The sequence below is a fragment of the Cellulomonas jepli genome, from assembly GCF_047229345.1.
In the GTDB taxonomy this organism is placed as follows: domain Bacteria; phylum Actinomycetota; class Actinomycetes; order Actinomycetales; family Cellulomonadaceae; genus Cellulomonas_A.
Genome location: NZ_JBFTER010000014.1, coordinates 1 through 56,611, shown reverse-complemented (window position 1 = coordinate 56,611; position 56,611 = coordinate 1). Strand labels below are relative to the sequence as shown.

The 56,611-nt window shown below is 75.0% G+C and carries 50 protein-coding genes and 2 tRNA genes (1 of these 52 cut by a window edge); 25 read left to right on the top strand and 27 right to left on the bottom strand.

Going from position 1 to position 56,611, the window contains the following annotated elements; translation table 11 throughout:
• Positions 1 to 1,712 carry the 5' portion of a SpoIIE family protein phosphatase gene (locus AB6N24_RS05480; protein WP_412868414.1) on the bottom strand. The gene continues 376 nt to the left of window position 1, outside the view, so the window shows 1,712 of its 2,088 coding nt (coding positions 1-1,712); it begins with the start codon at positions 1,710 to 1,712; its stop codon lies off the left edge, out of view.
• A gap of 135 nt (positions 1,713 to 1,847) precedes the next feature.
• Here AB6N24_RS05480 and AB6N24_RS05475 point away from each other — a divergent pair, with 135 nt between their 5' ends.
• Positions 1,848 to 2,324: an STAS domain-containing protein gene (locus AB6N24_RS05475; protein WP_258724705.1), complete on the top strand. Its 477-nt coding sequence runs from the start codon at positions 1,848 to 1,850 to the stop codon at positions 2,322 to 2,324.
• Positions 2,325 to 2,550: 226 nt separating this feature from the next.
• Here AB6N24_RS05475 and fbaA read toward each other — a convergent pair whose 3' ends face one another.
• From fbaA to AB6N24_RS05460, 3 genes are all read right to left on the bottom strand, one after another.
• Positions 2,551 to 3,570, bottom strand: coding sequence for a class II fructose-bisphosphate aldolase (gene fbaA, locus AB6N24_RS05470; RefSeq protein WP_034632514.1), 1,020 nt, complete (start codon positions 3,568 to 3,570; stop codon positions 2,551 to 2,553).
• A gap of 79 nt (positions 3,571 to 3,649) precedes the next feature.
• On the bottom strand, positions 3,650 to 4,417 hold the full coding sequence (locus AB6N24_RS05465; RefSeq protein WP_412868413.1) for a TrmH family RNA methyltransferase: 768 nt from the start codon (positions 4,415 to 4,417) through the stop codon (positions 3,650 to 3,652).
• Between the two features lie 121 nt (positions 4,418 to 4,538).
• A complete protein-coding gene (locus AB6N24_RS05460; RefSeq protein ID WP_412868412.1) occupies positions 4,539 to 5,951 on the bottom strand; it encodes a pectate lyase family protein in 1,413 nt (470 codons plus the stop codon).
• A gap of 195 nt (positions 5,952 to 6,146) precedes the next feature.
• Here AB6N24_RS05460 and AB6N24_RS05455 point away from each other — a divergent pair, with 195 nt between their 5' ends.
• From AB6N24_RS05455 to AB6N24_RS05445, 3 genes are all read left to right on the top strand, one after another.
• On the top strand, positions 6,147 to 6,890 hold the full coding sequence (locus AB6N24_RS05455; RefSeq protein ID WP_412868411.1) for a VTT domain-containing protein: 744 nt from the start codon (positions 6,147 to 6,149) through the stop codon (positions 6,888 to 6,890).
• A gap of 61 nt (positions 6,891 to 6,951) precedes the next feature.
• Positions 6,952 to 7,725 carry an HAD-IIA family hydrolase gene (locus tag AB6N24_RS05450; protein WP_412868410.1) on the top strand — a complete coding sequence of 258 codons (774 nt, stop codon included), beginning with the start codon at positions 6,952 to 6,954 and terminating at the stop codon, positions 7,723 to 7,725.
• A gap of 111 nt (positions 7,726 to 7,836) precedes the next feature.
• Positions 7,837 to 8,319, top strand: coding sequence for an ATP-binding protein (locus AB6N24_RS05445; RefSeq protein ID WP_412868409.1), 483 nt, complete (start codon positions 7,837 to 7,839; stop codon positions 8,317 to 8,319).
• A gap of 73 nt (positions 8,320 to 8,392) precedes the next feature.
• Here AB6N24_RS05445 and pyrE read toward each other — a convergent pair whose 3' ends face one another.
• From pyrE to AB6N24_RS05425, 4 genes are all read right to left on the bottom strand, one after another.
• Positions 8,393 to 8,989, bottom strand: coding sequence for an orotate phosphoribosyltransferase (gene pyrE, locus AB6N24_RS05440; protein WP_412868408.1), 597 nt, complete (start codon positions 8,987 to 8,989; stop codon positions 8,393 to 8,395).
• Between the two features lie 174 nt (positions 8,990 to 9,163).
• Positions 9,164 to 9,832: a DUF4166 domain-containing protein gene (locus tag AB6N24_RS05435; RefSeq protein ID WP_412868407.1), complete on the bottom strand. Its 669-nt coding sequence runs from the start codon at positions 9,830 to 9,832 to the stop codon at positions 9,164 to 9,166.
• Entirely contained in the window at positions 9,829 to 10,509 is a 681-nt protein-coding gene (locus tag AB6N24_RS05430; RefSeq protein ID WP_412868406.1) for an SRPBCC family protein, read from the bottom strand. Before AB6N24_RS05430 ends, AB6N24_RS05435 begins: the two co-directional genes overlap by 4 nt.
• Positions 10,510 to 10,552: 43 nt before the next feature.
• Positions 10,553 to 11,362, bottom strand: coding sequence for an SDR family NAD(P)-dependent oxidoreductase (locus tag AB6N24_RS05425; protein ID WP_412868405.1), 810 nt, complete (start codon positions 11,360 to 11,362; stop codon positions 10,553 to 10,555).
• A gap of 167 nt (positions 11,363 to 11,529) precedes the next feature.
• Between AB6N24_RS05425 and AB6N24_RS05420 the strand changes: the two genes are divergently transcribed.
• The 3 genes from AB6N24_RS05420 to AB6N24_RS05410 all read left to right on the top strand — a co-directional run bounded on the left by AB6N24_RS05420 (position 11,530) and on the right by AB6N24_RS05410 (position 14,474).
• Positions 11,530 to 12,330 carry an exodeoxyribonuclease III gene (locus AB6N24_RS05420; RefSeq protein ID WP_412868404.1) on the top strand — a complete coding sequence of 267 codons (801 nt, stop codon included), beginning with the start codon at positions 11,530 to 11,532 and terminating at the stop codon, positions 12,328 to 12,330.
• A 108-nt stretch (positions 12,331 to 12,438) separates the two neighbouring features.
• Positions 12,439 to 13,710, top strand: coding sequence for a DUF4190 domain-containing protein (locus tag AB6N24_RS05415; RefSeq protein WP_412868403.1), 1,272 nt, complete (start codon positions 12,439 to 12,441; stop codon positions 13,708 to 13,710).
• Between the two features lie 50 nt (positions 13,711 to 13,760).
• Positions 13,761 to 14,474 (top strand): DUF4190 domain-containing protein, encoded by a 714-nt coding sequence (locus tag AB6N24_RS05410; protein ID WP_412868402.1) that lies wholly within the window; start codon positions 13,761 to 13,763, stop codon positions 14,472 to 14,474.
• Positions 14,475 to 14,653: 179 nt separating this feature from the next.
• On the opposite strand, the gene AB6N24_RS05405 is transcribed toward AB6N24_RS05410, so the two are convergent.
• The 3 genes from AB6N24_RS05405 to AB6N24_RS05395 all read right to left on the bottom strand — a co-directional run bounded on the left by AB6N24_RS05405 (position 14,654) and on the right by AB6N24_RS05395 (position 19,437).
• The gene (locus AB6N24_RS05405; RefSeq protein ID WP_412868401.1) at positions 14,654 to 16,033 is read right to left on the bottom strand and encodes a GntP family permease; all 1,380 of its coding nucleotides are present in this window, start codon (positions 16,031 to 16,033) and stop codon (positions 14,654 to 14,656) included.
• 178 nt (positions 16,034 to 16,211) lie between these two features.
• On the bottom strand, positions 16,212 to 18,728 hold the full coding sequence (locus tag AB6N24_RS05400; RefSeq protein ID WP_412868400.1) for a beta-glucosidase family protein: 2,517 nt from the start codon (positions 18,726 to 18,728) through the stop codon (positions 16,212 to 16,214).
• Positions 18,729 to 18,837: 109 nt separating this feature from the next.
• Entirely contained in the window at positions 18,838 to 19,437 is a 600-nt protein-coding gene (locus tag AB6N24_RS05395; RefSeq protein ID WP_412868399.1) for a TetR/AcrR family transcriptional regulator, read from the bottom strand.
• 233 nt (positions 19,438 to 19,670) lie between these two features.
• Here AB6N24_RS05395 and AB6N24_RS05390 point away from each other — a divergent pair, with 233 nt between their 5' ends.
• Entirely contained in the window at positions 19,671 to 21,317 is a 1,647-nt protein-coding gene (locus AB6N24_RS05390; protein WP_412868398.1) for a methyl-accepting chemotaxis protein, read from the top strand.
• Between the two features lie 106 nt (positions 21,318 to 21,423).
• On the opposite strand, the gene AB6N24_RS05385 is transcribed toward AB6N24_RS05390, so the two are convergent.
• Positions 21,424 to 22,506 (bottom strand): Gfo/Idh/MocA family protein, encoded by a 1,083-nt coding sequence (locus tag AB6N24_RS05385; protein WP_412868397.1) that lies wholly within the window; start codon positions 22,504 to 22,506, stop codon positions 21,424 to 21,426.
• Between the two features lie 136 nt (positions 22,507 to 22,642).
• Entirely contained in the window at positions 22,643 to 23,143 is a 501-nt protein-coding gene (locus AB6N24_RS05380) for a heme-degrading domain-containing protein (RefSeq protein WP_412868396.1), read from the bottom strand.
• 198 nt (positions 23,144 to 23,341) lie between these two features.
• On the opposite strand from AB6N24_RS05380, the gene AB6N24_RS05375 reads away from it, so the two are divergent.
• Entirely contained in the window at positions 23,342 to 25,435 is a 2,094-nt protein-coding gene (locus AB6N24_RS05375; protein WP_412868395.1) for a SpoIIE family protein phosphatase, read from the top strand.
• Positions 25,436 to 25,584: 149 nt separating this feature from the next.
• Here the strand turns inward: AB6N24_RS05375 and clpB are convergent, their stop codons facing one another.
• Positions 25,585 to 28,224, bottom strand: a complete 2,640-nt coding sequence (gene clpB, locus AB6N24_RS05370) for an ATP-dependent chaperone ClpB (RefSeq protein ID WP_412868394.1) — start codon at positions 28,222 to 28,224, stop codon at positions 25,585 to 25,587.
• Between the two features lie 212 nt (positions 28,225 to 28,436).
• A complete protein-coding gene (locus AB6N24_RS05365) occupies positions 28,437 to 29,579 on the bottom strand; it encodes a GGDEF domain-containing protein (RefSeq protein ID WP_412868393.1) in 1,143 nt (380 codons plus the stop codon).
• 98 nt (positions 29,580 to 29,677) lie between these two features.
• Here AB6N24_RS05365 and AB6N24_RS05360 point away from each other — a divergent pair, with 98 nt between their 5' ends.
• The 5 genes from AB6N24_RS05360 to AB6N24_RS05340 all read left to right on the top strand — a co-directional run bounded on the left by AB6N24_RS05360 (position 29,678) and on the right by AB6N24_RS05340 (position 36,998).
• Positions 29,678 to 30,766: an alpha/beta hydrolase gene (locus tag AB6N24_RS05360; RefSeq protein ID WP_412868392.1), complete on the top strand. Its 1,089-nt coding sequence runs from the start codon at positions 29,678 to 29,680 to the stop codon at positions 30,764 to 30,766.
• 429 nt (positions 30,767 to 31,195) lie between these two features.
• On the top strand, positions 31,196 to 32,788 hold the full coding sequence (locus AB6N24_RS05355; RefSeq protein WP_412868391.1) for a glycosyltransferase family 2 protein: 1,593 nt from the start codon (positions 31,196 to 31,198) through the stop codon (positions 32,786 to 32,788).
• The gene (locus AB6N24_RS05350; protein WP_412868390.1) at positions 32,781 to 34,445 is read left to right on the top strand and encodes a glycoside hydrolase family 26 protein; all 1,665 of its coding nucleotides are present in this window, start codon (positions 32,781 to 32,783) and stop codon (positions 34,443 to 34,445) included. Before AB6N24_RS05355 ends, AB6N24_RS05350 begins: the two co-directional genes overlap by 8 nt.
• A complete protein-coding gene (locus AB6N24_RS05345) occupies positions 34,442 to 35,824 on the top strand; it encodes a UDP-glucose dehydrogenase family protein (protein ID WP_412868389.1) in 1,383 nt (460 codons plus the stop codon). The genes AB6N24_RS05350 and AB6N24_RS05345 overlap by 4 nt, the downstream gene beginning before the upstream one ends.
• A gap of 382 nt (positions 35,825 to 36,206) precedes the next feature.
• Positions 36,207 to 36,998 carry a VOC family protein gene (locus AB6N24_RS05340; RefSeq protein ID WP_412868388.1) on the top strand — a complete coding sequence of 264 codons (792 nt, stop codon included), beginning with the start codon at positions 36,207 to 36,209 and terminating at the stop codon, positions 36,996 to 36,998.
• Positions 36,999 to 37,133: 135 nt separating this feature from the next.
• Here the strand turns inward: AB6N24_RS05340 and AB6N24_RS05335 are convergent, their stop codons facing one another.
• The 3 genes from AB6N24_RS05335 to AB6N24_RS05325 form a co-directional block, all read right to left on the bottom strand.
• Positions 37,134 to 37,745, bottom strand: a complete 612-nt coding sequence (locus AB6N24_RS05335) for a hypothetical protein (RefSeq protein ID WP_412868387.1) — start codon at positions 37,743 to 37,745, stop codon at positions 37,134 to 37,136.
• A 114-nt stretch (positions 37,746 to 37,859) separates the two neighbouring features.
• On the bottom strand, positions 37,860 to 39,125 hold the full coding sequence (locus tag AB6N24_RS05330; RefSeq protein ID WP_412868386.1) for a sensor histidine kinase: 1,266 nt from the start codon (positions 39,123 to 39,125) through the stop codon (positions 37,860 to 37,862).
• Positions 39,122 to 39,802, bottom strand: coding sequence for a response regulator transcription factor (locus AB6N24_RS05325; protein WP_412868385.1), 681 nt, complete (start codon positions 39,800 to 39,802; stop codon positions 39,122 to 39,124). Before AB6N24_RS05325 ends, AB6N24_RS05330 begins: the two co-directional genes overlap by 4 nt.
• Before the next feature lie 123 nt (positions 39,803 to 39,925).
• Between AB6N24_RS05325 and AB6N24_RS05320 the strand changes: the two genes are divergently transcribed.
• Positions 39,926 to 40,480: a hypothetical protein gene (locus AB6N24_RS05320; RefSeq protein WP_412868384.1), complete on the top strand. Its 555-nt coding sequence runs from the start codon at positions 39,926 to 39,928 to the stop codon at positions 40,478 to 40,480.
• Between the two features lie 58 nt (positions 40,481 to 40,538).
• A complete protein-coding gene (gene trmB, locus AB6N24_RS05315; RefSeq protein WP_412868383.1) occupies positions 40,539 to 41,279 on the top strand; it encodes a tRNA (guanosine(46)-N7)-methyltransferase TrmB in 741 nt (246 codons plus the stop codon).
• 218 nt (positions 41,280 to 41,497) lie between these two features.
• Here trmB and AB6N24_RS05310 read toward each other — a convergent pair whose 3' ends face one another.
• A complete protein-coding gene (locus AB6N24_RS05310) occupies positions 41,498 to 41,959 on the bottom strand; it encodes a DUF5997 family protein (RefSeq protein WP_412868382.1) in 462 nt (153 codons plus the stop codon).
• Between the two features lie 202 nt (positions 41,960 to 42,161).
• On the opposite strand from AB6N24_RS05310, the gene AB6N24_RS05305 reads away from it, so the two are divergent.
• Positions 42,162 to 43,076: a LysR substrate-binding domain-containing protein gene (locus tag AB6N24_RS05305; protein WP_412868381.1), complete on the top strand. Its 915-nt coding sequence runs from the start codon at positions 42,162 to 42,164 to the stop codon at positions 43,074 to 43,076.
• A gap of 71 nt (positions 43,077 to 43,147) precedes the next feature.
• On the opposite strand, the gene AB6N24_RS05300 is transcribed toward AB6N24_RS05305, so the two are convergent.
• Together AB6N24_RS05300 and AB6N24_RS05295 are read right to left on the bottom strand one after the other, a co-directional pair.
• A complete protein-coding gene (locus AB6N24_RS05300; protein WP_412868380.1) occupies positions 43,148 to 43,600 on the bottom strand; it encodes a SitI3 family protein in 453 nt (150 codons plus the stop codon).
• 122 nt (positions 43,601 to 43,722) lie between these two features.
• Positions 43,723 to 44,145, bottom strand: coding sequence for an organic hydroperoxide resistance protein (locus tag AB6N24_RS05295; RefSeq protein WP_412868379.1), 423 nt, complete (start codon positions 44,143 to 44,145; stop codon positions 43,723 to 43,725).
• 155 nt (positions 44,146 to 44,300) lie between these two features.
• Here AB6N24_RS05295 and AB6N24_RS05290 point away from each other — a divergent pair, with 155 nt between their 5' ends.
• Entirely contained in the window at positions 44,301 to 44,912 is a 612-nt protein-coding gene (locus tag AB6N24_RS05290; RefSeq protein WP_412868378.1) for a TetR/AcrR family transcriptional regulator, read from the top strand.
• A 252-nt stretch (positions 44,913 to 45,164) separates the two neighbouring features.
• Here AB6N24_RS05290 and AB6N24_RS05285 read toward each other — a convergent pair whose 3' ends face one another.
• A complete protein-coding gene (locus tag AB6N24_RS05285; protein ID WP_412868377.1) occupies positions 45,165 to 45,761 on the bottom strand; it encodes a MarR family winged helix-turn-helix transcriptional regulator in 597 nt (198 codons plus the stop codon).
• A 159-nt stretch (positions 45,762 to 45,920) separates the two neighbouring features.
• Between AB6N24_RS05285 and AB6N24_RS05280 the strand changes: the two genes are divergently transcribed.
• Entirely contained in the window at positions 45,921 to 47,042 is a 1,122-nt protein-coding gene (locus AB6N24_RS05280; protein WP_412868376.1) for an alkene reductase, read from the top strand.
• A gap of 197 nt (positions 47,043 to 47,239) precedes the next feature.
• Here AB6N24_RS05280 and AB6N24_RS05275 read toward each other — a convergent pair whose 3' ends face one another.
• Positions 47,240 to 47,803 carry a YqgE/AlgH family protein gene (locus tag AB6N24_RS05275; protein ID WP_412868375.1) on the bottom strand — a complete coding sequence of 188 codons (564 nt, stop codon included), beginning with the start codon at positions 47,801 to 47,803 and terminating at the stop codon, positions 47,240 to 47,242.
• A 77-nt stretch (positions 47,804 to 47,880) separates the two neighbouring features.
• Here AB6N24_RS05275 and AB6N24_RS05270 point away from each other — a divergent pair, with 77 nt between their 5' ends.
• Together AB6N24_RS05270 and AB6N24_RS05265 are read left to right on the top strand one after the other, a co-directional pair.
• Positions 47,881 to 48,144 (top strand): hypothetical protein, encoded by a 264-nt coding sequence (locus AB6N24_RS05270; protein WP_412868374.1) that lies wholly within the window; start codon positions 47,881 to 47,883, stop codon positions 48,142 to 48,144.
• Positions 48,145 to 48,211: 67 nt separating this feature from the next.
• A complete protein-coding gene (locus tag AB6N24_RS05265; RefSeq protein WP_412868373.1) occupies positions 48,212 to 49,180 on the top strand; it encodes an aldo/keto reductase in 969 nt (322 codons plus the stop codon).
• Positions 49,181 to 49,275: 95 nt separating this feature from the next.
• On the opposite strand, the gene AB6N24_RS05260 is transcribed toward AB6N24_RS05265, so the two are convergent.
• Positions 49,276 to 49,348, bottom strand: a tRNA-Arg gene (locus AB6N24_RS05260).
• Between the two features lie 176 nt (positions 49,349 to 49,524).
• Between AB6N24_RS05260 and AB6N24_RS05255 the strand changes: the two genes are divergently transcribed.
• Positions 49,525 to 50,217, top strand: coding sequence for a hypothetical protein (locus AB6N24_RS05255; RefSeq protein ID WP_412868372.1), 693 nt, complete (start codon positions 49,525 to 49,527; stop codon positions 50,215 to 50,217).
• 201 nt (positions 50,218 to 50,418) lie between these two features.
• On the top strand, positions 50,419 to 51,858 hold the full coding sequence (locus AB6N24_RS05250) for a PepSY-associated TM helix domain-containing protein (protein WP_412868371.1): 1,440 nt from the start codon (positions 50,419 to 50,421) through the stop codon (positions 51,856 to 51,858).
• A 57-nt stretch (positions 51,859 to 51,915) separates the two neighbouring features.
• Here AB6N24_RS05250 and AB6N24_RS05245 read toward each other — a convergent pair.
• Positions 51,916 to 52,004 (bottom strand) — tRNA-Ser (locus tag AB6N24_RS05245).
• Between the two features lie 46 nt (positions 52,005 to 52,050).
• Entirely contained in the window at positions 52,051 to 53,328 is a 1,278-nt protein-coding gene (locus AB6N24_RS05240; RefSeq protein ID WP_412868370.1) for a threonine/serine exporter family protein, read from the bottom strand.
• A gap of 136 nt (positions 53,329 to 53,464) precedes the next feature.
• On the opposite strand from AB6N24_RS05240, the gene AB6N24_RS05235 reads away from it, so the two are divergent.
• On the top strand, positions 53,465 to 53,746 hold the full coding sequence (locus tag AB6N24_RS05235; RefSeq protein WP_258724758.1) for a DUF427 domain-containing protein: 282 nt from the start codon (positions 53,465 to 53,467) through the stop codon (positions 53,744 to 53,746).
• 141 nt (positions 53,747 to 53,887) lie between these two features.
• Here the strand turns inward: AB6N24_RS05235 and AB6N24_RS05230 are convergent, their stop codons facing one another.
• On the bottom strand, positions 53,888 to 55,783 hold the full coding sequence (locus AB6N24_RS05230; protein WP_412868369.1) for a cytochrome c biogenesis protein DipZ: 1,896 nt from the start codon (positions 55,781 to 55,783) through the stop codon (positions 53,888 to 53,890).
• 256 nt (positions 55,784 to 56,039) lie between these two features.
• Between AB6N24_RS05230 and AB6N24_RS05225 the strand changes: the two genes are divergently transcribed.
• On the top strand, positions 56,040 to 56,611 hold a 572-nt coding region (locus AB6N24_RS05225), incomplete at its 3' end, for a hypothetical protein (RefSeq protein ID WP_412868368.1).

The following is a 56,611-nucleotide window of genomic DNA, read 5'->3' as shown; positions in this document are numbered from 1 at the left end:
CCCGAGCGCCTCGTCTCGTCGTCGGGCCCGGGGACGCGCACGACGACGACGGCGACGTCGTCCTCGGGGCTGTCCGCGAGCTTCGAGAGCACCTCCTCGCCGATCCCGGCCGCGTCGAGAGCGGTGACGCCGGCGGCGATCTCGGTGAGGGACTCGACGCCCTGGCGCAGCGACCGGTCCCGCCGCTCGATGAGCCCGTCGGTGTAGAACACGAGGAAGTCGCCGGCCCGCACGTCCGTCCCGGCGCTCTCGCGCGGCGACCGCCCGAAGCCGATGAGCGGCCCGCCCGCGCCGGACAGCCGCGTCACCTCGCCGGCGCGCACGTGCAGCACGGGCAGGTGCCCGGCCCGTGAGTAGTCGACCCGCCAGCCGCCGCCCTCCCGCCGGCGCATCGTGGTGAGCACGAGCCCCGCGGGCCGCGGCACGCGCATCCCGGCGACGAGCTGGTCGACGCGCGAGAGGACCGCGCCCGGCTCGGCCTGCTCGAAGAGGTAGGAGCGCACCACGGAGCGGAGCTGGCCCATCGCCGCGGCGGCCTCGACGTCGTGCCCGACGACGTCCCCGATGACGACGCCGACGACGTCCGGGGCGATCTGGAGGACGTCGTACCAGTCGCCGCCGACCTGCGCGTGCTCCGAGTTGGGCGCGTAGTAGGTCCACACGTCGAGGCCGTCGACCTCGGCCTGCTCGGGGAGCATCGCGCGCTGCAGCGTCTCCGCGAGGCGGTGCTCGCGCGCGTAGAGGCGCACGTTGTCCACCGCGAGGCCGACCCGGCGCACGGTCAGGCTGAGCACGGTGAGCGTCGCCTCGTCGAGCACGTCGACGCCCGTGCCGGTGCGCGGGACGACCGCGAGCAGGCCGAGGATGCGCCGGCGGCCGGGCACGGGCAGCAGCACCACGCTCTCGACGTCGTCGGGCAGCCGGTCGCGGGCCTCCCGCGCGCCGGCGCCGAGCCGGCGTGCGAGCCAGCCGGACGCGCTCGTCGCGGGCCGGTCGGTGCGCAGCGCGAGCTCGTAGGGACCGTCGCCCTCCCCGTCGAGCAGCTGCTGCACCGGGTCGGCGTCGGCCTCGGTCTCGACCTGGTCGGGCGGCACGTTGCCGTGGCGGTTCCCGCGCCCGCTCGGCGCCGAGTGCGCGTCGACGCCCTCGACCGCCCGGAGGCCGTCGTCGTTGAGGTAGAAGCCTGCCCAGCGCACGAGCCCGCGCTCGAGGAGCCGGGCGATCTCGCGGAGCGTGTGCGGGTCGTCGATGTCCATCAGCAGGTCCGAGACCTGCGAGACCAGCGCGAGCGACGTGCGCTCGCGGCGCTCGGACGCGACGAGGGACGCATGCTCGACGTCGCGGTCCATGAGCTCGGTCACGTCCACCAGCACGACGACCCAGTGCGTCACGGTGTCGCCGTCCCGCAGCGGCGAGACCGACACGCGTGCCCAGAAGGGTGAACCGTCGGCGGCCTCGGCGCGCAGCACCTCGGTGCGCCCGACACCCGCGCGCATCGACGTCCGCAGCTGCTCGACGACCTGCTCGTCGGTCGTGCTCGACCGGAGCATCCCCGGTTCACGGCCCATGACCTGCGACGCGGTGAAACCGGTCGTGCGGACGAACGACTCGTTGACCCAGACGATCGGCCACGAGCCACCGTCGTCGGCGGTGATGAAGACCGGAACGTCGACCGCCGAGAGCGCCGCCGCGGGCAGCTCGTGCAGGGGCACGTGTGGAGATTGTGTGGTCCCGGAGTTGACCACGACCACCTCCGATCGTCTAGCGTGCCGAACGTACCCCGCGATCTGCCGCGGGCTCTGCGTGATTCGGGGCCCGAGGGCTGACCTCACCCGGGAAGGAGCATCGTGCGCGACGGTAACAGCCCGGGGCCGGACGAGCCCGCTGAGGACCTGCACGCCGCGGGTGGTTCCGACCGAGCCACCGCGCCGCTGCAGGGCAGCACGTCGGTCAACGGCGAGCCCGGCGCGGTGCACGTGATCCTGGGGGCGGACCGCACGCGCATCGTGCTCTCCGGCGAGGTCGACGCCGACCTCGGCCCGGACCTCCAGGAGGCCACCACGGAGGCCGAGGAGGTCGGCCTGCCGATCGAGGTGGACACGCACCACGTGACGTTCATGGACTCGTCGGGCGTCGCGTTCCTCGCGCGCCTCGCGATCCGCAGCCAGCACCCCGTGCAGCTGCTCCGGGTGCCGCCGACCGTGCGGTTCCTGCTCGAGGTCACCCGCATCGGTGAGCTGCTCGAGGTCGTCGAGGACGACTCCACGACGGCGTTCGAGGCGGTGCCCGACACCGGCGGCACCTCCCCCGACACCACGGCCTGACCCGCCGCAGACCCAGCACGCCGGAGGCCCGGTCGCCCGCGCGCGGCCGGGCTCCTGCACGTCCGCGGCCGGACGTCCGCGGCCGGACGCCGCGCCGGGTCCGCCCGCGCGGAGCCCGACGGGACACCCCGGCGCGCAGGCACGACGAGGGCCCGGGACCGACGCGGTGCGCGTCGGTCCCGGGCCCCGGTCCGTCAGGTCGTGCTCAGGCTGCTGGGCGCGAGGCTCAGAGCTTGTGGCCCGCCGAGCGGAGCTGCTGCGCCGCCTCGACGAGACGCGCCGCGAGACCGGCCTCGGCGGCCTTGCCCCACACGCGGGGGTCGTACATCTTCTTGTTGCCGACCTCGCCGTCGATCTTCAGGACGCCGTCGTAGTTGGCGAACATGTGACCGGCGACGGGACGCGTGTACGCGTACTGCGTGTCGGTGTCGATGTTCATCTTGATGACGCCGTTGTCGACGGCCTCCGCGATCTCGGCCTCGGTCGAGCCGGAGCCGCCGTGGAAGACGAGGTCGAACGGGTTCTCCTTGCCGATGGCGTCGCCGACGGCCTTCTGGATCTCCGCGAGGATCGACGGGCGCAGCTTGACGGCACCCGGCTTGTAGACGCCGTGCACGTTGCCGAACGTGAGGGCCGTCAGGTAGCGGCCCTTCTCGCCCGAGCCGAGCGCCTTGACCGTGGCCAGGCCGTCCTCGACGGTCGTGTACAGCTTGTCGTTGATCTCGGCCGTGTGGCCGTCCTCCTCGCCACCGACGACGCCGACCTCGATCTCGAGGATCGTGCGGGCCGCCTGCGAGAGCTCGAGGAGCTCCTCGGCGATGACCAGGTTCTCGTCGAGCGGCACGGACGAGCCGTCCCACATGTGCGACTGGAACGTGGGGAGCTTGCCGGCCTTGACCTGCTCGGCCTCGAGGGCCAGGAGCGGGCGGACCCACGAGTCGAGGTTCTGCTTGGCGCAGTGGTCGGTGTGCAGCGCGACCGTGATCGGGTAGTTCTTGGCGACCTCGTGCGCGTACGCGGCGAGGGCCAGCGAACCGGCGATGCGGTCCTTGATCGTCGCGCCGGACGCGTACTCCGCGCCACCGACGGACACCTGGATGATCCCGTCGCTCTCGGCGTCCGCGAAGCCCTGGAGGGCCGCGGTGAGCGTCGAGGACGACGTGACGTTGACGGCCGGGTACGCGAACTTGCCGGCCTTCGCCCGGTCGATCAGCTCGTTGTACACCTCGGGGGTAGCGATGGGCATCGCGGGCATCTCCTGCGTGTAGAGGGGTGTGCTTCCCCCCGAGTCTGGCACGTCCTCCTACCGGCAGCGCCGGGACGTCCTACCCAGCGGACGCGGCGTCCGGGGGCGGGCCGGCGTGCTGCGCGACCCACGCGTGCATCGCGATCGCGGCCGCGGCGCCCGCGTTGATGGACCGCGTCGAGCCGAACTGGGCGATGTGCAGCACGTCCCGCACGCCGGCCCGCGCGGCGTCGGAGAGGCCGACGGACTCCTGCCCGAAGACCAGCACGCACGCGCGCGGCAGCGGGTAGCCCTCGAGCGGGACGGAGCCGGGGAGGTTGTCGACCCCGAGCACGGGCAGCCCACCGCCGTCCGGCCCCGCGGTCGCGGCCCACGCCAGGAGGTCGTCGACCGTCGGGTGGTGGCGCACGTGCTGGTAGCGGTCGGTCACCATCGCGCCGCGGCGGTTCCAGCGGCGCCGGCCGACGATGTGCACCTCGGCCGCCGCGAACGCGTTCGCGGTGCGCACGACCGAGCCGATGTTGAGGTCGTGGGCCCAGTTCTCCACGGCCACGTGGAACGGGTGGCGGCGCGTGTCGAGGTCCGCGACGACCGCCTCGAGGGTCCAGTACCGGTAGCGGTCGACGACGTTGCGCCGGTCGCCGTGCGCGAGCAGCTCGGGGTCGTAGCGCGGGCGGCCGTCGGGCCCGGCGAGGTCGGGCCACGCGTCGGGCCCCCCGGGCCACGGGCCGACGCCGACGCCGTCCTGCGGCGCCGGGTCCGGCGCGCCGTCGGGCTGGGCGGCGGGCCCGGTGTCGGGTGCCCGGTGCGCGGGCGAGCGGGTCGGGTCGTGCGGGCCGGTCGTCACGGCACCATCCTCGGCGACGCCACCGGCGGTCGGTGGGCGTCACGGGGTGGGCGGACGCACACGCGCCCGGCGCCGTCCCCCGAGGGAGAGGCGCCGGGCGCGGTGCCCGGTGGTGCGCCGGTCAGGACCGCTTCTCGAAGTACCGGTCCGCGCCGGCCTCCTTGCGGACGATGCTCGCGACCCGGTTCGTCGGGTCGACGCGCTCGACGTACGTGGGCGTCCACCCGGCGTCGGAGCCGAACGGCGTGCCGCCCGCGGCGACGAACGCGTCGAGCACGCTGACCGGCCGGCCGTTGACCCACGTGCCCTTCTCGGTGAACCGGGTGGCGCCCCAGTTCGTCAGGATCGCCGAGGCCGGCGTGCCCTTCTGCAGCTTGAACGCGTTGTTCTCGACGTAGAGCGAGGACTCGGTGCCGGGGCCCCAGTAGTACTGGAACAGGTCGTCGTCGTCCTCGGCCTGCACGTACAGGTTGTTGTAGACGTGCACCTGCCCGTAGCGCACGCGCGGGGCGCGCTGGCCGACGCCCTCCCACAGGTTGTGGTGGATCGTGACCTTGAGCGTGCCGACGTCCGCGGGCCGGTTGTTCGACGAGCCGATGAGCATCGTCTTGTCGTGGTTGAGGAACCGGTTGTAGGAGACGGTCACGTAGTTCGACGAGTGCGTGATGTCGAGCAGGCCGTCGTGCACCTCGAAGGGCCGGCCGAACACCTCGGGCAGCGACTCGTGCGGGTGGTCGCCGTCGTCGAAGGTGCTGTTCGCGACCCACACGTTCGTCGACGTCCACACCGAGACGTTGTCGTAGGCCGAGTTCCAGTTGCCGGTCTCGCCGTCCGTCGGGTCCCACTGCGGGAAGCAGTCGTACGCGTCGGAGAACGTGAGGTTGCGCAGGATGACGTTGCGCGAGTCCCGGACCCGGATGTTCGCCCCGACGATCCGCGCGTCGCCGAGCCCGACGATCGTGACGTTCGAGCCGACGTGCTGCTGCGTCTGCTTGGCCTGCAGCGCGGCCGCGGCGACGCGGGCGTCCTCGAGCGGGCCGGCCGGGTCCGCGGTGCCCCACACGGCGGGGTCGTAGGCCGCGATGTAGTCGTCCATCGAGAACGTCACCGCGGGGTCGCCGCCGACGGGGACCTGGCTCGCGAAGTCCTCGCAGGTCAGGCGCCGGCCCTCGCCCGCGTCGAAGGCGTCGATCTCGCCCTCCACGTAGACGATCCGGGGCGTCGTGTCGGTGCGGGCGCCCGTGCCGCCGAGCGCGGCGCGGAGCTCGGCCCAGGTGCGGACGGTGAAGACGTGCGCGGCGTCGGCGGTGGAGCCGCCCGTCGTGCCGCCGTTGGCCGCGGCCCAGCCGTCGCGGGCCCCGAGCACCTCGCGGCCGAGGTCGCGGCCGTCCCGGTGGGGCGGGCGGTGGTCGGTGCCGGCGCCGGCTGCGTGGGCCGGGGCGACGGCGAGGGTCGAGAGGGCGACGGTCCCTGCGGCGACGACGGCCGCGAGGCGGGCGCCGCGTCGAGGTCGGGACGGTGCGTCGAGGTGCATGCGGAGACTCCCTTGTCTCGTCCGGAGCGCGCGCGACGACGCGTGCGGCGGGGTCCGCACGTCGGCGTCGGCGCTGCCGCTCACCGTTCCACGCGCTGTGGGAAAGCGCAATCCCCCCCGTCGCGGCCGGACTGCGCACGTCCTCGTCACCGGACCCGCCACCCGGCTCCACCTCCGCCCCGTACCCTGGAGCACGTGCTCCTCGCTGCCCTCGACGCGACCGTGTCCGCCGCTGTGTCCGCCGGCGGTGCCGTGCCGGCCATCGGCCCGGACTTCCTCGACGCCGACCACCTGATCCGGTCCTTCGGCGCCTACGCGCTCATCGGCGTCGTCGTGGTGGTGTTCATCGAGACGGGGCTGCTGTTCCCGTTCCTGCCCGGCGACTCGCTGCTGTTCACCGCGGGCATGCTCGTGGCGCAGGACGAGATCTCGGTGCCGCTGTGGGCCTTGTGCCTCGCGCTGTTCGCCGCGGCGTTCGTCGGCGACCAGGTCGCGTTCTTCATCGGCCGCAAGGCCGGCCCCAAGATCTTCAGCAAGCCCGACTCGCGCTTCTTCAAGCAGTCGTACATCGACCAGACGTACGCCTACTTCGACAAGTACGGCGGCCGCACGATCATCGTCGCGCGCTTCGTGCCGTTCGTCCGGACCTACGCGCCCGTGGCAGCCGGCGTCGGCAACATGAAGTACCGCACCTTCGTCTCGTACAACGTCGTCGGCGCGCTCCTGTGGGGCGTCGGGGTCACGGTGCTCGGCTACTTCCTGGGCAACGTCACGTTCGTCAAGGACAACATCGAGCTCATCCTCATCGCGATCGTCGGCATCTCCGTCGTCCCGATCGTCGTCGAGCTGCTGCGCGCCCGCAGCAAGAAGCGCGACGAGCGGTACGACGAGCCCGAGGAGCGCGCCCGCGTGGCCCGCGAGGACATCGCCGGGGAGTGACCCGCGGCGCGGACCGCGCGCAGGCCCGCGCGTCGACCAGCACGACCCGAGGGGGACCGTGATGACCCGCACCATCCAGAGCTGGCTCACCGACATGGACGGCGTCCTGGTCCACGAGGGCGACGCGCTGCCGGGTGCGGCCGACTTCGTGCGTGCGCTGCGCGACGCCGGCCGGCCCTTCCTGATCCTGACCAACAACTCGATGTTCACTCCCGGCGACCTGCAGGCCCGGCTCGCCGCCGCCGGGATCGTGGTGCCCACCGAGGCGATCTGGACGTCGGCGCTCGCGACCGCGCAGTTCCTGCTCGACCAGCTCCCGGACGGCAGCGCCTACGTGATCGGCGAGGACGGCATGACGGGCGCGCTGCGCGACGTCGGCTACACGCTCACGGACACCGACCCGGACTACGTCGTGCTCGGCGAGACCCGCACGTACTCGTTCGACGCCATCACGCGCGCGATCCGGCTCATCAAGGGCGGCGCGCGCTTCATCGCGACGAACCCCGACGTGACCGGGCCCAGCGCGGAGGGCGACCTCCCGGCGACGGGCGCGGTCGCCGCGATGATCACCGCCGCGACCGGGCGCAAGCCGTACTTCGTCGGCAAGCCCAACCCGATGATGTTCCGCTCGGCGCTCAACCGCATCGACGCGCACTCGGAGACGACCGCGATGATCGGCGACCGGATGGACACCGACGTCGTCGCGGGCATCGAGGCGGGCCTCCAGACCTTCCTCGTCCTGACCGGCTCGACCCGCCGCGAGGACATCGCGAAGTTCCCGTTCCGGCCCAGCCACGTGCTCGACTCGATCGCGGACCTCGTCGCGCGCGTGTGACGACGGGCGAAGTGCGTCCGTGGACGCGGCGTCCGCTCGCCTCGACCCCGCCGTGGGCCTACGGTCGCGGGGTGCGTAGGGCAAGCTGCGCGCACCTACTCGAGGAGCACCGTGGCCGACCCCAGGACGACCGCCCCAGGACCGGAGCAGGACACCGAGTCCGACGACGGGCTGCAGAGCTCCGACCCACCCGCGAGCTTCTCGCTCGTCCGGACGTGGACGCTCGACTCGGCACGCCAGCTCACGGAGCTGCGCGCGGAGATCCTCCGTGAGGTCACCGCGGACGGCGCCGTGCCGCAGGACGAGCTCGGCCCGGTCGCGCACCACATGGTGCTCGTGGCCTCCGAGCTCGCCACCAACGCGCTCGAGCACGGCAAGCCGCCGACGATCGTCCGGCTCATGCGCGACGGCACGCGCTACCTGCTCGACGTCGCGGACCACGACCTCAACACGACGCCCTACGTCGCGGGCGCGCGCATCCCCGGGAACGGCGGCTTCGGGCTGCAGATCGCGCGGCGGCTCTCGGTCGACGTCGGGTGGTACACCGCCGAGGCGACCAAGCACGTGTGGGCGGTCTTCCCCGGCCAGGGCTGACCCCGCACTCGCGACCGGCGCCGGACCCCTGCGGACCTCGGGGGTGCGGCGCCGGCGGCGTAGGGACCCGGGCTCAGGCCAGGCCGAGGTCCGTCAGGTCGAAGAGGTAGTGGTACGGGACGCCGAGCGCCTCGATGGCCTGCTGCGCGCCCGTGCCGCGGTCGACGATGACGGCGACGCCCAGGACCTCGGCGCCCGCCTCGCGCGCGGCCTCGACGGCGGTGATCGCCGAGCCCCCGGTCGTCGACGTGTCCTCGACGACCACGACGCGCCGGCCCGCGACGTCCGGGCCCTCGATGCGCCGCTGCAGGCCGTGCGCCTTGCCCTCCTTGCGGACCACGAACGCGTCGAGGTCGAGGCCGCGCGACGCCGCCGCGTGCAGCAGCGCGGTCGCGACCGGGTCCGCGCCGAGCGTGAGCCCGCCCACGGCGTCGACCTCGGCGGTCCCGAGGCCGACCTCCTCGAGGCGGTCGAGCAGCAGGTGCCCGACGAGCGGGGACGCCCGGTGGTGCAGCGTGATCCGGCGCAGGTCCACGTAGTAGTCGGCCTCGCGGCCCGACGAGAGCGTGACGCGGCCGCGCACGACCGCGATCTCGGAGATGAGGTCGCGCAGCTGCTCGCGCGGCGTCGGGGACAGGGTGAGGCCCTCGGGGCCGGTCGGGGAGGTCACAGCCGCCAGGCTACCCAGCACGGCCCCACCGGCGCCGAGGTGCCCGCGCCGACGGCCGCCGGCTCCGGTGCGGGCCCGGGCCCACGGCCGCCGGTTCCCGTGCGGGCCCGGGGGCCGGCGCCGCGCGGCTGCGTGCCCGCGGGTCGCCGCAGGCGAGTGGCGTCCTGGCAGGGCTCAGGTGCGCAGCTCGTGCCGGACGGGGCGCAGGCGCTCGGGTGCGTCGTCGGCGTCCGGGAAGGCGCACGTGAACGACCCGCGGTACCCGAACAGGAACCCGAGCAGCCGGTTGCGGACCTGCAGGTCGACGCGGAACTCCTGCGCGTCGTCGTCGAACCACTCGTGCAGGCGCGCCTCGCCGCTGAGCAGCAGCGGGAAGCGGAAGCCGACCGGACCCTCGTAGAACCGCTGGCCGTGCGTCGTCAGGCGCAGCGAGCCGTCGTCCTGCACCTGGAGGTCGAGGTCGACGGCGAGGTGCTGGTGCGTGCCGAGGTAGTCGACGACCCGGCCCTCGTGCAGCACCATGGTCGCGTCGAACCGCCGGGTCCGACCCCGCAGCAGGTACTCGCGGACGAACGTCACCGTCTCGCGCCCGTGCGGGTCCCGGTACGGGAAGTTCGAGATGGTGAACGGCACCTCGCGGCCGACGTCCGGCAGCAGGATGTTGCGGACCGCGCCGAGGTAGAGGAACGGCAGCGTCCACCACGGACCGCGCCGGATCTCGTGCATCACGCCCGTCCCGACGCACGCGTACCCCGCGTCGAGCCCCACGCCGAAGCGCTTCTGGAGCATGGGGTGCAGGCGGGCGAAGTCCGCACCGAGGGCCTGGGCGAACACGGACGTCACGGCGCCTCCAGCTGGTCGAGCGTGGCGGGGGCGTCGTCCATGACGGACGGCGCCGGGTCGGTGGTGGCGCGTCGGCCGGGCGCGCGCCCGTGCGGGCCGGCGGCGGACCGGTGCGCGTCGGCGAGCCGGTGCGGCGCACGCAGGCAGCGGCTCGCACGCGGGCGGTCCGGGCGCCACACCGCGAGCACGGACCTCAGCGGCCAGCGCTCGGGCTCGGTGCCCGTCTCGGCCCAGATGCGCAGGCGGTCGAAGCTCCACGCGGTGAGCCAGCCCACGACGCGGCGCAGCACGAGCCGGTCGAGCAGCCGTCCCCAGCCCGGCGCGTAGTCGTACCCGGTCACGAACGTGACGCCGCCCTCGGTCGGCACGTAGCGCCAGTAGCCGCGGCCCGGACCGAGCGGGGAGAGCCGGTCGGGCGTCGTGAAGCGCAGGGCCGACGTCCGCGTGCCGTCGGGGCGGTGCCGCTCACCGAGGCTCGTGCCCGTCCCGACGAGCGTGTGCAGCGGCAGCCGCAGCTCGTAGCGGAACCGGTAGCCGCCGCCCGCGAGCGCCTCGACGGGCGTGATGCGGGTGAACCGGGCGTCCCAGCGGGGGTGCAGGTCGGTGTCCTGCGTGAGCTCCCACACCCGGTCGAGCGGCGCACGGACGTGCGTCTCGACGTAGATGGGCGCGGTCACGCCCCGAGCATGGCGGTGCTGCGCCTCCCGCGGGAGGGGGTGCTCAGTCGGTGAACCCGTGGTCCGACTCGGAGGCGTCGGACGACGCCGCCACGAGCCGGGCCCGGTAGCTCCCGAGCGCGCGCACCGCGGAGCGCGGCAGGAGCCGGGCGACGCCGGCGGCGGCCTGGTACCGCAGGCTGGGGGTCGAGATGACGACCCCGCGGCGCACGTCCGCGAGCGCGGCCGCGACGACGGAGTCGGCGTTGAGCCACGCGACCTCGGGGAGCGCCGTCATGTCGATGCCGGCGCGCTCGTGGAACTCGGTGTGCACGAACCCGGGCTGCAGCACCGTGGCCGTCACGCCCGTCTCGCGGAGCTCCACCGCGAGGCTCTCGGTGAACGTGCGGACCCACGCCTTGTGCGCGGAGTAGGTGCCCGACGCGAGGAGCGCCGCGAGGGACGACACGTTGAGGATCGCCCCCCGGCCGCGCCGGGTCATCGACTCGGCGGCCGCGTGCGAGAGGACCAGGACGGTCCGGACCATGAGCTCGAGCGAGCGCTCCTCGTCCTCGAGCTCGCCGTCGAGGAACCGCTTGCGCAGGCCGAGGCCGGCGTTGTTCACGAGGAGGCCGACCGGACGCTCGTCGGAGCGCAGCCGCTCGGCGACCCGCTCGACGTCGGCGCGGTCCGCCAGGTCGGCGGTGAGCACCTCGGCGTGCACCCCCGCGGCGGCGTGCAGCTGGGCGGCGAGCCGCTCGAGGCGCTCCGTGCCGCGCGCCACCAGGACGACGTCGTGCTTCGCGGTCGCCAGCTGCCAGGCGAACTCCAGCCCGAGGCCGGCGCTCGCACCCGTGATCATCGCGGTACCCATGGCCGACACCTTACGGACCGGTGGACGCCCTTGTCAGACGATGCGGGAGCCCGTCCGGAGCCGTCCGAGCCGGTCGCGCGCCGGTCGCGGGCCGGTCGCGGGCCGGTCGCGCGCCGGTCGCGCAACGGTCGCGGGCCGGTCGCGCGACGGTCGTTAGCCTGGCCCGCATGCGACTCGCCACGTGGAACGTCAACTCGATCCGGGCCCGCGCCGAGCGCGTGCTCGCGTTCCTGGAGCGGAGCGGCACGGACGTCCTCGCGATCCAGGAGACCAAGTGCAGGGACGAGCAGTTCCCGTACGCGATGTTCGAGGCGTCGGGCTACGAGGTGACCACGAGCGGGTACAGCCAGTGGAACGGGGTGGCGATCCTCTCCCGGGTGGGCACGCAGGACGTCGAGCGCGCGTTCGCGGGGCAGCCCGGGTTCGGCACGGAGCCCGTCACCGAGGCCCGGGCGCTCGGCGCGACGTGCGGCGGCGTGCGCGTGTGGAGCCTGTACGTCCCGAACGGCCGGGCGGTCGGCGACCCGCACTACGTCTACAAGCTCGAGTGGCTCGAGCGCCTGCGCGTGGCGGCAGGTGCCTGGCTCGACCCGGCGGCGGGGGGCGACCCCACGGCGCAGGTCGCGCTCGTCGGCGACTGGAACATCGCGCCGCTCGACACCGACGTCTGGGACATCGCGGCGTTCGCCGGGGCGACGCACGTGACCCCCGCGGAGCGCGAGGCGTTCGCGGCGATCGCGGCGGCCGGGTACACCGAGGTCTCGCGGCCGCACACCCCGGAGCGTGCGTACACGTACTGGGACTACAAGCAGCTCCGGTTCCCGCGCAACGAGGGCATGCGGATCGACCTGACCTACGCCTCCCCCGCCCTCGCGGCGCGCGTCACGGGCGTGACGATCGACCGCGAGGAGCGCAAGGGCAAGGGGGCGTCGGACCACGTGCCCGTGATCGTCGACCTGGCGGACTGACGGCGCCCGCGGGGAGCCGTCCGGCCCGCTCCGATCCACCCTCGCGCGGACGAGCATCACCCGGCGCACGGGCTCGGCAGCACCCGCGCACGCACTAGGTTCGTCGCCATGAGCACGACGCCCGGGTGGCCCCCGTCGGACCCCGAACCGCACAACCCGTTCGCCGCCCCGGGCCCGGACCGGAGCACGCCCGCCGCCGGCCCGGTCCCCGGCTCGGGCTACCCCGTCGCTCCCCCGCCGAGCGGCTACGAGGCGGTCTCGCTGAGCAAGCCCGGGACGTCCGCGGACGGTGGCGCACCCGCCGGCCCGACAGCACCGTACGGCGCGGCCCCGACGCCGCCCGCCACGCCCTACGGCTCCGCGCCGGCACCCGCGTGGGGCGCCACGCCGTCGAACCCGTACGACCAGGCCCCGTACGACCAGGCCTCGTCCGGCGGGTACGGCGCGACGCCGTCGCGCGTGTACGGCGCGACGCCGTCGAACCCGTACGACCAGGCCCCTGCGGGCGCGTACGGTGCCGCGCCCGCCGCCGCGTACGGTCAGCCGCAGCAGGGTTACGGCCAGCCCGCCCCGTACGGCTACGCCCAGCCCGGCCAGCAGCCCGGGTACGCCCAGCCCGGCTACCCGCAGCCCGGGTACGGCTACCCGCCGCCCGGCACGTGGGGACCGCCCGAGCCGCCGGTCGACGGGCTCGCGATCGCCGCGATCTCCACGAGCGGCGCGGGGGTCTTCCTCGGCGGGGTCACCGGGCCGGTCGGCATCGGGCTCGGCATCGCGGCGCTGCGCCGCATCCGGCGCACGGGTCACCGCGGTCGCGGCCTCGCCGTCGCGGGCATCTGGGTCGGCGCCCTGATGACGCTGTGGCTCGGCGCGCTCGTCGCGCTCATGGTCTACGGCTTCACGACCGACCCCGACGGCACGGGCAGCCTCGCGGAGAGCTTCGAGCAGGGGTTCGAGGAGGGCATGTACGACGACTCGCTGCCCTCCTACGAGCTCACCGACGCGCTCGTGCCGGGCGACTGCCTCGTGCGGGTCCCGTACGACTACGACCTCGTCGACGCCCGGACGGTCGACTGCGCGCAGCCGCACGGTGGTGAGGTCGTCGCCGTGGTCGAGATGACCGGACCCGTCACCTTCGACTTCGAGACCGACGACCCGGCGTACGACGAGGCCTGGTCGGACTGCCAGGTCGCGGCCTCGGAGCTCGCGACGCAGATCGTGGGCTACGACGTGGGCGTCGACGTGTTCTACCCGCACCCCGACCAGTACGCGGCCGGCCGCACGTCCGGGTACTGCGTGCTCGACGGCTGGGACAGCGAGCTCACCGGCTCGCTCGTCGCGGGCGGGCTCCTGGTCGACGGCGAGCCCGTCTCCCCCTGAGCCGGGCCCGTCCCGTCCGTCGGCCCGCGCCGCTCGGTTAGGTTCGACCCATGAGCTCAGCGCCCGGCCCGCAGCCGTCCGGACCCGGCCCCGACCGGCCCGGGGACCCGTTCGCGTCGTCCGCGGAGCCGTACTACGCGCCGGGCTGGGAGGCCCCCGCGGTACCCACCGAGCCCACCGCCTGGGCGTCGGTCGTGCTCGGCGTGCTGGGCGGCGGGCCGGTCGCGCTCGTGCTGGGGCTCGTCGCCCGTGCGCGCGTGCGCTCCCGCGGCCGGCGCGGTGGCCGGCTGGCGCTCGCCGGGATCGCGCTCGGGGTGCTGGGCACGCTCGGGTGGACCGGGGTCGTCGTGGGCTCGGTCCTGACGTCGCGGGCCGAGCGTCCGCTCGCGGGCGACGTCGACGCCCGGCGCGAGGTGCACGCGCGCCAGCTCGTGACCGGCGTGTGCCTCGCGGAGCTGCCGGCCGACGGTCCCGTCGACACCGTCACCGCCGTTCCGTGCGCCGACCCGCACGCCGCCGAGGTCGTCACGCAGTACGCGTTCTCGCCCGACGCGATCTGGCCGGGGCAGGAGTCGGCCGACGCGCGCGTCGCGTCGGCGTGCGCGCTGAGCCCCGCGGAGCTTGAGCAGGGGGTGCGCCCGGTCACCTGGGCGCCGACGGAGCAGTCGTGGGGTCGCGGGGACCGCACGGGCGTCTGCCTCGCGACCGTCGAGGGCGGCGGGATCACCGGGTCGTTCCTCGACGGGACCGTCACGCTGCCGTAGCCGGTCGGCGGAGCGTCGCGCCCACCGGGCGGTCGTGGCACCCCGCGCCCACCGGTCCGTGGTCGCACCCCGCACCCACCGGTCCGTCGTCGCACCCCGCACCCACCGGTCCGTCGCCGCACCCCGTGCCGCCGGCCGCGGCCCGCCCGCACGTCCGGCCCGTCCGTCCGTCCGTCCGGCTACGCGATCACGAAGATCACCGAGATGAGCGCGAACGCCAGCACCGACTCGAGGGTCTGCTGGACCGTCCACGTCCGCAGCGTCGTCTTGACGTCCATGCCCATGAGCCGGCCGACGAGCCAGAAGCCCGAGTCGTTGACGTGGCTCGCGAAGACCGAGCCGGCCGCCGTGGCGAGCACGATGCAGGCGACCTGCAGCGCGCTGTAGTCGCCCGCACCGACTGCCGGGGCCATCAGCCCGGCCGCGGTGACGAGGGCGACCGTCGCCGAGCCCTGCGCGAGCCGCAGCACGACCGCGATGACGTACGCCGCGACGATGACGGGCAGCCCGATGTTCTCCAGGGACGTCGACAGCGCGTCACCGATGCCCGACGCGCGCAGCACGCCGCCGAACATGCCGCCCGCGCCGGTGATGAGGATGACCGAGCACACCGGGCCGAGCGAGGAGTCGAGGACCTTCTCGAGCGCCGTGCCCGACTCCCCGCGGCGGGTGCCGAGCGCGATGGCGGCGACGAGCACCGAGATCAGCAGCGCGACGCTCGACGTGCCGACCAGGGTCAACGACTGGACCCACAGCGCGTCGCCGTCGACGGCACCCGCGGCCTCGGCCGAGTCGAGGCCGGTGTTCATGAAGATGAGGACGAGCGGGAGCAGCAGCACGAGGATCACGGTGCGGACCGACGGCGGGTTGGTCGGCTGGTCGTCGTCGAGCTCACCGAACAGCCCCGGCACGGGGAGCGGGTACTTGAGCCCGACGCGCTTCCCCCACAGGTAGCCGGACAGGTACCAGACGGGCAGCGCGATCACGAGGCCGATCAGGAGCACGAGGCCGAGGTTCGCGTCGTACAGCTCGGTCGCGGCGACGGGCCCGGGGTGGGGCGGCAGGAACACGTGCATGACGGAGAACGCGGCCGCCGCCGGGATGCCGTACAGCAGCACGTTCGTGCCGCCGAGGCGCCGGGCGACCGCGAAGATGATGGGCAGCATCACGACGAGCCCGGCGTCGAAGAAGATCGGGAACCCGAGCATCAGCGAGGCGACACCGAGCGCGAACGCCGCGCGGTCCTCGCCGAACACCGACACCAGCTTCTCGGCGAGCACGCGCGCGCCGCCGCTGTGCTCGATGAGCTTGCCGAGCATCGCGCCGAGCCCGATCAGCAGCGCGACCGGTCCGAGCGTGTTCCCGAAGCTCGTGATGAGCGTCGGCGCGATCTGGTCGAGCGGGATCCCCGTCGCGAGCGCCGTCAGGAGCGAGACGACGATGAGCGTCAGGAACGCGTGCAGCTTGAACTTGATGACCAGGAGGAGGATCAGGGCGATCGCGCCGGCGGCGATCGCCAGCAGCGGCCCCGCTCCGAGCGTCTGGGTGAAGTCCTCCATCGGATCTCCTCGTCATCGAGGCTCTCGGCGCGTCCGGTCGGGCGCCCGACGCCGGCGCTCCGAGCCTGGCACAGAGCCGGGCGGACGGCACGGCGGCGGGCGCCTGACCTGCACGTCCGGGCGTGTCGGCCCGTCCGCCCGTGCGCAGGTGTCGTCGGCGCGGGCGAGTGCGGGTGGGTCAGACCTCGACGGTCGTCGTCAGGTCGGTCGTGCCGGCGTGGCGGGCGACCTCGACGGTGAACTCGCCCGGCTCGGTCGCCCAGCCGTGCACGTCGGTGTCCCAGTGCCCGAAGGCCCGCGGGAGCACGACGACGGCGGCCGTGACGGTCGCGCCGGCCTCCGCCTCGACGGACGCCCAGCCCGCGAGCCACCGCACCGGGCGCTCGACCGCGCTGCCGGGGCGGCTCAGGTACACCTGGACGACCTCGCGCCCGGCGCGCGTCCCCGTGTTGGTCACGTCGACGCTGACGATCGCCGGACCGTGACCGGTGAACCCCACCGACACGTCGTCGTACGACCACGTCGTGTAGCCGAGCCCGAAGCCGAACGGGTACGCCGGCGCCGCACCCGAGCGCAGCCACGCGCGGTAGCCGAGGTGCACGCCCTCGTCGTAGCGGACGACGCCGTCGCGCGGGGTCACGTCGAGCACCGGCACGTCCTCCTGCGCCGCGGGCCACGTCGTCGGCAGCCGCCCGCCCGGCTCGGCGGCACCGGTCAGCACGTCCGCGAGCGCGTGCCCGTACTCCTGGCCGCCGAACCACGTGAGCAGCACCGCGGCGACGTCGTCGCGCCACGGCATCACGACGGGCGAGCCGGAGTTCACGACGACGACCGTGCGCGGGTTCGCGGCGGCCACCGCGGCCACGAGGTCGTCCTGGCGTCCGGGCAGGGACAGGTGCGTGCGGTCGAAGCCCTCGGACTCGACCTTCTCGTTGGTGCCCACCACGACGACCGCGACGTCGGCGGCGCGGGCGGCCTCGACGGCCTCGGCGATCAGGTCGTCGGGCCGGTCGACGACGGGACGCCAGCCCGCGGTGAAGCCGAGCACGCCGGGCAGGTCGGAGCCGTCCGGCATCGACGGGATGCCGGTCATGGGGTGCGTCCAGCGCAGGCGGTACGTGCGCCCGGCCTCGACCTCGACGCGCGCAGCGACGCTCGGCGGGGCCATGAGCGCGGCGCCGAAGTCCTCGGGGGCCACGGCGAGCTCCTCGTCGAGCACGGTCTCGCCGTCGACCGCGAGCGCCGTGCGGCCGAGCACCGCCCAGCCGAGCTCGACCGGGCCGCTCGCGGCGGGGGTCCAGTCGGTCTCGGCGTCGAAGTCGTGCCCGACGGGCGCGTTGCCGAGCCACATGAGGTCGGTCGCGCGCCGGACCTCCTCGAGCAGCACGCCGCCCTCGGCGTCGAGGAAGCGCACGCGGATCCCGGGCTCGCCGGTCTGCGGGTCGCGGATCTCGTCGAGCGGGAACGGCAGGACGCCGTCGTGCACGAGCGCGCCGGTCGCGTGCGTGACGGTCGCGCCGGGGAACGCCGCGCGCACCCCGTCGAGCGGCGAGACCGTCCCGACCGGGACCACCGTCGCGGAGCCGCCGCCCTGGGTGCGCGGGCGCAGGGCGCTCTGCCCGAGGACCGCGACGCTCGTCGGCGCCGGGGAGGCCCCGCCGGCGAGCGGCAGGATCCCGTCGTTGCGGACCAGGACGATGCCGCGCGTCTCGACCTCGCGGGCCAGGGCGATGTCGGCGTCGTCCGTCGGGCGGCGCGACCCGTCCGCCGCGGTGGCCGCAGGTGCGGCGGCCGCCGGTGCGGCGTTCACGAGGTCGGCCGCGTCGACCCCCTCGAGCGCCCCCACCCGGGCGGCGAGCAGCAGGATCCGCCGGACCTTGTCGTCGACCGCGTCGAGCGGGACCTCGCCGGACTCGACCGCGTCGACGAGCGCGTCGCCCCACGGCCCCACGGGCCCGGGCATCACGAGGTCCTGCGCGGCGGCGGCCGACGCGAGCGAGCGCACCGCCGTCCAGTCGGAGATCACGACGCCGTCGAAGCCCCACGAGCCCTTGAGCGGCTCGCTCAGCAGCGGGTGCTCGGTCATCGTCGTGCCGCCCACGGCGTTGTACGCGCTCATCACGGACCACGCGCGCCCGCTGCTGACGGCCCGCTCGAACGGCGCGAGGTAGACCTCGTGCAGCGCCTGCTCGCCCACCTCGACCGACGCGGAGAACCGCTCCGTCTCGAAGTCGTTCGCCACGTAGTGCTTGGGGCACGCGCCGACGCCGTTGTCCTGGCAGCCGTGCACGAACGCCTCGGCGAGCTCGCCGGTCAGCAGCGGGTCCTCGGAGTACGCCTCGAAGTGCCGGCCGCCGAGCGGGCTGCGGTGCAGGTTGATGGTCGGGCCGAGCACCACGTCGACGCCCTTGCGGCGGGCCTCGTGCGCCGCGGCGACGCCGTAGCGGTAGGCGAGGTCGGTGTCCCACGTCGCGGCGAGCGCGGTCGCGCTCGGGAGGTTGAGCGACGGGTCCCGCTCGTCCCACTCCGCTCCGCGCACGCCCGAGGGCCCGTCCGAGACGACCAGGGTGCGCAGGCCGACCGCCGGCTCGGCGTGCAGCGACCAGAAGTCGGCGCCGGTGAGCAGCCGGACCTTCTGCGGGAGGGTCAGGCGCGCGAGGAGCTCCTCGACGCGGGTCTCGGCGGGCACAGTCATCGTCGACCTCGTTCTTCCGTGCGGCGGGTGTCGGGTCCTGCTTACCAGCCGGTCCGGCGACGCGCCCGGGCCGTGCGGCCCGGGCCCCGGCTGCGCCCGCGCGCACGTCTCAGACGCGGACGGCGAGCCGGTCGTCGAGATGCTCGCGCACGGTCGCCGCCATGTCGACCGCGTCCCGGTCGAGCAGCCACTGGAGCTGCAGACCGTCCATGAGCGCGACGAGCGAGCGCCCGGCCGTCACCGGGTCGATGCCCGGGCGCAGCGCACCCTCGGAATGGGCGACCCGGAACGCCTCGACGCACAGCGCGACGACGCGCGCGTACCGGTCGACGAAGAACGAGTGCGCCGGGTGGTCGGGGGCCGTCGCCTCGGCGGAGAGCACGCAGTACAGCTCGACGAGCCCGGGCGACTGCGCGTTGTGGGCCACGACGTCGACGAGGTGCCGCAGCGCGTCGACGCCCTGGCTCGTGTCGAGCTCGAACTGCGCACGGTCGAGCCGGTCGCGCCGGTCGAGCACCGCGGCGAGCAGCGACTCCTTGGTCGGGAAGTGGTGCAGCAGCCCGGGGTGCGACAGCCCCGCGCGCGCCGCGATCTCGCGCAGCGACGCCGCCCGGTACCCCACCTCGCCGAACAGCACCGTGGCCGCGTCGAGGATGCCCTCCCGCTTGGCCCGGCCCTTCGCGTACCCGCGCAGCGACTCGTCAGCCACGTCGCCCCCTCGGTCGTCTCGCCCCCGGAGACGGAGCACCTGGTCAGGCGTCCGACAAGGACGAGGGTAGCGCTCCCACACCCGGGCACGGCGAGCGGTTTGTGGACGTCCCGGGGAGCGGGTGTGCAGGTCGGGACGGGTGCGGCCCACCGCGTCGGGGCCCGACGCTCACGTCTGCGCCGCTGCGACCGATACGTGGGACGACCGTCTCGACACGCCCGTGGAGGACCCCCGTGATCACGACCCCGACCCGGACGCCCACCGCTGCCGGCCCGCCCGGCCCCTCCGTGCCTGGCGTGCCCGGCGCGCGGAGCCTCGCCGACCTGCCCGTCCGCGTGCGGATCCTCGCCGGGGTGCTGGTCATGGCGGTCGTCGTGGTCGTCGTCGGCGTCGTGGCGACGCTGCAGATCCGCGGGCTCGAGCGCAACGCGCACGACCTGTACGCGGAGAACCTCACCGAGCTCAACTCGCTCGCGGCGATGCAGCGCTCGCTCGCGTCGAGCCGCGCCCGCGTCCAGGAGTACTCGCTCGCCGGCTCCGACCGCCGCGCCGAGATCGCGGGCGAGGTCGAGGAGCTCCACGTGTCGCTCGACGAGGCGATCGCCGCCTACCGGCCGCACGCGATCGACGACGCGGCCGTCGACGGGTTCGCGGTCGCGATCGACGAGTACCAGGCGGTCGTCCCGCGCCTGTACGAGATCGCCGACGGCGGGGACCTCGCCGAGTTCCAGGCGTACTTCACCGAGGCGATGCGCCCCGCGCTGTCCGACGCGGGCGACACGCTCGAGCTCGAGCGCGAGGCCCAGGCGAGCAGCGCGCAGGAGCGGAATGCGGTGTCGACCCGGTCGACCGCGAACGGGCTGCGGCTCATCCTGCTCGTCGCGGGCCTCGGGATCGCCGCCGCGGTCGGCCTCGCGCTCGTCGCGGCGCGGACGGTGACGCGGCCGCTGCACGCCGTCGGGCGCTCGCTCGAGGCGATGGCGGCCGGCGACCTCACGGTCGACGCGGGCGTGCGCTCGCGCGACGAGGTCGGGGCGATGGCGCGGGCGCTCACGAGCGCGCAGCAGAGCATGCGGGCCGTCATCGGTCAGGCGCGCGACTCCGCGCTCGAGGTGGCCGCCTCGTCCGAGGAGCTGTCGCTGACGTCCGAGCAGCTCGCCGTCGCGACCGAGGAGACGTCGGCGCAGGCCGGGGCCGTCGCCGCGGCCGCGGACCAGGTCAGCGGGAACGTCCGGACGGTCACCGCCGGTGCGCGCGAGATGGAGGCCTCGATCGGCGAGATCTCCCGCAACGCGAGCACCGCGGCACGCGTCGCCGGGGACGCCGTCGAGCTCGCCGGGTCCACGACGCAGACGGTCGCGTCGCTCGGCGACTCGAGCGCGCAGATCGGCAACGTCGTCAAGGTCATCACGAGCATCGCCGAGCAGACCAACCTGCTCGCGCTCAACGCCACGATCGAGGCCGCCCGGGCGGGCGAGGCCGGCAAGGGCTTCGCGGTGGTCGCGGGCGAGGTCAAGGAGCTCGCCCGCGAGACGGCGAAGGCGACCGAGGACATCGCGGCGCGCGTCGCCGCGATCCAGGCCGACGCCGCGGGCGCCGCGGAGGCGATCGGGCGGATCGCGGACGTGATCGCCGAGATCAGCGACGTCCAGACCACGATCGCCTCGGCCGTCGAGGAGCAGACGGCCACGACCACCGAGATGGGGCGCAACGTCGCCGACGCGGGCGCCGGGACGGACGAGATCGCGCGGAACGTCGCCGGGGTGGCGTCGGCCGCGTCGGTCGCCGCCGAGGGGGTCGCCCAGACCCGCAGCGCGTCGCAGGACCTCGCGCGCCTGTCGAACCAGCTCACCGAGGCGATGACGCGCTTCACGGTCTGACCTGCACGGGCCCGCGCGCCCGGCCACACGGGGGACGGCGTCGACCCCGGAGGACGGCACCGGACCCTCGCACGCCCCGCGGGCGCGCGAGGGTCCGGCGGTCGGGTCACTCCCCGGGGAAGACCACGCCCAGCTGGCGGCGGACCTCGTCGGCCGTGCGGAGCACCGCGACGGTCTCGTCGAGCGGCTGGAGCGGGGACTCGGTGCGGCCCTCGGCGACGTAGCGCGCGAGCGCCGCCGCCTGGAAGCACAGCCCGGCGTGCCCGGTGATGCGGTTGTCGTCCCACGTGACGCGCTCGTCGCCGGCGACCATCGTCACGCTCGTCGGCGTGAAGAACTCCCCGCCGAGCTCGAGGCGCGCGCGCGAGCCCGTGACGGTCCCGGTCTGCGCGGTCGCGCCGAGCATCGTCGTGAAGACCTGCGCCTGCACGCCGCTCGCCCAGCCGAGCTGCACGAGCGCCTGCGCGTCGACCCCCGTCGAGGCGAGCACGCCGGTGGCCTGGACGCTGTCCGGCTCGACCGCGAGGGCCGTGGCGCCCGCCCCGCCGGCGTGCCCCGCGACGAGCTGCGCCCACGCGAGCGGGTAGATGCCGAGGTCGAGCAGCACGCCGCCCGCGAGCGCCGGGTCGAGCAGCCGGTGAGTCGGCTCCGGGTCCGCGAGCACGCCGAAGTCGCCGGTCACGAGGTGCACGTCGCCGAGCGCGCGGTCGTCGAGCAGCTGGCGCACCACGTCGGTGTGCGGCAGGTAGCGCGTCCACATGGCCTCCATGACGAACACCCCGGCCGCCCGGGCCGCGGCCACGACCTCGGCGGCCTCGGCGGCGTTGCGCGTGAACGCCTTCTCGACGAGCACGTGCTTGCCGGCCGCGATCGCGAGCAGCGCCTGCTCGCGGTGCTCGCTGTGCGGGCTCGCGACGTACACCACGTCGACCTCGGGGTCCTCGACGAGCTGCGCGTACGAGCCGTACGAGCGCTCGATCCCGTGCTGCGCCGCGAACCGGGCCGCGCGCTCGGCCGACCGCGAGCCCGCGGCGACGATCCGCTGGTTCGTGTTCGCCAGGACCGTCTCGGCCCACATGCCGGCGATCCAGCCCGGCGCGAGGATCCCCCAGCGCAGCGGCGGCGCGTCGGCCGGGTCGGGGAAGCGGGGGGCGGGCAGGGCGGCGGGCAGGACGCGTGCGGCGGTCATGACGCGCACGCTACCGGCGGCGACCCGACGCGCACCGCGACGCCCGCGCGCGGGTGGTGCCGAGCGGGGCGGACGGGCGGGGAGGGGTGCGCGGTCAGGCGCAGGCCGTCAGGCGCAGGCGGCCACGCGCAGGCGGTCAGCCGAGGAACGCCGTGAGCCCCTCGACCGCGAGCGCGTGGTCCTCGGCCTGCGGCAGGCCCGAGACGCCGAGGACGCCGACGAGCGCGCCGCCGACCCGCAGCGGCACGCAGCCGCCGTGCGCGGCGTACCGCTCGGGGTCCAGGCCCGCGGACTCCTCGAACGTCGTGCCCTCGACGCGGAACCGGGTGCCGACCGCGAACGACGAGTGCCCGAAGTGCCGCACGACCGCCGCCTTGCGCCCGAGCCACCAGTCGTTGGCCGGCGTCGAGCCCGCGAACGCGCGCTGGAACACCGTGTGCGGGCCCTCCTCGCCGTCGAGCTCGACGCGCACGACGACGCTCAGGCCGCGCTCCTCGGCGAGCCCGGCGACGAGGACGCCGAGGCGCCACGCGTCGTCGTGGTCGAGGCGCGGGAGGACGAGCTGCTCCTCCTGCGCGAGCAGCTCCGCGAGCAGGGCGGGGTCGCTGAACGGGACGGTCGGGGTCGCGTCGGTCATCCGCCGGACGTTACCGGACGGTCCCGCACGGCTCCCGCGGAGCCCGCGCGCTACCGGGCGGTCAGGAATCACCCGCTGCCGGAGCGCTTCGCCCGGTCGGTGTCCGATTCGCGCCGCGACGTCCGCGTAACCTCCGGATGGCAGAGTTCTCACGCGAACCGGGGGGTTTCCGTTGTGGCCAGTGCGCTGACGGCTGCCGTGAGGCAGACGCCGACGTCGGCCCCGTCCGGCCCGGTGCCGGCGCGGGCACGCCCGGCGCCCACGTCGTGGCGGACCCTCGTCGGGTTCGCCGCGATCTACGCGGGCGCGGCGCTCGTCGGCCGGCTCACCGTCCTGGAGGGCGGCGAGGTCAGCCTCGTGTGGCCTGCGGCGGGCGTCGCCGTGCTGTGGCTCGCGGTCCGCGCGAACGGCTCCCTGCCGCGCCTCGACCTCGCGGTGCTCGCGTCCGTCACCTGGGTCGTCAACGTGCTGACCGGCACCCCGCCGCCCGAGGCGCTCGTGCTGAGCGCCGCCTCCGTCGCGCAGGCCGCGACGTTCTGCGTGCTGTTCAGCCGCTGGTGCCCGCGGATCTGGCTCGGCGCGGGGCGCACGCCGTTCGTGCGCGTCGAGGAGCTGTGGTGGCTCGTGCTCGCCGCCGTCATGAGCTCGTTCGTGTCCGGGCTGCTCGTCCCGGCGGTGACGTGGATGTCGGGCGACGGCTGGTCCTGGCCGCTCGTGCTGGTCTGGGTCGTGCGCAACACCGTGAGCATCCTCGTCGTCGGGACGCTCGGCTTCAGCATCGGGTCGTGGCTGCACGAGCGGCGCTCCGTCCGCGACCAGCCCGACGGCGGCGCCCGGTGGGTCCCGACACGGCTCGGGGAGCACGTGGCCGCGGTCCTCGTGCCGCCCCTGATGTACGGGGTCTGGTTCGTCGCGCTCGAGAGCCTGCCGCTCGCGTTCCCGCTCATCGCGCTCACCGTGTGGACCGGCACCCGGCTGCGCACGCGCTTCGTCGTCGCGCACGACTCCGCGATGGGCGTGACCGCGATCCTCTTCACGCTCGCCGGGATCGGGCCGTTCGCCGCCGTCGGGGACCAGGTCACCCAGGTCGTCGTCGCCCAGCTCTACGTGGGGCTCGTCTCCGTCATCGGGCTCGCCCTGGCGCTCGCGCGCGACGAGCGGGACCGCCTCGTGCGCGACGTCCGGGCGGCCGGCGACGAGGCGCGCACGCAGGCCGGGCTGCTCTCGACGATCGTCGACACGATGGACGAGGGCGTCACGGTCACCGACCGGGACGGACGGATCGTGCTGCGGAACCGGCGCGCGTCCGAGCTCATGGGCGGCGTGACCAGCACGACGGGCGTCGTCGCGTCGAGCTCGTACTACGGCCTGTACCGCCCCGACGGGTCGCCGGTCGACGACGCCGAGCTCCCCCACCACCGCGCCCTGGTGACCGGGGCGATCGTGCGCGACGTCGACCTGCTCGTGCGGAACGTCGGCGTCCCGCGCGGCCGCGTCGTCAGCTTCAGCTCCGCACCCCTGCCCGACGAGGCCGGCGGCGGCGTGGTCACGGTGATGCGCGACGTGACGACCCAGCGCGAGGAGCTGACCCGGGCCGCGCAGGTGCAGGCGAGCCTGCTGCCCGCGAGCCTCCCGGACGTCCCCGGGTACGCCGTCGCGGCGCGGTTCTCGCCCGCGGGCTCCGTCGGCGGGGACTTCTACGACTGGCAGCCCGTGTTCGGCGGGCTCGTCGTGACGCTCGCGGACGTCATGGGCAAGGGCACCGGGGCGGCGATCCTCGCGGCGACGTCCCGGTCGGTGCTGCGCTCGTTCGGCCCGGAGCGGGACGTCGCCGCCGCCCTCGTCGCCGCGGAGGAGGCGATGGAGGCGGACCTCGCCGGGGCCGGCGCCTTCGTCACCGTCTTCCACGCGCGCGTCGACATCGTCACGGGCGCCGTCACGTACGCCGACGCCGGGCACGGGCTCTCGCTCGTCGTGCGCGCCGACGGCGGCAGCGAGCGGCTGCCGGCGCTGGGGCTGCCGCTGGGCGTCGACCCCGGCACGCCGCGCCACAGCGGGACGGCGCACCTCGACTCGGGCGACGTGCTGCTCATGTTCAGCGACGCGGTGCTCGACGCGATCGGCGGGACCGTGGCCGACCTCGGGCGCGTCGAGGCCGCGGTGCGGGGGGCCGTCTCCGCCGACGCCGCGGCGCAGGCGGTGCTCACGCTGGTCGCGGACGCCGGCGAGCAGCTCGACGACCTCACGGTCGTGGCGGTCCGGCGCGACGACGTCCGCGACCTGCTGCGCTGAGCCGGGCGCGCGGCACGCGGCGGCGTGTCCGCGGCGGTACGCGGAGGCGTGTCCGCGGAGGTACGCGGAGGCGTGTCCGGGGCGACCGGCGGACGCAGCACGGCGGGTGCGAGGGACGCCCCCGCACCCGCCCTGACCGCCGTCCGCCGTCAGGCGACCGGGACCGCCCGGCCCGACGTGAGCACGAGCCCGCCGTCGCCCGCCCGGTCGACCACGACGGTGTCGCCGTCGTGCACCTCGCCGCCGAGCAGCATCCGCGCGAGCCGGTCCCCGATCTCCTTCTGCACGAGCCGGCGCAGCGGCCGCGCGCCGTACGCGGGGTCGAACCCCTCGATCGCGAGCCACTCGCGCGCCGCGGGCGTCACGTCGAGCGTGAGCCGGCGGTCGGCGAGCCGGGCAGCCAGCGCGGCGACCTGGATCTCCACGATGCGCCCGATCTCGCCGATGGTGAGCGGGTCGAACAGCACGACGTCGTCGAGCCGGTTGAGGAACTCCGGCTTGAACGCGGACCGCACGGCGCTCATCACCGCGTCGCGCTTGGCGTCGGGGTCGGGGTCGAGCAGCGGGTCGACGAGGAACTGCGAGCCGAGGTTCGACGTGAGCACGAGGATGACGTTGCGGAAGTCGACCGTGCGCCCCTGGCCGTCGGTGAGGCGGCCGTCGTCGAGCACCTGGAGCAGGATGTCGAACGCCTCAGGGTGCGCCTTCTCGACCTCGTCGAGCAGCACGACGGAGTAGGGCCGGCGCCGCACCGCCTCCGTGAGCTGGCCGCCCTCCTCGTAGCCGACGTACCCGGGCGGGGCGCCGACGAGCCGCGCGACCGCGTGCTTCTCCGAGTACTCCGACATGTCGATGCGCACGATCGCGCGCTCGTCGTCGAACAGGAAGTCCGCGAGCGCCTTCGCGAGCTCGGTCTTGCCGACGCCCGTGGGCCCGAGGAACAGGAACGAGCCCGTGGGACGGTCCGGGTCGGAGATCCCGGCGCGGGCGCGCCGCACGGCGTCGGAGACGGCGGCGACCGCGGGGCGCTGGCCGATGAGCCGCTCGCCGATCACGTCCTCCATGCGCAGGAGCTTGGCGCTCTCGCCCTCGAGCAGCCGCCCGGCGGGGATGCCCGTCCACGCCGAGACCACCTCGGCGACCTCGTCGGGGCCGACCTTGTCGGCGATCATCGGCGCGGGCGCCGGTCCGGCGACCCCGTCGCCGTCGGCGCCGAGCGTGGCCTGCTGCTCGCGCTCCTCGGCCGCCGCGATCTCCTTCTCGACGGTCGGGATCTCGCCGTAGAGGAGGCGGCCGGCCGTCGCGAGGTCGCCCTCGCGCTGGGCCTTGTCCGCGGCGCTGCGCAGCTCGTCGAGCCTCGCCTTGAGGTCGCCGACGAGGTTGTGGCCGGCCTTCTCCTTCTCCCAGCGCGCGGTGAGCGACGCGAGCTCCTCGCGGCGGTCCGCGAGGTCGGCGCGGATCTTCTCGAGCCGCTCGACGCTTGCCGGGTCGTCGGCGTTGGCGAGCGTGAGCTCCTCCATCGTGAGCCGGTCGACCGCGCGCTGGAGCACGTCGATCTCGACGGGCGAGGAGTCGAGCTCCATGCGCAGGCGGCTCGCGGCCTCGTCGACCAGGTCGATCGCCTTGTCGGGGAGCTGACGTCCGGCGATGTAGCGGTCGGAGAGCGTCGCGGCGGCGACGAGCGCGGCGTCCGAGATCGTGACCTTGTGGTGCGCCTCGTAGCGCTCCTTGAGGCCGCGCAGGATCGCGATCGAGTCCTCGACCGACGGCTCGCCGACGAAGACCTGCTGGAACCGCCGCTCGAGCGCCGGGTCCTTCTCGATGCGCTCGCGGTACTCGTCGAGCGTCGTCGCACCGACGAGCCGCAGCTCGCCGCGGGCGAGCATGGGCTTGAGCATGTTGCCCGCGTCCATGCTGCCCTCGGACGCCCCGGCGCCGACGACGGTGTGCAGCTCGTCGATGAACGTGACGACCTCGCCCTCGGAGGACTTGATCTCCTCGAGGACAGCCTTGAGCCGCTCCTCGAACTCGCCGCGGTACTTGGCGCCCGCGACCATCGCCGCCAGGTCGAGCGAGACGAGGCGCTTGCCGCGCAGGGACTCCGGCACGTCGCCCGCGACGATGCGCTGCGCGAGGCCCTCGACGACGGCGGTCTTGCCGACGCCGGGCTCGCCGATCAGCACGGGGTTGTTCTTGGTGCGGCGCGACAGGACCTGCACGACGCGCCGGATCTCGGAGTCGCGGCCGATCACGGGGTCGAGCTTGCCATCGCGCGCGGCGGCGGTGAGGTCGACGCCGTACTGCTCGAGCGCCTGGAAGGTGCCCTCGGGGTTGGGGCTCGTGACGCGCCCGGTGCCGCGCACGGTCGGTAGCGCGGCGGCCAGGGCGTCGCGGGACGCCCCCTGGGCGCGCAGCGCGTCAGCCACGCCGGACTGGCCGGCGGCGAGGCCGAGCAGCAGGTGCTCGGTCGACACGTAGTCGTCGCCGAGCGCCCGGGCCTCCGAGGAGGCGGCGTCGATCGCGGCGGCGGTCGCGCGCGAGGCGGTCGGCTGGGCGACGGCGGAGCCGCTCGCGGCGGGCAGGCCGACGAGGGTCGCGCGCACCGAACGGCCGAGCGCGCTGCGGTCGGCGCCGACGGCGTCGAGCAGCGCGTTCGCGACGCCGCCCTGCTGCGCGAGCAGGGCGCTGAGCAGGTGTGCGGGCTCGAGCTGGGGGTTGCCGGCGGCGGACGCCTGCTGGATGGCGTCGCCGAGGGCCTCCTGGGACTTGGTCGTGAGCTTGGCGTCCACGTGGTGCCTCCGGGGTCGTGCTGTGGTGCTGCGTGGGTGGGTGCAGTCCGTACGGCCGGGCCGCTGCCCGCCCGCAGGACTCTGCGTGGTGCAACCCGTCCAGAGTTGAGCCTATTCCGCTCAAGTCTGGTCCGCGACCCCCGCCGGACGCGCGCCCGGCCGCACCCCGCACCCCCCGGCCGGCGCTACGTCGCCGCGGGGTCGCCGCAGGCTCAGTCGCCGCCGCGCTGCGTCGGCACCGACGGCAGCGCCCCCGGGCACGGCGCGGTGCGGAACCGGTCCCGGCCCGCCGCCTTCGCCTCGTAGAGCGCGACGTCCGCCGCCGCGAGCACCTGCTGCGGCGCGTGGCTCCCGTCCGCGCGCGCGACGCCCGCCGAGAAGGTCACGTCGGCGCCGGTCGCGAGCCAGCGGTCCCGCAGGGCGCCGAGCAGCGCCGTCGCGTCGCCCGCCGCCGCACGGTGCAGCACGAGCACGAACTCCTCGCCGCCGTAGCGCGCGGCGTAGTCGTCCGGCCCCAGCACGCCCTGCACCACCGCGGCGAAGCGCCCGAGCACCTCGTCGCCCGCGGCGTGCCCGTCGCGGTCGTTGACGTCCTTGAAGTGGTCGAGGTCGCACACGACGACGGTGTCGTCCGGGGCCAGCCGCGCGAGGCGCTGGTCCAGGCCGCGCCGGTTGCCGAGCTCCGTGAGCGCGTCGGTCCGGGTCGCGGTCGCGAGCTGGTCGGCGACCGCGCGCTGGTACGCCGTCATCGCCGCGAGCGCGTACATCACCGCGACCCACACGGCGGCGTTGATCGCGAGCCGGACGACGACGACCGCGTCCACCTGCGGGACCATCGCGCAGTACGCCCCCCACGCGAGCGGCACGAGCAGCAGGCCGACGCGCACGGGCAGGAACACCCCCGCGTACACGAACGAGAGCGTCAGGACGCCCGCGAACGCGATCTGGCTGCGGCCGCTCGCGAGCCCGAGCGCACCGACGGCGACGAGGTTCGCCGCGGGGAAGACGACCGCCGCGGAGGGGTGCAGCCGCTCCCACGGGACTAGCCGCACGGCCGCGACGACCAGGAGCATCCCCGCGGAGACGAGCCCGAGCGCGCGCGTCATGGTCGGGGTCAGAGCCAGGAACGGCGACGCAAGGACGACGATCGTCCCGGCCGACAGCAGGAGGACCCGGCCGCCCAGCACCGCGAGCCCGCCGCGGCGCATCCACCCGGGGGCGGTGCGCGCGAGGCGCAGCACCCCGGGCTCCGGGGACCGGTGCGGCCCCGGCGCACCACGCCCGCGGCTCGGCTCGGCGACGCCACGGCGCGGGGGTCGCCCGGCCGCGGTCCCGGTGGCCTCGGACCCGCTCATGCCGTCCCCATCGGCCACGGCGGCCGGACGCTGAGGTCCGCCGCGCCGCAGTCTCGACCCGCGACCGGACGCACGTCCCCGCGTGCGACGATCGGCGCATGCCCGACGACGCGCAGACCACCGACGACACGCACGCGCCCGTCCCCGCCGGCTCCGGCGAGCGCGCGAGGTCGGGGTCGCCCACCGCAGGCCGCCCCCCGGTCGCGATCGGCGAGCCCGTCCCGGACGTGCTCGGCGCCGGCTGGACCGCGCGCACGATCCACCTGCGCCCCGACGCGCAGGGCGAGGCCGTCGCGACGCTCGTGCACCGGGAGGTCGACCCCGTGGGCGACGGCCCGGGACCGACGTCGAGCCGCGCGGTCCTGTACGTCCACGGGTTCGTCGACTACTTCTTCCAGGCGCACGTCGGGGACGCCTTCGCGGCGCACGGCGAGGACTTCTACGCGCTCGACCTGCGCGGCTACGGCCGGTCGCTGCGGCCGTGGCAGGAGCCCAACTACGTGACCGAGCTCGCGACGTACGCGGAGGAGGTCGACGCGGCGGTCACGGTGCTGCGCGAGGAGCACGACCAGGTCGTCGTGCTCGGGCACTCGACGGGCGGGCTGATCGCGTCGCTGTGGGCGCACGCGCGCCGCGCGAGCCGCCCGGCGGACGCGCTCGTGCTCAACAGCCCGTACCTCGACCTGCGCGGGACGCGGTTCGAGCGGACCGTGCTGACCCGGCTGGTCGACCTCGTCGGCCGCCCCGCGCCGCGGCTCGTCGTCGGGAAGATCGGCGAGCACTACGGGACCGCGCTGCACTCCGCGACCGGCGGCGAGTGGGAGTTCGACCTCACCTGGAAGCCGCACCGCGGGTTCCCGGCGCGCGCGGGCTGGGTGCGGACCGTGCGGCGGGCGCACCGGCGGGTCGCGCGGGGGCTCGAGGTCTCGTGCCCGGTGCTCGTGCTGTCGTCCGACGCCTCCGGGCCGGACGACCGCTGGCACGAGCAGCTCCTGACGACCGACAGCGTGCTCGACGTCGCGCACATCGCGGGCCTCGCGTCGCGCCTCGGCCCGGACGTCACGTACGTGCCGGTGCCGGGCGGCGCGCACGACCTCGCGCTGTCCCCCGAGCCGGCGCGCGGCCGCTACCTCGCCGAGGTCCTCGCCTTCCTCGACGCGCGCCTCGGGCCGGTGCGCGCGCTCTAGCACGGCGCCTACCGAAACGCCCGGGTGAATCCTGGACGATCGTCCAACAATGACTGCTGGACACATGCCCTAATGACTCGGCTCGTGCATTTCGGACATTCGTGGAATCGTGTCAATCGGACATTCTCGGAGGACCTTCGCAAGCCTTTAGTGGCTTCCGTCACACGCCCCTGAGAATTACCTTCCGGAGGGTTGCTTTTTCACCTGCGCCCGGGTGACCGTTGGTTTCAGCCGTTCGGGGGACCGAGCGGCGAGTGCCGAAGCCACAGGGGGCTGGCCGCAGTCCGGGAGCCCCCCGGTCGGCGCCAGGGGCGAGCGCGCCCACCCACACCCTCGCGTGTCTCCTCGACGGCTGAGCCGTCCACCGCTGATCGCCCCTCGCGGGCGGGCGCCGCCGTGCCCGCACGTCGCCGAGACCTGAGGACCTAGATGTTCATCTTCCTGCTCCAGCTGCGCCACATGTGGGTGGACCACGCCGAGATCTACCTGTTCTCGGTGTTCTCCGCCCTGGTGTGGCTCCTCTGGGTCGCCAAGGTGGTGCTCTCGCGGCGCTACCGCCCGTTCACCGCCGAGCACCACGCCCGCACGAGCATCATCGTGCCCGTCGTCGACGAGCCGCTCGACCTCTTCCGGGACGTGCTGACCCGCGTGACGGAGCAGAACCCCGACGAGGTCATCGTCGTCATCAACGGCAAGCCGAACCCGGACCTGCAGGCGGTCTGCGACGAGTTCGCCCCGCTCGTGCGCTGGGTGCACACCCCGATCCCCGGCAAGCGCAACGCCGTCAAGATCGGCACCGAGATGTCGCGGTACGAGATCACCGTGCTGCTCGACTCCGACACGATCTGGACGCCGGGCGCGCTCGGCGAGCTCGTCAAGCCGTTCGCCGACCCGCGCGTCGGCGGCGTGACCACCCGTCAGCGGATCCTCGAGCCGGAGCGCTCCTGGATCACCCGCTGGGCGGACTGGCTCGAGAACTCGCGCTCGCTGTACTCGATGCCCGCGCAGTCGGTGCTCGGCCAGGTCGGCTGCCTCCCGGGCCGCACGATCGCGTTCCGCCGCGACATCCTGATGAAGGTCATGGACGACTTCATGACCCAGAAGTTCATGGGCGTGTTCCTCGAGGTCTCCGACGACCGGACGCTCACGAACCTCACGCTCAAGGCCGGCTACCGCACGGTGTACCAGCACACGAGCCTCGTCTACACGGACGCACCGCTGCAGGTGAAGAAGCTCTTCAAGCAGCAGCTCCGCTGGGCGCGCGGCAGCCAGTACAACACCCTGCGCATGCTGCCCTGGATGCTCGGGCACGCCCCCGTCCTCGCGATGTTCTTCCTCGCGGACATCATCCTGCCGTTCCTGCTCGTCGGGACGCTCGGCGGCTGGCTCTACCGCGCCGCGACCGGCACCGGCGTGAACCTGTACCAGGCGATCCTCGAGACGTACGGGCAGACCGCGGGCTGGGCCTGGGTCGTCAGCCTCATGGTCGTCTCGTCGGTCCTGTCGATGGCGATCCGCCAGATCCGCCACCTGCAGGAGGTCCCCGGGGACTTCTTCCGCCTGCCCGTCTTCATCATCGTCTCGACGTTCTTCCTCATGCCGATCCGCCTCCTGGGCTTCCTGCGCATGGCGCACGCCTCCGGGTGGGGCACGCGTGCCGGTGCCTACGCCGGTGGCGAGAGCGAGGTCGACTCCGCGGAGAACCTGACGACCGGAACCGCGGCGCCCGCCGCGGCCGCAGCACCGACGGCCCGCCGGCTCGCCCCGCAGGGCACGACCGAGCCGATCGAGCCGATGTCCGACGAGCTGATGCGTGAGCTCGACGCGCTGTACGGCACCGCCCCGGCCGACGTCGTCGACACCCGCCCGGGTGCCGCCGTGGCCGTCCGCGAGCGTCCCGTCCGCACCGCGTCGACCGCTCCCGCGCAGCGCTCGCGCCGTCGTCACCTCAACCCGAAGGCCGGCATCCCCTACGTCATCGCGGCCGGGATCCTCGCCCTGGAGTCGCTCCTCTATGTCTGACCGTCGCTCGCTCAGCGAGTCCGCCGCGGCCCTCGGCCGCGCCTGGTGGGCTCCCACGATGGGTCGCCTGACCGCCCGGGGGCGGTTCCTGACCGTCGCCGTGGTCGCCGCGCTCGTCGTGGTCACGCTGGCGGTGTGGAACACCCCGGACGTGTCGGCCACCGGCCGGCCCGTCGCGGCCGCGGCCACGGCGACGCCCTCCGCGGAGGAGCGTCGCCTGGCCCGGGAGCTCGCGGCGGCACGGGAGGACCTCGCGGAGAGCCGCGCGCAGTCCCAGGGCCTGCGCGAGACGCTCGGCAAGGAGCAGGCTGCCCGCCTCAAGGGCGAGCAGGAGTCGGCGGCCGCGCAGCAGGAGGCCGCCGCGAAGAAGGCGGCCGCCGGCACGGGGTCGTCCACCGGCGGGTCCTCGGCTCGCTCCGGCTCTGCCGCGGGCTCGTCGAGCAGCAAGAGCACGAAGTCGGCACGCGAGCCCGGCACCGGGCCCGCGAACACGCGGAACCCGACGCAGCCGGCCGGTCCGGCGGCAGCGGTCACCACGCGGCCGACGGCGCCGAGCAAGGCCGAGCTCGTCAACCCGACGAGGCGGCAGCTCGGCCTGTACACCGCGCAGGCGCCGTTCAGCTTCGCGACGTTCGACGACGTCGCGGCGCGGGCCGGGGTCACGCCCACGACGGTCGGGTGGTTCAGCGGGTGGGACAAGCCGTTCCGCGCCGACGCCGTGACGAAGGCGTGGGACCGCGGGCTCATGCCGCTGCTCACGTGGGAGTCGCACCCGAGCGACGCCCCGAACGACGAGCTCGACCAGCCCGCGTACTCGCTGCCCGTCATCCTCGGTGACCCCGGGGCCGGCGTGCCCGGGGCGTACGACGCGTACCTGCGCCAGTACGCCCGGGACGTGGCGGCGCTCGGCCTGCCGCTCGGGATCCGGCTCGACCACGAGATGAACGGCGACTGGTACCCCTGGTCCGAGCGGACCCAGACCGGGCAGCCGATCAACGGCAACCGGGTCGGGGACTACGCGGCGATGTGGCGCCACGTGCACGGCATCTTCGAGCAGGAGGGCGCCGGCGACCTCGTCGTCTGGGTCTGGGCGCCGAACATCGTCAACAACCTGCCCGCGTCGCTCCAGGCGCCCGGCGTGCTCGAGGGCCTCTACCCGGGCGACGAGTACGTCGACTGGGTCGGGCTGTCCGGGTACAACCGCCCGCCGTACCGCGCGGGCAACGACTCGACGTTCGCCTACACGTTCGGGCGCTCGCTCGACCAGCTCCGCGCGATCGCGGACAAGCCGATCCTGCTCGCCGAGATCGGGGCGTCCGAGGTCGGCGGCACCAAGCCCCAGTGGATCGCCTCGCTGTTCGAGGCGCTCACGCTGCCGGAGAACGACGACGTGATCGGCCTCGCGTGGTTCAACCTCACGGTGACCTCGACGGTCCGGGGCGAGCTCGTCACGAACGACTGGCGGATCGACTCACGCCGCGCCTCGACCGAGGCGTTCACCGCCGGCATCACGAACCCGCTGGCCCGGTTCGTCGAGGGCTCCGCGCCGCTCGACGCCGCCCGGGCGGCAGCACGACCCGCAGCACCCGTCTCGACGCCCAGCGCGTCACCGGCCCCGTCGGCCACCGTCAGCACCGCACCCAGGGAGAACCCGTGAGCAAGACCACCGCCACCACCGTCGCCGCCGTCGCGGCCGACGCCCCCGTCCCCGCCGGCCTGAAGATCTCGGTCTACGGCACCGGCTACCTCGGCGCGACGCACGCCGTCTCGATGGCCGAGCTCGGCTTCGAGGTCATGGGCGTCGACACCGACGCCAACAAGGTCGCCGCGCTCGCCGCCGGCAAGGTCCCGTTCTTCGAGCCCGGACTGCCCGAGCTGCTCGAGAAGCAGCTCGCGACCGGCCGCCTGACCTTCTCGACGGACCTCGAGGAGGCCGCGCGCTGGGGCGACGTGCACTTCATCTGCGTCGGCACGCCCCAGATGAAGACGAGCCACGCGGCGAACCTCGGCTACGTCGCGTCCGCCACGTCGACCGTCGCGAAGAACCTCACGAAGAACGCCGTGATCGTCGGCAAGTCGACCGTCCCGGTCGGCACCGCGGCCCGGCTCCGTGAGCTCGTCGCCGGCCTGGCGCCCGAGGGCGTCGAGGTCGACCTCCTCTGGAACCCGGAGTTCCTGCGCGAGGGCAAGGCCGTCGACGACACGCTGCACCCCGACCGCATCGTCCTGGGCGGCACCAACGCCCGCACCGAGGCGATCATGCGTGAGGTCTACGCCGGCCCGATCGCCGAGGGCACGCCCGTCGTCGTGACGGACCTCCCGACGGCCGAGCTCGTCAAGGTCTCTGCGAACGCGTTCCTCGCGACCAAGATCTCGTTCATCAACGCGATCGCCGGCGTGTGCGAGGCAGCGGGCGCCGACGTGACCGTCCTCGCCGACGCGCTGGGCCACGACGTCCGCATCGGCCGCCAGTTCCTCGACGCCGGTCTCGGCTTCGGTGGCGGCTGCCTGCCCAAGGACATCCGTGCGCTCATGCACCGCTCGAACGAGCTCGGCGCGTACCGTGCCGCGGCGCTGCTCCAGCAGGTCGACGAGATCAACATGGGCCAGCGCGAGCGCGTCATCGACATGACGATGGAGGCGCTCGGCGGCTCCGTGCTCAACCGGCGCATCTGCGTCCTCGGTGCGGCCTTCAAGCCGCTGACCGACGACGTGCGCGACTCGCCGGCGCTCAACGTGGCCGCCGCGCTGCACCTGCGCGGCGCGCAGGTCACCGTGTTCGACCCCGAGGCGGGCGACACGGCGCGGGCGAGCTTCCCGACCCTCTCCTACGCGACGTCGGCCGAGGAGGCCGTCGAGGGCACGGACGTGGTCCTTATGCTCACGGAGTGGAAGCAGTTCACGAGCCTCGACCCGGCCGCGCTGGCCAAGGTCGCGACGTCCCCGCGCATCATCGACGCGCGCGGCAAGCTCGACCCCGCCGAGTGGCGTGCCGCCGGCTGGGAGTTCCGGGGTCTCGGGCGCACCGCCGCCTGAGTTCCCGTGCCGTGTCCGGCCCATCCAACCGGACACGTACCGGCCCTACCCTGTGGGCCGGCTGCAGGCCCTGGGACAACGGCGTCCCAGGGTCGTGCGGCCACTCGACCGCGGACCGGGCCCGCCGCCCGGGCCGCACGAGGACCAGGGTGAGGCCGGTTGCCGCCGGGTGAGCAGGGGGTCGTCCGGCGGCGGCCCTGGCACGTCGGGGGGCGTGCAGCGGGGAAGGGCGGGCACGTCGGTCGTGCCCGCCCTTCGTCGTACCCGGGGCCCCCTGCCGGGCGCCCGTTCGTGCCGGGCGCGGCGGCGGCCCTGCGGCGTGTAGGTGCGCAGGTGTGGGATGTGGCCACGAGCAGTCGCCCGCCCGACCGAGGAGCACGCGATGATCCACGAGGAGCCCTGGCCCGACGGCACGCCCGGCTGGGCGGACCTGATGGTGCCGGACCGTCACGCCGCACGGGAGTTCTACGGGCCGCTCCTCGGCTGGGAGTTCGACGAGGGCTCCGCCGAGACCGGGTACTACACGACCGCGACGCTCGACGGGCACGCCGCCGCGGGGATCGGCACGCCGCCGCCCGGGACCGAGGCGCCGCCGCCCGCCTGGACGACGTACCTCGCGACCTCCGACGTCGAGGGCGCCGCGGCGCGTGCGACCGCCGCGGGCGGGACGCTGCTGATGCCGCCCATGACGGTCCTGGGCTTCGGCTCGATGGCCGTGCTGGCCGACCCGACCGGGGCCGTCGTCGGGCTCTGGCAGGACGGGTCGCACACCGGCTTCGACGTCGTCGGCGTGCCGGGGTCGGTCGTCTGGAGCGAGCACATGGGCACCGACTCGACGACCGCCCGCGCCTTCTACACGGCGCTGTTCGACTACCAGATCGTCGACATGAGCGGGCCGGGCTTCGACTACGTGAGCCTCCAGCTCGGCGATCGGGAGGTCGCGGGGATCGGGCAGTACGGCGAGAGCATGCCGAGCCCGACCGGCGACCTGCGCCCGACGTGGAGCACGTACTTCGGGGTGGTCGACTGCGACGCCTCGGCCGCGCTCGCGACGAGCCTCGGCGGGACGGTGATCAGCGCACCCGAGGACACGCCCTTCGGGCGCATCGCCGTGCTCCGCGGACGGTTCGGCGAGACGTTCGCGCTGCTCGCGGAGATCCCCGCGGCGTCCTGACGGCGGCGAGGCCGCGGGTCCCGGTCCGGGCGGTCCGGGGCACGCATCGTGCCTGCGCGTGACGACGCGGCGCGGGTGGCCGCTCGGTCGCACCGACCGGCCACCCCGCCCAGCACCCCCGTGCGGTGCGACCGGTCAGTCGTCCGAGCCGCGCCCGCGCGAGTCGTCGTCGCGGTCGTCGTCCGAGCCCCCGCCGCGCGAGTCGTCGTCGTGGTCGTCGTCCGAGCCCCGGCCCCGCGAGTCGTCGTCGCGGTCGTCGTCCGAGCCCCCGCTGCGTGAGTCGTCGTCGTGGTCGTCGTCCGAGCCCCGGCCCCGCGAGTCGTCGTCGCGGTCGTCGTCCGAGCCGTGCCCGCGGCCGTGGGAGCCGTGGTCGTCCCAGCCCGAGTCGTCCGAGCCGTGCCCGCCACCGACGCGGCCGTCGCTGTCGTCGGTCCCCGGGGCCGAGGTCGGGCTCGATGACGAGGACGGGCTCGAGGACGAGCTCGGGGACGGGCTCGCGCTCGGCACCGCGGACGGCGAGACGGTGGGCGTCGCGGACGGGCCGGGCGTCGGGTCGTCGTCCCCACGCCGGTCGTCGCCCCCGCGGTCGTCGGGGCTGCTCGTGGGCGACGGGGAGACGTCGACGGCGCTCGGCACGGACGTCGGGCCGTCGACGGGGGCGGACGCCTGCGCGAACGCGACGGCGCCCACGCCGACGAGGGCGGCAGCAGCGGTGAGGGTCAGGGTCGAGCGTCGGGTCCAGCGCATGTCGGGCCTCCGGGGTCGGTCGACGCGGTCCGTCCGCGTCGACCCCACGGTCGCGCCGTGCCGGTGAGCGCGGCGGCAAGCCCAGGACAAGGTGCGGTTAAGGCCGCCGGCCCGTCAGGCCGTGGGGAGCTCGAGCGTCACGCGCGCCCCGCCGAGCGAGCCGCGGTCGACGACGAGCCGGCCACCGGCCTGCTCCGCGGTGCGCCGCGCGACGTCGAGCCCGAGCCCCGTCGATCCCGCGCCGCTGCGCCCGCGCTCCACGTCGCCCGGACCCAGGCCCGGCCCGGCGTCCTCGACGACGACCCGCACGAGCGTGCCCGGGAGCACGGCGAGCGCGAGCGGCGTGCGCTCCGGGGTGTGGGTCAGCACGTTGTCGACGAGCACGTCGAGCGCGGCGCCGAGGTCCGTCGCGGCGACGCCGACGTCGAGGACCGCGTCGGGTACGTCGACCGTGAGCTCCCGGGTCTGGGCCGCGGCGAGCACCGCCCAGAAGCGTGCGCGCTCCCGCACCACGCGGGCGGCGTCGCAGCGCGCCCCCGACCGGGAGGCCGCGGGCTCGCGTGCGGTGCGGACCAGGTCGTCGACCGCCTCGACGAGGTGGTCGACGTGCGCGGTCAGGCGCGCGCGCTCGTGCGGGTCGGGCAGCAGGTCGACGTCGAGCCGCAGCGCGGTGACGGGCGTGCGGAGCCGGTGCGAGAGGTCCGCGACGAGCTCGCGCTCGGCGGTGAGCAGGTCCGCGACCCGGGCGCCGAGACCGTTGAGCACCCGCCCGACGGCCGCGACCTCGGGCGGCCCGGACGGCTCGACGCGGGCCTCGAGGTCCCCGCCGCCGAGCCGCTGGGCGACCCCGGAGAGCTCGCGCACCGAGCGCGAGACCCGCCGCGCGAGCCGGTCGCCCGCGAGCGCCGTCCCGCCGAGAAGCACGACCCCCACGCCGGCGAGCACGAGCCACGCCTCCGTGACGCCGGCCCGGAGCTCCTCGTCGGGCACGTGGGTCCGCACCACCGTCGTCCCGCCCGCGCCCGCGACCGGCAGCAGCACGTCGACGCCGCCGTCTCCCCGCGCCGTGAGCGCCTGCCCGGCCGCCGCGAGGTCGACCGCCGCCGACCGCGGCCGCGGGTCGCCGAGCGTCGTGCCGTCGGGGCGGAACACCGTGGTCGGGTGCGCGCCGGTGTCGTTCGCGAGCACCGCCGCCTCGAGCCGGGCGTCGTCCTGCGTCGCGCCGCCCGCGAAGACCGCGACACGCTGCGCGTCGGCCCGGCCCTGCTCGAGCGCCCGCTGCTCCGCGAGCCCGCGCGCGAGGACGGCCAGCGGGACGAGGAACGCGACGAGCACGACCGACGTCATCGCGAGCCCGTACCGGACGAGGAGCGGCCTCACGGCGGCGGGGCGACCTTGACGCCCACCCCGCGGACCCGGTGCACGTACCGGGGGTGCTCCGCGGTCTCGCCGAGCTTCTTGCGCAGCCAGTGCAGGTGCACGTCGACGGTCTTGTCCGCGCCGCCGTACGGCTGGTTCCACACCTTCGCGAGCAGCTCCCGCTTGCTCACGACCTCGCCTGCGCGCTCCGCGAGGTACAGCAGCAGGTCGAACTCCTTGGGGCTCAGCTCGAGCGCGCCCCCGTCGAGCACCGCGGTGCGCGCCCGGGCGTCGATCACGAGCCCTCCGACGGAGACCGCCGCGGGTGGCCGGTCGGGCTCCGCGCGCCGCAGCACGGCCCGGATGCGCGCGTCGAGCTGGTCGACCGCGAACGGCTTGACGAGGTAGTCGTCGGCGCCCGCGTCGAGCAGCGCGACGATGTCGCGGCCGTCGTCGCGCGCGCTGATCACGATGACGGGGACGTCGCTCACCGAGCGGATCATCGGGAGCAGCGTCGCACCGTCGAGGTCGGGCAGCCCGAGGTCGAGCAGCACGACGTCGGGGCGGTGGCCGACGATGCTCTGCAGCCCCTCGAGCGCGGTCGGCGCGGTCATCGTCGAGTGCTCGCGCGCGCCGAGCGCCCGGACGAGCGCGGTCCGGATCGTCGCGTCGTCCTCGACGATCAGCACGTCAGCCACACCAGGGACGGTAGGCCATGACCGGCGCCCCGGGAGCCTCCGGCCGCCCGGGCGGGCCATCCTTGCCGTCCTCTTAACCGCGCCTTGTCCTGGCGCCGCCCGGCGGTGCGGCAGCATGCAGGCATGGAGCAGAGCGGCAGCACCCCGGCGGCGCGGACCGCCGGGGCGACGGCCCGCCGGCGGCTCGGCGTCGCCGCCGCGTGGCTCGCCGCGGTGCTCGTCGCCGGGTCCGTGACCGGGTGGGCCGTGAGCGCGGTCGGCGGCCAGGGCGGCGGGTCGGTGCTCAGCGAGGCCGAGGTCGACCGCCGGCTCGCTGCCCTCACCACCACCGCGCCCTCCCCGCCCGCCACGGCGACGCCGACCGCGACCGCGACGCCGACACCCACGCCCACCGGCGCTCCGCCGGTCACCGAGCCGGCGCCGGTCGCCCGGGCCTGGGACGTCGAGGGCGGGAGCGTGGGCGTCGCCTGCCGGGGCACGGTCATCGAGCTGCAGTACGCGACCCCCGCGGACGGCTGGGCCGTCGAGGTGAAGCAGGCGGGCCCGGAGGAGGTCGAGGTCGAGCTCCGCAGCGGCGACGACAGCACGTCCGTGCGCGCGGCCTGCGCGGGGGACGGGACCCCGCAGCTCCACGGCGACGGGGACGACGACGGCTCCTCCGGCCCCGACGACGACTGACCGGTGCCCCGCGGACCGCGGGCGGCACGGCGTGCCGACCGGCTCGTACCCTGACCCTGTGGGTCAACCGTCGCAGGGCTTCCGGCACGTCGCCGCCACCCCGCACTCCCCCGTCCGCACGTTCCACCCGCGCCGGGCCGCGCTCGGCGTCGCACGCGAGGACGCGCTCGCCCGGCTGTGGCCGGTGCTCGGTTTCTCGGTGCACGACGAGGCGCACGGACCGGTGCCGCTCGACGCGGACGGGCTGCTCGACACCGCCACGCTGTTCGGCCGGTCGGCGCCGCTCGTGCTCGAGATCGGCTCCGGGATGGGCGAGACCACCGCGGCGATGGCCGCCGCCGACCCGGACCGCGACTACCTCGCCGTCGAGGCCCACCTGCCGGGGCTCGCGAACCTGCTCACGCTCGTCGAGCAGGGTGGGCTCACGAACGTCCGCGTCGCGCACGGCGACGCGCTCGAGCTCGTGCGCCACCGGGTCCGGCCCGGCTCGCTCGACGCGGTGCACGTCTTCTTCCCCGACCCGTGGCCCAAGGCCCGCCACCACAAACGGCGGATCGTCCAGCCCGAGCACGTCGCGCTGCTCCGTTCACGCCTCCGCCCGGGGGGCACGCTGCACTGCGCGACGGACTGGGAGGAGTACGCGCACGCGATGCTCGACGTCCTCACGGCGGACCCCGGGCTGGAGAACCCGGCGGGCGGCTTCACGCCCCGGCCCGCGCACCGGCCCGTCACGAAGTTCGAGCAGCGCGGGCTCGACCTCGGGCACACGGTGCACGACGTGGTGGTGCGGCGGCGCTGAGCCGCCGGTGCCCGCGGAGTCGCGCGGTCGAGCCGGCGGCAGGACCGGGACGGACCGGCCCGGCGCTGTCGCGCGGACGAGCGCCCGCACGTGCCCGGCGCTGACGTGCTGACGAGCGCCCGCTGTGCCCGGCGTCGTCGTGCGGACGAGCGTCCCCCGTGCCCGGCGCGGAGGTCAGGTGGAGCGGCGGCTGCGCGGCGCGCGAGGCCGGCTCCCGGTCACTCCGAGTCGTCGGCGACCGGCTCGGCGCCGGCGTCGTCGTCCGCGTCGAGCTCGGTCCGTGTCCCGTCCGGGCGCTCGCCGATGCCCTGCTGGCGCTCGCGCAGGCGCTGCTCCTCGCGGCGCACCTCCGCCTGGATCGCGCGCTCGCGCGGGAGCCACGACGGGGGGTTCTCGATGAGCTCGGTGATCTGCGCGCTGGTCAGCGCCTCGGTGACGCCGCCGCGGGCGAGCCCGCTGATCGACACGCGCAGGCGCGCGGCGACGACGTTGCGCGGGTGCGGGCCGTCGCGGTGCAGGTCCACGAGCCACTGCGGCGGGTTCTTCTGGAGCTCGGTGAGCTCCTCGCGGGAGATCTCGGCGCGCTCGCGGAACTCCGGCGGCGTGGCCGGCAGGTACACGTCGAGCTTCTGCGCCGCTGTCGAGGGCTTCATCGTCTGGGACTTCTTCGCGGCGCTCACGGTGCCCAGGGTAGTCGCGCGCGCACGGCACAGGGGCAGCCGTGCCGCCCACCACGTCGTCGGCCGACCTCGCCGCCACCGCCACCGCGTCGCGGCCGTGCTGCCGGGGTGACGGCCCCCGCGGGTAGCCTGGCCGGGTCCGTGCCGCCCGGCGCCGGCCTCCCCTCCGGCTCGTGGGCCGGACGACGCACCGGAGGTGCCCGTGCCCGACGACGCCGCCCCCGCGGTCGCCCCGTTCCGGCTGCTCGTCGTCCCGGGCGCGAACCCGGCGAAGTGGCTGCGGGTCTGGTCGGAGCGCCTGCCCGACGTCCCGCTCGTCCTCGTGCAGTCCGACGCCGCGGCGCAGGGCGACCCGCTCGTGGCGGCCGACGCCGACGCGGGGCTCGTGCGGCTCCCCGTCGACCGTGACGTGCTGAGCGCGATCCCGCTCTACACCGAGACGAGCGTGGTGGTCGTCCCGAAGGACCACGTCGTGACCGCCGCCGACGAGGTGACGACCGCGGACCTCGCCGACGAGACCCTGCTCGTCCCCGCCGACGACGTGCTGGTCTGGGACTCGCTGCCGGGGACGCCGCCGCTCGCCGGGCAGCCCGCGACGACCGCCGCGGCCGTCGAGCTCGTCGCCGCCGGGGTCGGCGTGCTCGTCGTGCCGCAGTCGCTCGCGCGCCTGCACCACCGCCGTGACGTGACGTACCGCCCGGTGACCGACGCCCCGACCTCGACCGTCGCGCTGGCCTGGGTCACCGACCGGCACGACGAGCGGGTCGAGGAGATGATCGGCATCGTCCGGGGGCGCACCGCCAACAGCTCGCGCGGCACGGCAGCCGCCGGCGACGCGGCGGTGGCTGCCGGCCCGGGCAGGGGCGGCGCCGGCGCAGGCGGTACCGGCAAGAACGGCGCCGGCAAGACCGGCGCCGGAAAGAGCAGCAAGACCGGTGCAGGCAAGAGCGGTGCCGGCAAGAGCGGTGCCGGCAAGAGCGGTGCCGGCAAGAGCGGTGCCGGCAAGAGCGGTGCCCCGAGGAGCGGTACCGCCGACCGCGCCGCCGCCGCAGCACGCAGGCGTGCCGGAGCCGCGGACGGCGGCACGCGCAAAGGGCGCGGGGGTCGCCCGCGCTGACCGGGTGCTGAGTCCGAGCCCCTCGACCGAGCGGCCGCAGAGCGCCGCCCCACCCGGCACCGCGAGCGCCGTCAGAGGTGGCCGGCCTCGTCCGTGACGGCGATCGGCCCGCGCAGGGCTCCGAGCACGGCGGGCTCGGACCACTCGGGGAACCAGGCGAACAGCCGGAGCTCACCCCCGGTCCGGCGCATCACGACCCGGTCCAGCTGGAACGTCAGGCACGCCTCCGCGTCGAGCCGCACGGCCAGCTCCGCGGCGACCGTCGCGAGCCGGCGACGGCCCTCGCGGTAGGACTCCCCGTCGGTCTTGTTCTCGACGGAGAACAGGACGCGCGCGGTGGCCGGCCGCCCGAGCAGCTCGTCGTACGTCTCCACCGTCAGGGGGTGGTCGAGCGTGCGCACCACGGCCCCGAGTGCCCCGACGGCCAGCGCGTCGCCCCGCGGCACGCCCAGCACGTCGGCGAGCACCTGGGCGACGACCGTGACCGGTTCGTCGGCGGCCAGGGCCATCGGGAAGTCGATCACCGGGCTCCGTCCTCGGGGAGCGCCCGCCCCCGGGGCGAGCGTCTCGGCACGGTACCGGAGCCCGGCGGAGCACCCTCCGCCCGGGCCGCACGGCGTCCGACAGCCGACGGGCGGGCGGCGCCTCAGGCGACGGCGACGTCCAGCGTCACGTCGACGTTGCCGCGCGTCGCGTTCGAGTAGGGGCAGACGGTGTGCGCCGTGTCCACGATCTCCTCCGCGGTGGCCTGGTCGACCCCGCCGAGCTCGACGTGCAGGGCGACCGTGAGGCCGAAGCCTGCGGGCTCGACCGGGCCGATGCCGACCTCGGCGGTGACCGCGGAGTCGGTGATCTCGACCTTGCGGGTACGCGCGACCATCTTCACGGCCGAGTGGAAGCACGCCGCGTAGCCGGCGGCGAACAGCTGCTCGGGGTTCGTCGCGCCGCCCGGGCCGCCCATCTCCTTCGGGGTCGCGAGGTCGTGGTCGACCAGCCCGTCGGACGAGCGGGTGTGGCCGTTGCGGCCGTCCCCGGTGGCGGTGGCGACGGCGGTGTAGACGGCGTTCATGGCGTGCCCTTCTGCCGGGAGCGACGGCGGACCGTCGCGGGAGAACGATCGTTCTCTCCAGAGCCAGACTCGCACCGAGCCGCCGCGAGCGCAATACCGAACGTTCTCTCTCTTTCACTCTTGGCGCGCGACCCGACCAGGCCTACCCTGACGCCATGACCAGCGCGACCGCTGCCCCCGCTCCCGAGCGCACCTCGGCGGCCCGCGAGCGCCTGCTGCGCACCGCCTCGCGCCTCTTCTACACCGAGGGCATCCACGCCGTCGGGGTCGAGCGGATCGTCGCGGAGGCGCAGGTCACGCGCGCGACGTTCTACCGGCACTTCCCCGGCAAGGAGGAGCTCGTCGTCGCCTACCTGCGCGCGCAGGACGCCGAGGTCCGCGCCCGGCTCGGCGCCGAGCCGCAGGACCCGCGGGAGGCCGCGACGCTGCTGCGCGCCATGGTCGAGGGCATGGGCGGCGAGATCTGCCGCACGGGCTTCCGCGGCTGCCCGTTCATCAACGCCGCAGCCGAGTACCCGGACCCGGCGCACCCGGTGCACGTCGCGGTCGTCGAGCACCGCGCCTGGCTCGAGACGGTCGCCCGCCACGCGCTCGAGCGCAGCGGCCACCCCGACGCCGAGGGTGCGGCGCGCACGTTCATGATGCTGCGCGACGGCGCGATGGTGGCCGGCTACCTGGACGACCCGCGCCGCGCGAGCGAGGGGCTCCGGGCCGCCGTCGAGACACTCGTCGCCTCCGGGACCTCCGAGACGCACGCTGCCGGCTGAGCCGTCGTCGGGACCGGGGGCCCGGCCCTCCCCCACCGCGCCCGCAGCGGCCCGGTCTCACCCCCGGTCCGGGCCTTTGGTCCCCTCAGAGGCGGCGATCCGCTGCCGAGAGTGAGGGTATGAGCCAGATGACCGACGCCCCGCCCACGAGCTACCTCGACGAGGACGACCTGCCCCCGTTCTGGGACTGATCGACCCGCACCACCCCTGCACCACCGCACGCCGCCACACCCCCGCAGCCACGCGCCGCGGTCACGCCCGCGGCGCCCCCGCACGGCACGCGCACCGTTCCGACGTCGCGACGTCGAGGTTGCGCTCGAGCACCGCGAGCGCGTCGAGCACCTGGGCGCGCTCACCGTCGCCGAGACCGTCGAGCGTGTACTCCTCGAGCCGGCCCCAGAGCTGCTCGACCTTCTCGCGCAGCCCCTGGCTCGCCGGCGTGGCCTCGATGATGACGGCGCGCCGGTCCGTGGGCGACGGGGTGCGCCGCACGAAGCCCGCGCGCTCGAGCCGCTGGACGGTGCGGGTCATCGTCGCGGTGTCGGAGTCGAGCGCGTGGACCAGGTCCGCCGGACGCTGTGGTCCTGCGTCCCAGAGCTGCATCATCACGAGCTCCTGGCCGGGGTGCAGCCCGATCTCCCGCAGGAGCGCACCCGCGAGCATGCGGTGCAGGCGCGCGACGCGGAACACCGCGTGGCTGGCCGGGCCGGTCGCCGCGGCGCTCGGCATCCCGAGGGTCGCCGGGCGCTCCGGGCCGTCGCGCAGGCCGGTCACGTCCGGCGCGTCGCTCCCGGGACCGTTCGCGCCGCTGCCCCGCGGCGGGACCGGCTCGGCGTGCGAGCTCCCCATCCCGACCCCTCCTCGGCGTCGACGCAGGCGCATCCCTGCTCGGGCAGCAGCCTACCGCCCGGTCGCTTCCCACCGCCGGGAATGCGCGCGAGGTCGCGCGGGTTGGAGCCGATTACCTGTTCGAGCAGGTAACTGGACGACCGACCTGGGAGCACGCCGATGACCTCCACAACCTCGACCGCGGTGCACGACGCGACCTCCGCGGACAGCCCGCTGTGGCAGCCCGTGACCGTGGGCGGCCTCACGCTGACCCACCGCCTCGCGATGGCGCCGATGACCCGGGACCGCGCGACGCCCGAGGGCGTGCCGACCGAGCTCAACGCGACGTACTACGCGCAGCGCGCGTCGCTCGGCATGCTCATCACCGAGGGCACGCAGCCGTCCGAGGACGGCCAGGGCTACCTGCTGACCCCCGGGCTGCACACGGACGAGCAGGTCGCCGGCTGGCGCCTCGTGACCGACGCCGTGCACGCCGCGGGCGGCCACCTCGTCGTGCAGCTCATGCACGTCGGGCGCGTCGGTCACCCCGACAACACCCCGCACCACCGGCAGCTCGTCGCTCCGTCCGAGGTCGCCGCCGACGGCGTCATGTTCACCGCGACCGGCCCGCAGTCGATGCCCGAGCCCCGCGCGCTGACGACCGACGAGGTCGCCGCGACCGTGCAGGACTTCCGTGCCGCCGCCGCGCGCGCGATCGCCGCCGGGGCCGACGGCGTCGAGCTCCACTCGGCCAACGGCTACCTGCTGCACCAGTTCCTCGCCGACAACACCAACCACCGCACCGACCAGTACGGCGGCAGCGTCGAGAACCGCATCCGCTTCGTCGTCGAGGTCGCCACGGCCGTCGCCGAGGAGATCGGCGCGCACCGCACGGCCATCCGGATCTCCCCCGGCAACCCGTACAACGACATGGTCGAGACCCGGACCCACGAGGTCTACGGCGCGCTCGTCGACGCGCTCGCGCCGCTCGGCCTGCTGTACCTGCACGTCGCGCACGCGGGCGACGAGGACCTGCTGGCCTCGATCCGCGCCGCGTGGCCCGGCTCGCTCCTGGTCAACCGCGGCGGCGCCGACCTCGCGACCCGCGTCGCGGACCTCGAGACCGGGCTCGCGGACGTCGTGACGGTGGGCACGTGGGCGCTCGCGAACCCCGACCTCGTGGACCGGGTCCGGGCCGGCGCCGACCTCAACGAGCCGGACGTCGCGACGTTCTACGGCGGCGACGAGAAGGGCTACGTCGACTACCCGGCGCTCGCGACGTCGGACGCGTCGCTGTCCTGATCGCACGACCGCCCCTGGCGCGTGCCCGACGGCGCCCGTCGACCACCTCGGTCGGCGGGCGCCGTCGCGCGTCCGCCGACCGGTCGGCTCAGGCCCGCGTCCGCCGGACCCGTCCGTCCGGTCCCGCGCCCCGGACCCGCTGGTCCAGGCTCGCCTCCGCCGGACCCGTCCGTCCGGTCCCGCGCCCTCCGGACCCGCTAGTTCAGGCTCGCGTCCTCCGCGAAGGTCGACACGATCGCCAGGTCGCCGCCCTGCCGGCGCAGCACGCGCCGCCACAGGTCGCTGGGCTCGGACGTCATCGCGTCGTCCGCCTCGGCGGGCACCACGAACCAGGCGCCCTCCTCGATCTCCTCCTCGAGCTGACCCGCACCCCAGCCGGAGTGGCCCGCGAAGACGCGCACGCCCGTGACGCGCCCCGCGAGGTGCGCCGGGTCCGAGTCGAGGTCGACGAGCCCGAACGGCCCGACCATCCGGTCGACCGTCGAGGGCAGGGCCGCGCCGACGGGTGCGACCGCCACCCCGATCGCGCCGTCGAGCCCCACCGGACCGCCCTGGAACAGGACCGCGGGCTCCGCGACGGCGTCCTGCCACGCGGGCAGCACGACGTCCACGTCGACGGGCACCGGGCGGTTGAGCACGACGCCGAACGCGCCGTCGTCGCCGTGGTCGAGCAGCAGCACGACGGTCCGGTGGAAGCTCGGGTCGGCGAGGCGCGAGCGTGCGACGAGGAGCTGCCCGCTGAGCGCCGGTGCGTCCGTCATGACTCCATCATCAGCGAGAGGCCGCGCGTCCGCAGGTCCCCGACCGGCGGCCGTCCGGACCGTGGGACCCTGGTCGCATGTCCTCCGTGCAGCCCTCCCCCGAGACGACCCCCGAGCCGGACGAGCCGCAGCCGCCGACGCAGGAGCGCTGGTGGTGGACCGGCACCTACCGCGCGGTCCTCGGTGCCGTCGTCATCGGCTTCCAGTGGGACGCGCTCTCCTCGGGCGAGGCGAGCGTCTGGAACTGGGTCATCGGCGGGCTCGGCGCCGTCGTCGTCGCCCTGGGCCTGTACACCGTCTGGACCGCGTACCGCTCGCGCCGCGGGGACGGCGTCCGGTAGGACGGACCCACGGCCGGTGCGACGAGGCACCGGCGCGACCGGGCACCGACGACGGACGGAGCAGCACGTGGAGCACACCCGGCTCGGCACCTCGGGACTGAGGGTCAGCCGCATCGCGCTCGGCTGCATGAGCTTCGGCGAGCCGTCCCGCGGCACCAACGCCTGGACGCTCGACGACGACGCGGCCGGGCCCGTCTTCCGGCAGGCGCTCGACCTCGGCATCACGTTCTGGGACACCGCGAACGTGTACAGCGACGGCAGCTCCGAGGAGATCGTCGGGCGGGCCCTCCGGCGGTACGCCCGGCGCGAGGACGTCGTGCTGGCGACCAAGGTGTTCTTCCGGATGCACGACGGCCCGGGCGGCCAGGGCCTGTCGCGCAAGGCGATCCTGGAGCAGGTCGACGCGTCCCTGACCCGCCTCGGCACCGATCACGTCGACCTCTACCAGATCCACCGCTTCGACCCCGAGACCCCGGTCGAGGAGACGATGGAGGCGCTGCACGACGTCGTGAAGGCCGGCAAGGCCCGGTACATCGGGGCGTCGTCGATGCACGCCTGGCAGCTCGCGACGATGCAGCACGCCGCCGACCTGGGCGGCTGGACGCGGTTCGTGTCGATGCAGGACCAGTACAACCTCATGCAGCGCGAGGAGGAGCGGGAGATGTTCGGGCTGCTCGCGCACCAGGGAGTCGGGTCGCTGCCGTGGAGCCCGCTCGCCAAGGGTCGGCTCGCCCGGCCGTTCGGGGACAGCACGACGCGGTTCGCGCACGACCCCGTCGGGCAGCGGTTCTACGGGGACGGCGACCGCGCGGTCGTCGACGCGGTGCAGCAGGTCGCGGAGGGCCGCGGGATCCCGATGGCGCAGGTCGCGCTCGCCTGGGTGCTGCGCAACCCGGTGGTCGACGCGCCGATCGTCGGGCCGACGAAGCCGCACCACCTCGCGGACGCGGTCGCGGCGCTCGACGTCGAGCTCACCGACGACGAGGTCGGCATCCTCGAGGCCCCCTACACGCCGCGGGAGCCGACGGGGTTCTGACGGCCCCTGCCGCCGGGCGCTCGGACGACGGCGCCGGGGTCCCCGGGAACGACGAAGGCCGGCACCGTCACGGTGCCGGCCTTCGTGGTGTGCTGTGCGCCCGAAGGGACTCGAACCCCCAACCTTCTGATCCGTAGTCAGATGCTCTATCCATTGAGCTACGGGCGCGTGGCCTTTGCGGGCCGTGTAGGAGGATACCCGCCCGACGGCCGTGACCCAAACCGAGAATCCCGGCGGCCACCTCGGGCACCCTCCGACGCAGGGGCCCGCATCCCGCGCGGGACCGTCTGCGTAACGTTTCGGCACGTGCTGCTGCGGGCGCCCGACGGTCTAGCGTTCGCCAGATGAGCGGCCCGTGGCGAGGCGCCGCGCGGGTCGCCCGCGCGGCGGTCTTCGCGCTCCTCGCCGTGCTCCTCGCCGCCGGGGCCCACGCCGCCGGCGGCGGGCACGTCCCGGCGCTCGGCACCGTGCTGCTGCTGTGGCTCGTGGTCCTGCCCGTCGCCGTCGCCCTGGCCCGCCACACGTGGGGTCCCGGGGCCCTCACCGTCGCACTCGGTCTGCTCGAGCTCGGCCTGCACCAGGCGCTGAGCCTCGGCCCCGCCGGCGGACCGGCGACCTCGGGCGGGGCGCACGCCACGGCCCACGGCGGCGTCGTGACGGCGCACGGCGCCCACGCGGGGACGCACGGGGCCGCGCACACCTCGCACGGCGCGCACGCCGCACACGCCACCGACGCCGCGATGACGCACGCGTCGGCCGCCGACGTCGCCTCCGCCGCCGGCCCCGCTCACGACACGGGCCTCCTGATGCTGCTGGGGCACGTCGTCGCCACCGTGCTGACGGCGCTCCTGCTGGCGCACGGCGACGCCCTGCTCGCGCGGCTCTGGGCGTGGGCCACCCTGCGCGACCTGCCCCGGGCCGGGGCGACGGTGCTCGTGGACCACGTCGCCCCGCTGCCGGAGTGGGAGCTCCGGGCCGCGCTGCCCCCGCTCGTCGCCGCGGGAGGCGTCTGCCGGCGCGGCCCCCCGCAGGGCTGACCGCCTCCGTCGTCGCGCCGAGCGTCGTCCTCCGGGACGACCCGGCACCGCGCGTCGTCCACCCCGACGACCCGCCGTCGCGCGCCGTCCCCTGCCCCGGCCGTCACCGTGCCGGGCGGGCGCGCACGCGCACCCGACCACCGGTGGCCCCGCCCTGCCCTCCGCCTCCCGGCGGCTCCCTCGCTCCCCCGGAGATCCCGCATGCCCGCTGTCGACGACCCGACCCTCGCCCCACCCGAGCAACCCGCGCCCCCGAGCACCACGGCAACCCCCGCCCCCCGCCCTCGCGGTGGCCTGTTCCGCGCGTTCTGGCGCTGGCACTTCTACGCGTCGTTCCTCGTGATCCCCGTCGTGCTCGTGCTGGCCGTCACCGGCCTGATCTACCTGTTCCGCTTCCAGCTGGAACCGGCGCTGCACCCCGACCTCATGCGCGTCGACGCGCCGCCGGAGGGCGCGCAGCTCGCTGGGTTCGAGCCGTACCGGATCGGCGTCGCGGCGACGTACCCCGACGCGACCGTCGTCTCGATGACCGAGCCCGCGACCGCGACGGACCCGCTGCGCTTCTCGCTCGAGACCGCCGAGGGGACGCCGCTCGACGTGTTCGTCGACCCGTGGACGGGCAAGATCGTGGGCGACCTGAACCCCGACACGACGCTGAGCGGCACCGCGGTGCGCCTGCACGCGGACCTCATGGCCGGCGACCTCGGCGACGCGGTCCTCGAGCTCGGGGCGTGCTGGGCGATCGTCATGGCCCTCTCGGGGTACTACCTGTTCTGGCGCGGGCGGCAGGCGCGCGCCCGCAAGCGCCGGTCGGGCACCGGGCAGGCGCGCCTGCGCACGACGCACGCGTGGACGGGCGCGTTCGTCGGCGCCGGGCTGCTGCTGCTCGTGGTCAGCGGCCTGCCGTGGACGGGGATCTGGGGCGAGAACGTGCAGGCGCTCGCGACGCGGTCCGGGACGTCCCTGTGGAGCCAGGACCACGGCGCGCTGTCCGACCCGGTCTCGACGCTCGACGAGTCCCTCCCGCACAGTCACGAGGTGCCGTGGGCGCAGGGCAAGAGCCCGGTGCCGACGAGCGACCCGGACGCGCAGACCCGCTCGGTCGCGACCGTCGACACCGCGCTCCTGCTCGCCGCGCAGGAGGGCCTCGCGCACCCGATGACCGTCGCCCTCCCGCGCGAGGAGACCGGCGTGCTCACGGTGATCGGCTACGCGTTCGACGACCCGGGCAAGGAGCGCTCCGTGCACGTCGACCGCTTCGGCGGCACCGTCGTGTCGGAGTACGGGTACGACGACTACCCGGCGCTGGCCAAGACCGTCGCGCAGGGCATCGCGCTGCACGAGGGCCGACGCTTCGGGACGCTCAACCTGGTGCTGACCGCGGCGTTCTGCCTCGCCGTCGTCGCGATGTGCGTCACCGGGCCGCTCATGTGGTGGCGGCGCCGGCCCCGCGGTCAGGGCCGGCTCGGCGCACCGCGCGGCACGCTCCCCCTGCGGACGACGCCGCTGCTGGCCGTCGGCATCGTGGTGCTGGGCGTCGCGCTGCCGCTGTTCGGGGCGTCGCTGCTCGTCGTGCTGCTGCTCGACCGGTTCGTGCTGCGGCGGCTGCCCGCGACGCGCCGGTTCTTCGACGTGGCCTGATCACGCCCCGGAGACGCAGATCGGCCCCGGACCACGTGGTCCGGGGCCGATCAGAAGCGGAGACGGTGGGATTTGAACCCACGGAAGGGTTGCCCCTTCACGACCTTAGCAGGGTCGCGCACTAGACCTGGCTATGCGACGTCTCCAGGCTCGCACAGGGTACCTGCCCGGCTCGGTGCGCGGCAAAGCGGCTCAGCGCTCGTACGCCCACGTGCGGTCGGTCAGCATCCGGGCCACCGCGAGGCCGATCGAGATCGACACCACGACGAGCCCGGCCTGCACGGCGTACACGAGCGCGTCGGCCGTCTCGCCGTTGGAGAGGTGGAAGACGGCCCGGTACGCGGCCACGCCCGGGACCATGATGACGACGGCCGGCACCGAGATCGTGATGCGCGGGACGTGCAGCCGGGGCGCGACGACGGCCGCGAGCAGCCCGACGACGAGGCACGCGGCGGCGGCCGACGCCTGGGGGACGAACCCCGAGTCGATCATGACGAGCCGCAGCACGTTCGCCACCATGCCGACGGTCGCCGCCCCGAGCGCCATGGGCCACGGGCTGTTGAACATGAGCGCGAAGCCGAGCACCCCGAGGAAGCTCGCGACGAACCGCAGCAGGAGCAGCAGGCCGGGGTCGAGCCCCATCGGCGCGACGGGGTCGGGCGAGAGCCCGACGACCTCCGAGACCCCCCACAGCGCGAGCGCGGCCGACGTGAGCAGCATGAGCGCGTGCACGAGCCGCGCCGTGCCCGCGGAGAAGTCGAGCCGGGCGAGGTCGAGCGCCCCGGTCACGAGCGCGAAGCCGGGGACGAGGAACAGCACCGCGGAGACGTAGCCCGCCTGGTGGTGCGCCTCGGTCGCGCCGAGCCCGAACAGCGCCTCGACGAACGCGACGTAGCCGACGCACGCCGTCGCCGCGGCGAGCATCGTCACGCCGAACTGGTTGAACCCGCGGTGCAGCAGCGCGCGCCGGACGAGCTGGCCCAGGCCGGCGCCGAACGCCACGGCGAGGATCTCGACCGGGCCGGCGTTGTTGAGGAACGCGAACGCGGCGCACGCGACCGCCGACCACAGCGCGTTGAGCAGCGCCGGGTACAGCGGGGGGCGCGACGCGATGTCGTCGAGCGCGGCGTTGACCTCGTCGACCGTCGCGAGGCGGCCCTTCTCCACGTCGGCCTCGAGCCGCGACGCGAGCACCTCCAGCCGCGAGAGCCGGTCCGCGTTGATGCCGATCGTGCGGACCTCGGCGACCTCGGTGCGGAAGCTCCTGCCACGGTGCGACGTCGTCGTGATCTCGGTGAGCGTCACGTGCGCCTCGTGGCGCTCGACGCCGAGCGCCCGGGCGACGCGCGCCATCGACGCCTTGACGCGGTAGGAGCCGGTGCCGGCGGACAGGCTCAGGCGTCCGACGCGCAGGGCGGCGCCGGACTGGCGGATGAGCTCGAGCTCGTCGTCGGCGGGCTGGGTCGGCACCCGACCATCATCGCGGGCCGCAGTGCGCACGGGCAGGACGTCGATCCCGGGTCGCCGTGCGACGTCGACCACACCCGCGCCGCGCACCCCGGGCCGCCCCGTTGTCGGACGGCTCGACCGGGCGCATGCTGACCCCATGCGCGCAACCTTCAACGGACAGACCCTCGCCGAGAGCGACGCCACCGTCGTCGTCGAGGGCAACCACTACTTCCCGCCCGAGTCGGTCGACTGGGAGCTGCTCGAGGCCACCGACACGCACACGACGTGCCCCTGGAAGGGCGTCGCGAGCTACTGGTCCGTCGCCGACGCGGGTCCCGAGGCCAAGGACGTCGCCTGGGCGTACCCGGACCCCAAGGAGGCGGCGAAGGAGATCACCAACCACGTCGCGTTCTGGCGCGGGGTCGTCGTCGAGCCGTAGCCGGACGCCGAGCGGGCCGGCGCGGTCCACGACCACGCCGGCCCGCTCCCCGTCGCCCACGCACCCGCGGCGCGCCGGTGACCGCTCAGCGGCCCACCCGGCCGCACGCCCGGGCACCCCGGGGCGGCCCCGTCGAACCGGTCACCCGAAGGTGAACGAGTACGCCGCGAGCCCCGCGGGCACCTCGACCTCGACCGTCCCGGTCACGGGCCCGTCGTCGGACTCGAGCAGGGGGTAGAGCGTCGGCGCGCCCGCCACCTCGACGTCCCGCTCCTCCACGACCCGGCCCTGCTCGTCACGCACCGTCGCGTGCACCGTGCCCTGGCCCCCGAGCACGAGGAACACGTCGTTCGCGGTGAACCGCAGCCGCAGCCGCGCGTCGGCACCGGCCGTGGCTGCCTGGTAGTCGGTCGTCCACTCGCCGTCGAACGCGAACGAGTCGGCCGGCTGGCGGTCCGGGAACGTGTACGTCGCGGCGCCCTCCTCGTACTTCTCGCCGCCGAAGTTGAACCGCTTGCCGACGCTGAGGAACGTCTCCGCCGTGATGCCCTCGCCCCGCGGGGTCGCGTCGACGACGTCGGTCGGCGCCGGGAGCTCGACGCCCGGGTCGGCGTCCTCGAGCAGCTCGCGGATCATCGCCTCGGTCGCCTCGTAGTTGCCCTCGCCCTGCGAGATGTGCCGGACGACGCCGTCCGCGTCGATCAGGTAGTGCGCCGGCCAGTAGCGGTTCCGGTAGGCGGTCCAGGTGCCGTAGGAGTTGTCCTGCGCGATCGCGTACTCGATGCCGAGCCGCTCGGCGCCGGCGGTCACGTTCCGGGTCTCGCGCTCGAACGCGTACTCGGGCGTGTGCACCCCGATGACCTGGAGCCCGGCGTCGCGGTACGCCTCGTCCCACGCGACGACGTGCGGGACCGAGCGCTGGCAGTTGATGCAGGAGTACGCCCAGAAGTCGAGCAGCACGACCTGACCCTTCAGGTCCGCGAGGTCGAGCGGGGCGCCGTCCTCGGTGTTGAGCCACGTGTCGATGCCGCGCAGCGCGGGGGCCGGCCCGCACTCCTCGAGCTCGGTCGCGCCGTCGGTGCAGTTCGCGAGCTGCTCGTTCTCGGCGGTCACGAGGCCGCCGAGGTCGAGCTGGTCCTGCACCGTCTCGTTCGCGGCGACCCGGTCCTGGAGCGCCTCGGTGTACCCGGGGAGCGCGCGCTGGAGCGCGTCGGTCACGTTGAACGTGAGCGCGAGGGCCAGCGCGAGCATGAGCACGCCACCCGTGGCGCGGATGCCGCGCTGGTGCTCGCGGAACGCCTTGACCCGCTCGGCGACGCGGCGGCCCGCGAGCGCGAAGACGAGCAGCGGCAGCGCGGCGCCGAGCGCGAACGACACCGTGAGCACGACGGTGCCGACGCCGATGTCCCCGGTCGCGCCGGCCACCGTGATCGCCGCCAGCACCGGCCCGGCGCACGGCACGTACACCGCGCCGAGGCCGAGGCCCAGCAGGAAGCCGCTGCGGTTCGCGGTGCGGTTCCGCTTCGGGGCGAACCGCTGGAACGGCCGCTCGAGGACCTCCTCGAAGCGCGGGACCAGCAGGCCGACACCGAGCAGCGCGAGCACGACGATGCCCGCCCAGCGGAGCAGGTCCTGCGGCAGGTCGAGCAGCGCGAGGAGGAACGACCCGAGCAGCGTGAACAGCGTGAAGCTCGTGACGAGCCCCGCGATCACGAGGTACGGGCGCCACGCCTCGCTCGTGAGCCCGCGCCCACGACGCGGCCGGGCGTCACCGTCCGCCGCCGCCGTGCCTGCGCCCCGTCCCGCGACCGCCGCCCCGGCACCCGTCCCGAACGACGGCTGCGCCATCGCCCCGACCTGCAGCCCGGCGAGCGCGGGCGTCCGGACCACGGCCGGCGGCGCACCCCCTCCCCCACCGCGGGCGCTCTGCACACCGCCCGAGAAGAAGATGACGGGCAGCACCGGGAGGATGCACGGCGAGATCCCGGTGATGAGGCCGCCGACCAGTCCGATCAGCGCGAGCGTGAGGAGGTCCATGACCGCCGTTCGGCGCGGCGGCCGGTCCGGATGGGTCCCGCCTGGCCGCAGGCAAGCCGCTGGTCGGCGCCGCGCCCCACCGCGTCTTACCGCGAGGTGCCCGGTCTGTACTGATTCGTCCCACGTCCGTACCCTCGTCCCGTGCCCACCACGCCGTGCCACGTCGCGGCGGCGCGCACGACGACGGACCACGACGCACGGGTCACCTGAGGCGTCCGGCGAGCGGCCGGAGCCCGCCGCCGTCGAGGGAGAGCCGATGAGCACCGCCGTCACGACCGAAGCCGTCCCCGCACCACCGTCCGGCACGGAGCAGGCGGCCCGGCGCGCCCGCCAGCACGCGACCGTCGTCGCGTCGCTCGCCGCCGTCGTCCCGACGCTCCTGGCCGCGCAGGGCATGGCGAGCGTCGCGATGGACGTGCTCGGGTTCTCGCTCGTCGCGGCCGTCGCGCTCGCGGGGTTCCTCGAGCTCGCGCTCGTGAGCTCGGCGCTGCTCGCGCGCGCGTCCGCGCTGGCCGGCCGCCCCGGCGGCGCGGACGCGGCCGCGGTGTGGGCCGTCTCCGCGGTGTCCGGTCTGCTCGCGGGGACGCACGAGTTCGTCGGGCCCGAGGTCGACGGCGTGCGGTCGTGGGAGAGCGACCCGAGCACGCTGCTCGCCGCCGGGGTGCGCGTCGTGGCCCCGCTCGTCGCGGCGTGGCTGTGGGAGCGGGTGCTGACGGCCGCGCGGCGGGAGCACGCCGACCGGACGCTCGTCGAGGTCCGCCGCGACCGTCGCCTGCTCGCCGTGGCCCGCGCGGCGCTCGTCGTCCGCCGGCTCGAGGAGGCCGGGCA

Excerpts from the sequence above, each read along its gene's own strand:
- fbaA (WP_034632514.1), bottom strand. The coding sequence starts at position 3,570 with ATGCCCATCGCTACCCCCGAGGTGTACAACGAGCTGATCGACCGGGCG.
- AB6N24_RS05460 (WP_412868412.1), bottom strand. The coding sequence starts at position 5,951 with ATGCACCTCGACGCACCGTCCCGACCTCGACGCGGCGCCCGCCTCGCG.
- AB6N24_RS05450 (WP_412868410.1), top strand. The coding sequence starts at position 6,952 with ATGACCCGCACCATCCAGAGCTGGCTCACCGACATGGACGGCGTCCTG.
- AB6N24_RS05425 (WP_412868405.1), bottom strand. The coding sequence starts at position 11,362 with ATGGGTACCGCGATGATCACGGGTGCGAGCGCCGGCCTCGGGCTGGAG.
- AB6N24_RS05420 (WP_412868404.1), top strand. The coding sequence starts at position 11,530 with ATGCGACTCGCCACGTGGAACGTCAACTCGATCCGGGCCCGCGCCGAG.
- AB6N24_RS05415 (WP_412868403.1), top strand. The coding sequence starts at position 12,439 with ATGAGCACGACGCCCGGGTGGCCCCCGTCGGACCCCGAACCGCACAAC.
- AB6N24_RS05410 (WP_412868402.1), top strand. The coding sequence starts at position 13,761 with ATGAGCTCAGCGCCCGGCCCGCAGCCGTCCGGACCCGGCCCCGACCGG.
- AB6N24_RS05405 (WP_412868401.1), bottom strand. The coding sequence starts at position 16,033 with ATGGAGGACTTCACCCAGACGCTCGGAGCGGGGCCGCTGCTGGCGATC.
- AB6N24_RS05400 (WP_412868400.1), bottom strand. The coding sequence starts at position 18,728 with ATGACTGTGCCCGCCGAGACCCGCGTCGAGGAGCTCCTCGCGCGCCTG.
- AB6N24_RS05385 (WP_412868397.1), bottom strand. The coding sequence starts at position 22,506 with ATGACCGCCGCACGCGTCCTGCCCGCCGCCCTGCCCGCCCCCCGCTTC.
- AB6N24_RS05380 (WP_412868396.1), bottom strand. The coding sequence starts at position 23,143 with ATGACCGACGCGACCCCGACCGTCCCGTTCAGCGACCCCGCCCTGCTC.
- AB6N24_RS05365 (WP_412868393.1), bottom strand. The coding sequence starts at position 29,579 with ATGAGCGGGTCCGAGGCCACCGGGACCGCGGCCGGGCGACCCCCGCGC.
- AB6N24_RS05360 (WP_412868392.1), top strand. The coding sequence starts at position 29,678 with ATGCCCGACGACGCGCAGACCACCGACGACACGCACGCGCCCGTCCCC.
- AB6N24_RS05355 (WP_412868391.1), top strand. The coding sequence starts at position 31,196 with ATGTTCATCTTCCTGCTCCAGCTGCGCCACATGTGGGTGGACCACGCC.
- AB6N24_RS05350 (WP_412868390.1), top strand. The coding sequence starts at position 32,781 with ATGTCTGACCGTCGCTCGCTCAGCGAGTCCGCCGCGGCCCTCGGCCGC.
- AB6N24_RS05340 (WP_412868388.1), top strand. The coding sequence starts at position 36,207 with ATGATCCACGAGGAGCCCTGGCCCGACGGCACGCCCGGCTGGGCGGAC.
- AB6N24_RS05335 (WP_412868387.1), bottom strand. The coding sequence starts at position 37,745 with ATGCGCTGGACCCGACGCTCGACCCTGACCCTCACCGCTGCTGCCGCC.
- AB6N24_RS05320 (WP_412868384.1), top strand. The coding sequence starts at position 39,926 with ATGGAGCAGAGCGGCAGCACCCCGGCGGCGCGGACCGCCGGGGCGACG.
- AB6N24_RS05295 (WP_412868379.1), bottom strand. The coding sequence starts at position 44,145 with ATGAACGCCGTCTACACCGCCGTCGCCACCGCCACCGGGGACGGCCGC.
- AB6N24_RS05290 (WP_412868378.1), top strand. The coding sequence starts at position 44,301 with ATGACCAGCGCGACCGCTGCCCCCGCTCCCGAGCGCACCTCGGCGGCC.
- AB6N24_RS05285 (WP_412868377.1), bottom strand. The coding sequence starts at position 45,761 with ATGGGGAGCTCGCACGCCGAGCCGGTCCCGCCGCGGGGCAGCGGCGCG.
- AB6N24_RS05280 (WP_412868376.1), top strand. The coding sequence starts at position 45,921 with ATGACCTCCACAACCTCGACCGCGGTGCACGACGCGACCTCCGCGGAC.
- AB6N24_RS05275 (WP_412868375.1), bottom strand. The coding sequence starts at position 47,803 with ATGACGGACGCACCGGCGCTCAGCGGGCAGCTCCTCGTCGCACGCTCG.
- AB6N24_RS05270 (WP_412868374.1), top strand. The coding sequence starts at position 47,881 with ATGTCCTCCGTGCAGCCCTCCCCCGAGACGACCCCCGAGCCGGACGAG.
- AB6N24_RS05255 (WP_412868372.1), top strand. The coding sequence starts at position 49,525 with ATGAGCGGCCCGTGGCGAGGCGCCGCGCGGGTCGCCCGCGCGGCGGTC.
- AB6N24_RS05250 (WP_412868371.1), top strand. The coding sequence starts at position 50,419 with ATGCCCGCTGTCGACGACCCGACCCTCGCCCCACCCGAGCAACCCGCG.
- AB6N24_RS05235 (WP_258724758.1), top strand. The coding sequence starts at position 53,465 with ATGCGCGCAACCTTCAACGGACAGACCCTCGCCGAGAGCGACGCCACC.
- AB6N24_RS05230 (WP_412868369.1), bottom strand. The coding sequence starts at position 55,783 with ATGGACCTCCTCACGCTCGCGCTGATCGGACTGGTCGGCGGCCTCATC.